The sequence below is a fragment of the Paenibacillus sp. J22R160 genome (assembly GCF_059692135.1).
The window spans coordinates 1-57671 of sequence record NZ_JCAUAU010000031.1 but is presented as its reverse complement, the minus strand read 5'-3'; the positions used below and the strand labels follow the sequence as shown (position 1 = coordinate 57671).

Genomic DNA, 57671 nt, shown 5'->3' with positions numbered 1-57671 from the left:
AATACCTTCTATGTATGTCCATTAACATTATTCTCGAAAAAAGCTGGCTATCCTCTCGCTGCGCATTAAAACAATAAATCCGCCGATATGGCGGATGATAAGTTGACTATTTTTTGGACAACCACAAGCGATTTGATGTGCGGCCTCCCAGAAGAGGTCTGCCTACTTGCCTTTTTCTAGGCGCACCCGTGGGAATTTTACGGAGTGATGAGATACCTTTGGATGGCAAGGCTACAGGTCCAGTAGCATTACTCGCACTACGGATTGCGGTTAATGTGAGTGTAAAATTGGCAACAAGTAAGCCTATTCGAATGCCTCTAAATCCAACTCTTCTGCAAGAGCAGCCTGTATTCCAACACAAACGATATGGCGTCGAAGGAACTTGTGTGAAGAATTGCCCTGCCCAGCGGCGTCCGAACGCATCTTCAGCGTAATAGTAAAACGTTTGCCCGCCAACGAACCCACTCCAAACTTGTCTCGTTTGACCAGGGTCTACTCTATACCAACCTGTTTTGACAAAGGTGGTTGGTCGACAGAGTAAATTAAAGTATCCGAAGGAAATAAATAGGGCAGCATTCGTGGCGTTTCGGAAACTGAAACCCATTGTTCGTCACTTCCTATTCAATTATAGTAATCTTACAGGTTATACTATGAGATTACTGGAAATTGGAAAGGGACAAACGTCGGCTCTAATAAAATATCATCAAGTACTAGTTAAGGGTCAAAATGTAAACCTTGGGGATATCATCGAAAAGATATGACCTTCCGCGAATATCTCATCGCCTGACATATAATTCAGGTCAACCGTAATGGTCGACGAGAAAGCAATAAAGGCCGCCTATTTAGCGACCTTTCACTGTTTCGTGCTGCATTTCGTATTCCATATCTTTTTTTATTTTATCCGGCATTTTATCTGGCTTCGTGCCAAACCACTTCGTATACATCGATTCGTAAGTTCCGTCTTTGCTGACAGCCTCGATGCCTTTATTCACTTTACCGATATATTTATTGCGTTTCTTGCCAACGACCGCGTATCTCTCTTTGTTAAACGTTTCTCCTACCATTTTCACTTGTCCTTGCGCTTTGTCCTGCAGAAAATCATGGGCATTACGCTCATCGAAAATGGCGGCATCCACCGTATTGTTTTTTAATTCGTTGTAGACATCGGCAACATTGGAATAGCTCCGTATTTTAGCCCCTTGAATTTCACCTGCGTAGTTAAACGCTGTCGATCCATTCTTGGTTGCCACCACTTTTTGAGCTAAATCCTCCTTACCTTTAATTACACCGTTGTCGGTAGATGTCAAGACCACTAGCCCCGTTTGAAAATAAGGACTGGAATAGTCAAAATTGTTCTTACGGGCATTGCTGACCGTCATCCCGGCAATCGCTAGATCAACTGCGCCGGACTTTACACTCTTGAGCAATTCACCGTGCTCCATTGGTACTAGCTCATACTTAATATTCGCTTTTTGCGCGATCGCCTGCCATAAATCGACCTCGAAACCCTTCTTATCCCCGTTCTCCATATACGTGAACGGACGGAAGTTTTGTTCGATCCCGACTTTGACCGTTTCCTTTTTCCCACACCCTGAGGCAGCTAACAGAACCAACAGGACAGCTATTAGAACGATGCCCCGCTTGCTTCGAATTCCAACCATAGCTTGTATACCCTCCTTCTCATAACAACGGTATTATTTGTTAATTGATGAGAGGTTATACTTGGTTATTTACACAGAACTAAGGATACGTCGGTGCGATAACGCCCTCTTCGCTAGCTTCAACTTCTCCATTTAACTGGTCCGCATACGTTCGAATCAACGCATATTCATCTTTAAACTCGTCGTCTTGCTTCTGCTCAGCCGCTTGAAATTCCAGCCCCTTCTCATTATTAATCTGCATGCTGCCAACCCCTTCGTGTTATTGAGATTAGAGTTTCCTATCAAGGAATTGTTATCCTTTCTCCACAAAAGTTTTCCTTCTACTAGCAACAACTCCCCACGTATACTAGAGAGAGTACGAACTCTGAAGGAGGATATTGCAAATGATCGTAGCAGAACAAATTTATCAGTCGTATGGGATGGATAAGGAGTCATTCATCACTTTTATGAAAGAACGAAGTTCGCATACGGCTATTCAATCGCTCGGCATCGACTTCGTGGAACTGGCACCAGATCGAGTGGTGATGTCAATGCCGGTTGGACCTAGCACTCATCAGCCTGCTGGTATTTTACATGGCGGCGCCTCGGTTCTACTGGCGGAAACGGCAGCATCAATCGCTTCAGAGATTAATATCACCGATAAAGAGAAATATGCGGCGGTTGGACTTGAAATCAATGCGAATCACCTTAAAAGCAAAAGAGACGGCATTGTAACAGCCGTTGCCACGCCTATTCACATTGGCCGCAAAACGATGGTTTGGGAAATTCGCATCTCCGATGAGAAAAGCCAACTCATTTGCATTTCACGCTGTACAGTCGCTATCATTGAGAAAAAATAACAAAAAACAGCCCAGACAATGCGTCTCGGGCTGTTTAATCATTATGTAGTTTTACTCTTCTGCGTATATCATCTTAACCGTCATCCCGCCGTCAATGGTAAGATTCTGACCCGTAATGAAACCCGCTTTCTCATCGGCTAGGTATAGACAAGCAGCGGCTATATCTTCTGGTTTGCCGACTCTGCCAACGGGATGTTGTTTTTTATCCACATCAGAGTGAACAATGCTATCCTTAACAGCCGGATAGTGCCAATCTCGAACCTCAATCCATCCCGGTGAAATGGCGTTGACGCGAATGCCATATTCGCCTAAGCTAATAGCCATCGCATGCGTTAGCGCAGAGATGCCGCCTTTTGAAGCTGAGTAGGCCTCTGTGTTTGGCTCTGACATGAATGCCCGTGTAGATGAGATATTGATGATGGCGCCGCCTCGACCCTTCTCCTTCATCACACGTGCCGCGGCTTGTGAACATATAAAAGCTCCGCCTAAGTTAACTGAGATGACCCGCAGGAATTGTTCGCTCGTCAGATCAAGCACATCAGTATTATGCATAATCCCCGCATTATTAACAAGAACGTCAATTCCGCCTAAATCAGTGATCGTGCGCTCCATCCAATGCCTAACGTCATCTTCCTTCGAAACATCGACCTTCGTGAAAACAACATTCTCCGAATAGGAATGCAAGAGCTTAATCGTCTCCAAACCGGCATCTTCATGAATATCCGCTATTGAAACACCGTATCCTTCTTGGGCAAAAGCTAGTGCAATGGCACGTCCGATGCCATGGCCTGCACCTGTGATTGCTGCCACTTTTCGCATAATCATCACCTCATCTGCTTTTTTCATCATTTTACCATAACTGATTTGATCAAACCTGTGTAACTGCCTGTGAAAAGGATTAACAAGAGAAGGAAGTTGAGCATGTGACATGGAATTACTTCCTTGATCAAGCAAAAACTTAATTTGAAGTGCTGCTCAAATATGACAAGCTATACGACTGATTTTAGAACGTTTACTGCCCGCGATGGCGCAAAACTGCCTTACCGACATTTCGAAGGACCCTCCGATATTGTGCTCATTTTTTTGCATGGCATTACAGAACCAAGCCTCTATTTACGTGAATTAGGAGAGTGGCTGCAAGCCGTTCGAAGAAACAAAGCCTGACCTTAAAAACCAGCAGATATAAAAAAAATGACATGAAGTTCCCCGTAGGAATTCAAGTCATTTGGATATATATGAACTACGTGTTAGTTATAGGTTATTTTCAAACCTAATTCAACTGCACGGTTTAGAGCAGCTTCAGAGAATTTAGGTTTCTTGTATTTTTGTTCAAACTCTTCCTTTACTAGCGGCATCCACTTAAAATCTTTATTCTGATAGATCCATGTTTTCGTTCCCCAGTCCACGTGGATGGTCCGATTCGTTACTTTTTTGATGACGCCAATTTCAACGATAAAACCGGTTTTGCCAAATAATTTGGCACAGTATTTGTTAAGCATTTCGCTCACGATGACACCCCATTTCTCTATACCTTCGCTCTATTCTCTTATAAAATGCTTGTTAATGCAACCTTGGCAGGTCTGGTGCTACGCAAAAAAGGCACCAAAGATGGTGCCGATCTAGCATTAAACATCAACCTGAAATTTCATTGGATCGGAGAGAATAAAGGATTGCTGCTGCAACTTCCACCGAAGAATCCTGATCTTGATACTCTTCGCCGAATGATGAACCAAACAATTTATTGATCTCTTTACAAAGGGTGTGCGCATCTAAATCTGAAAGGTGTTTCGTTATATAAATCGTTAGCGTACGCGTTTCACCATCATATTCATCTTCATGACCATGCATCTCTAAAAGCCCGATAGGGTCCCATGCATCAAACTGTTGTTTGACAATCTCCATAATGGGTGTCGGATCATAAGGAAGAGAGTTCAAGTAGGTATTTTCTTTCATAATCTCTCTTTTAATACTCCACATCAGATAATTCATTTTTGTTTGCTCGGATACAGCTCTAAACTTCAATGGATAAGCCTCCTTTATTGGACGCTCTCTTGCTTCTCTGTCATCAACTTGTCAGACTCTGTCATCAGTTTGGCAGATCGTTCAATTATCGCCCCATTGAAGTTTAGCATTTTCCCTGTCCCTTGAGCAATACATGCCATTGGATGCTCGGCAAGAAACACAGGTACGCCTAATTCTTGCTGAAGACGCTTGTCCAACCCTTCGAGCAACGCGCCGCCACCACAAAGCAGAATGCCCTGCTCCATAACATCGCCAGCTAACTCAGGAGGACATTTCTCCATGGCAAGTCGGATGCACTCCACAATCGAAATCATAAAATCATCGAAAATTTCATAAATCTCTGTGGAAGAAATCGTTATGCTTCGTGGCAATCCTTCCATCAAGTCTCGTCCTCGAATGTCCATCGTGATTTCCTTCGCAGGTTTTATGACGGTTGCGACGTTTTTCTTGATTTCCTCTGCCGTACGTTCACCAATAACCATATTGTAGGCGCGTTTCACATATTCAATAATATCCTGGTCAATAGACATGCCTCCACGGCGAATCGCCTCACTTACGACAATGCCGCCAAGTGAGATAATCGCAACTTGACTCGTTCCTCCGCCAATGTCAAGAACCATGCTGCCAATGGGTTCTTCGACAGGAAGACCTGCTCCCATCGCTGCCGCTAGCGGCTCTTCCACGGTTGTTGACCGCCTCGCTCCTTTATGAACGATCATCTCCTCAACGGCCCGCTTCTGCACATTCGTAATGCCGCATGGAACTGAAATCAGAACGTGAAAGCTACGGAACCAATTGTAACCTTTTCTGATTTTGCCAATAAAATATTTAAGCATCGCTAAGGTCATATCAAAATTAGCAATAACGCCATCCTTTAACGGATAAATGACCTCCACATTAGCGGGTGTTCTCCCAATCATATCATAGGCTTCTTGGCCAATAGCTTTGATTTCCCCTGTATCTGTTTGAATGGCGACTACGGACGGCTCTTGCAGAACAATACCTTTTTTTTGCTGGTAAATTAGCGTATTACAGGTGCCCAAATCTACACCAAACAGTTCTTCCAATCTCTTTAACATGACTCGCTCCTTCTCGCTGTTTATTAGACGATGCCCCTAGTAGCGTGTGTATTTAAATGATTATGACTAACTGCATCTGTATACTTGTTCGCATTGCCAAGCCATTCTACGGGGGTATACCAAAAAACACCATGCCTTCAACAACCAAAATTACAATAAGGAAACTACATGGTCGAAACGCTCATTTTCGGAGAAAGTAGCGTCCTGTAGTTCCCTTCCACCTTTGTTCGCAGCATATTTCTTGGCGCCATTCATTCTTGGTAGGAGTAAAATCCCTGTCCCGATTTACGCCCTAATCGACCTGCTTTCACATATTTACGCAGCAGCGGACATGGCCGATACTTGGAGTCCTTAAAACCATCGTATAGAATTTCCATGATCGAAAGACATGTATCCAGTCCAATAAAATCCGCGAGCTCTAGCGGTCCCATCGGATGATTCATGCCGAGCTTCATCACTTTATCCACGGATTCAATGGAAGCTACGCCTTCATATACGGTGAAAATGGCTTCATTAATCATCGGCATCAGGATACGATTAGAAACAAAGCCTGGGAAATCATTCACTTCAACCGGAGTTTTTCCCATATGCTGACTCAGCTCGTAAACAACTTCGAACACTTCCTGGGACGTCTCCAACCCTCGGATCACTTCAACCAAAGGCATGACCGGTACTGGATTCATGAAATGCATGCCGATAACTTTCTCTGGCCGACCCGTAACGGCTGCAATTTCCGATATAGGAAGTGATGACGTATTCGTCGCCAAAATCGTATGAGGCGGGCAAAGGCCATCCAGCCTATGGAACAGCAAAACCTTCAGCGCCATATTTTCAGAAATGGCTTCTATAACTAGATCTGCTTGCTCTGCAAGCTCTACAAACTCAGTTGGCTGTATGCGGCTAATGATTTCTGACATCCCTTCTGGCGTCAGTTTGCCTTTTTCAACATTTCGGCCCAACTGTTTGTTGATCGCGAGCATGCCCCTGTTCAGAAATTCAAGGGATGAATCGTGCAGCAGCACCTGGAAGCCTGAAGCAGCAGCCACCAGAGCGATCCCGCTCCCCATTTGTCCAGCGCCAATGACCATGATGGTCTGTATGTTCATAGTCCCGCTCCCCTCCATCCTATTCAACCATCCACGCGTATGAGAATGGCATCGCCTTGCGCAGCCCCGCTGCAAATAGCAGCTATTCCGTACCCGCCCCCGCTTCTTCGCAGCTCATGAATTAAAGTAAGCAGAATCCGCGCACCGCTTGCGCCAATGGGATGACCGAGTGCAATAGCTCCCCCGCCAACGTTAACGAGTTCCGGATTCCATCCAAGTAATTGTTCGCTGGTCAACAAGACGGCAGCGAAGGCTTCATTCACTTCAAATCGGCTGATTTGATCCAGCTTTATGCCAGTTTGCCTTAAAAGCTTCTGAATCGAGAGTGCTGGCGTTATCGCAATGTACGGCGCTCTTTCCCCAACACTCGCAGACCCAACAATCGTTGCTAACGGGCTCATGCCGTGGGCCAACGCCTTTTCCTTTGACATCACGACCATCGCCGCCGCCCCGTCGTTAACGCTAGGGGCATTTCCCGCTGTAATCGTTCCGCCTTTCACTAGTGCTGGCAATGCGGCAAGCTTCTCCATGCTCGTATCCGTTCGCGGACCTTCGTCTTGATCAATCCGTTTCGTTCCATGCTTCGATTGCACAACAATAGGCGCAATTTCTTCCGCTAAGTAGCCTTTCTTCCTCGCTTCAATCGCCAAAACATGACTGCGAAGCGCCCATTCGTCCTGCCCCTCACGGCTTAAGCCGAACTCTCCGGCAACGTTGCTGCCATGAACGAACATTTGGACGTGTTCAAATGGACATAGCAATCCGTCATGAACCATCAAATCAATGGTTGTCTGATTCCCCATACGCGCTCCCCAACGGGTGCTAGGCAGTAAGAAAGGAGCGCTGCTCATGCTCTCCATCCCGCCGGCAGCAATGGCTTCTGCATCGCCAGAACGAATCATCTGATCAGCAAGTGTTACACTTCGCAGTCCCGATGCACATACTTTATTGATCGTTTCTGCGGTAACGCTCCAGTCCAGACCCGCTAAGCGCGCAGCCTGACGTGCGGGATTTTGCCCTGCTCCCCCTTGCAGAACCATCCCCATGATAACAGCCTCAATCTCAGACGGTTCAAGTGAGGAACGCTGAATCGCCTCTCGGATTGCCGTACCGCCAAGCTCGACTGCCGGGACATCCTTTAAACCGCCGCCAAACTTCCCAAACGGTGTGCGAGCACCTCCAACAATGACACTTTCCCTCATACGTTATTCCTCCTAAGGTGAAAGCCTCAGTAGATCACAGTTTCCTGATCGTATTTCTCTAAATAATGCTTGACTCGCTGCAAAAAACGACCGCAAATCAAGCCATCGAGAATACGATGATCAAACGATAGACAGACAGAGACCATCGATCTGATCGCGATCATTTCTTGAATCACAACAGGTTTTCGAACAATTTTCTCAAATGTGAGCATAGCCGCTTGCGGGTGTTGAATAATGGGATAAGAAAGCATTGAGCCAAAGGCTCCGGTATTATTAAAAGTAAACGTACCGCCTTGCATATCCGACAGCCGCAAGGCACCAGCCTTAGCTCGTTTGACCAGATCATACAGCTCAAACGCCAAGCCAGCGATGGACTTGCGGTCTGCGTGTTGGATGACAGGCGCAATCACAGCATCTTCTGAGCCAATTGCGATGGAGACATTCATATTTCTTTTAACAGCAATGCCTTGAGGGGTCCATGATGCGTTCATTAGCGGGAACTCCTTTAAAGCGTTCACGATCCCTTTTATCACAAAGGGTGAGATCGTTAGTGGCACTCCTTCTTTCAATAAAAAGGTGTCCTTCAGCCTTTGCCGGAGCGCGACTAGATGACTAACGTCCACCTCGATCATCAGCCAAGCATGGGGAATTTCGGTGACACTTTGCTGCATACGAGAAGCAATCGTTTGTCGCATTGGGCTTACAGCCAGCATTTGATCGCCAGGGAGCACTGCTCCAAATTCCTCGTTTTGCGCCATGTCCACCCTCCTCTACAATTCCGCTAGTTGGCGCATCGCATCTTTCACGGTATCCACATTTGGCAGATAAAACTTCTCGAGTGTCGGCGCCATCCCAACAGGGGGAACGTCCGGAGGGCAGCAGCGCATGATGGGAGCATCCAATTCATACAACAGGTGTTCAGCCAACATAGCCGATATCTCTGCACCAATTCCGCCCGTTTTGTTATCCTCATGGACAATTAGAATCTTTCCAGTTTTCGCTGCCGCTTCAAAAATAGCCGTTTTATCAAGAGGATGAAGCGTTCGCAGATCAAGAAGCTGTGTGCTGACCCCCTCTAAATCAAGCTCAGCCGCTGCTTTCAAGGCATGATGCACAGATAGTCCATAAGCAATAACGGTAATATCTGTACCTTCGCGCCGGGTCACCGCTTTGCCAATCGGCACGACATAATCATCCGCAGGAACTTCATCTGATACAGAGAGATAACATTTTTTATGCTCGAAAAAGAGGACTGGATCTTCGTCTCTGATCGCTGCTTTCAATAATCCTTTGGCATCATAGGCCGTAGACGGTGCAACAATCTTGAGACCCGGTGTACCAAAAAACACCGATTCGGGACATTGTGAATGGTACAGGCCCCCACCGCCTGTTGCGCCGTAAGGTGCGCGAATCACGATCGGGCAATGCCAGTCGTTATTAGAGCGATACCGGATTTTTGCGGCTTCGCTAATGATTTGGTTTACAGCTGGGAAAATGAAATCAGCAAATTGGATTTCGGCAATCGGCCTCATCCCGACCATCGCCGCTCCAATTGCAACTCCCACGATAGCTGATTCCGAAAGCGGTGTATCGAGCATCCGCAGCTCGCCGAACTTATCGCGCATGCCTTTCGTTGCGTTCAGGACACCCCCTTTGCCGATATCTTCGCCTAATACAAAAACGCAATCATCCCGCTCCAATTCCTCTGCCATCGCTGAACGTATAGCCTCCAAATAGGTTATGATTGGCATCTCACACATCACCCCCATCTTCCGCATATACATGCCGCAGCGCGTCCTCTGGTGCTGGATATGGCGATTTTTCAGCGTATTTGGTGGCTTCATTCACTTCTTTGGCAATATTCTCTTGCAAAGCGCGATCCAAATCCTCACTGAGCACGTCACTTTCCAGCAAATAACGCCGGAACCGCTGAACGCCGTCCTGTTCTTTATGGTACTCAACTTCTTCCTTCGTCCTATAAAGCATATCGTCATCTGCTGTGGAATGAGGCGGAATTCTGTACATCATTGCTTCAATCAACGTTGGACCATACCCACGCACAGCACGCTCTCGCGCTTCTTTCACCGCACGATACACTTCCAGGGCATCATTGCCGTCAACACGCTGTCCGGGAAAACCGTACCCGGCGGCACGATCAACGACACGACCGGCAACCTGTCGATGCGCAGGAATAGAGATCGCATATTGATTGTTTTCGCACAGGAAAATCACAGGCAGCTTGAAAACGCCAGCGAAATTGAAAGCTTCATGCACATCTCCCTGATTACTCGAGCCTTCACCGAAAGTCACGAAAGCAATATGCTCCTCCTTCCTCATCAAAGCCGTGAGTGCAATACCAACCGCATGAAGAACTTGCGTAGCTACTGGGCTTGAACCAGATACGATATGGAGCTTTTTGTTTCCGAAATGTCCAGGCATTTGCCTGCCGCCGTTGATATCCTCCGCTTTAAACAGCGCAGCTAACAGCAGCTCCTGGACCGTCATGCCTATCGTTAGCACAAAAGCATAATCTCTGTAATAAGGAAGAAAATAGTCCTGTTGTTTATCCAATGCGAACGCCGCCGCCACTTGTGCCGCTTCTTGACCGATGCTGGAAATGTGAAATGCCGTTTTACCAGATCTTTGCAGCAGTGTAGCGCGTTCATCAAATTTTCTTGCTTTCAGCATGTAAGAATACATCTTCAGCACGTCATCGTCCGTTAAACCTAGCTGTTGATGTTTGAGAATGTGCTGAGAAGACATCGCCATTCCTCCTCTTCTGCTCTTTACATGTTCCTGCGATATTGCCCGCCAACCTGATAAAGCGCACGTGTAATTTGCCCAAGACTCGCAACTTTGACTGTTTCCATCAATTCCGCAAAAATATTTCCGCCTGATAGCGCCACTTCTTGAAGCTTCTGCAGAGCCGTTGGAGCAGCCTGTTGATTCCGTCCAAGAAATTCATGAAGATGGATAATTTGTTGATCTTTCTCTGCTGTTGATGCTCGAGCAAGCGGAATATCCATGTCCCCTGCAGGTGGATTTGGATTCAGGAACGTATTGACGCCAATGATCGGCAAGTCCCCTTGATGTTTTTTCATTTCATAGAGCATAGATTCATTCTGAATTTTACCCCTCTGATACTGCGTCTCCATGGCACCGAGCACACCGCCACGATCACTTATGCGCTCTAACTCTTGCAGGACAGCCTCCTCGACCAGATCTGTCAATTCCTCGATGATAAATGAGCCCTGCAGCATGTTTTCGTTTTTAATAAAACCAAGCTCTTTCGTAATGATTAGCTGAATCGCCATCGCTCGACGAACAGACTCCTCCGTAGGTGTCGTTACAGCCTCATCATAGGAATTCGTATGCAACGAATTACAGTTGTCCAGCAGTGCCATCAATGCCTGAAGGGTCGTGCGAATGTCATTAAAATCCATTTCCTGCGCATGTAGAGAACGCCCTGAAGTTTGAATGTGATATTTCAGCTTCTGACTGCGGTCGTTCCCGCCATACTTGTATTTCATAGCCGTAGCCCATATGCGGCGCGCAACTCGCCCGATGACCGTATATTCCGGATCTAGCCCATTGCTGAAAAAGAAAGAAAGATTCGGCGCAAAGTCATCAATCGACATCCCACGGGACAAATAATACTCCACATAAGTGAAACCATTCGCCAGTGTAAAAGCGAGCTGTGAAATCGGGTTCGCCCCAGCCTCCGCGATATGATAACCCGAGATGGAAACCGAATAGTAATTCCGCACTTCCTGATTGATAAAATACTGTTGAATATCGCCCATCATGCGAAGCGCAAATTCTGTGGAAAAAATACAGGTATTCTGTCCCTGATCCTCCTTCAAAATATCCGCTTGCACCGTTCCTCTAACGGATTTCAGCGTTGCCCTGCGAATTTCGTCTGCCTCATCCCTTGTAGGCGCTTTTCTTCTTTTCTGCGCGAAGCGTTCGATCTGATCGTCCATCGCTGTGTTCATATACATCGCCAAAATAATTGGCGCAGGCCCATTAATCGTCATGGAAACAGACGTCATTGGATCGCATAGATCGAAGCCGGCATACAGCTTCTTCATATCGTCCAACGTACAGATACTGACGCCGCTTTCGCCGATTTTGCCATAAATATCTTGACGTTCGTCAGGATCCTCCCCGTACAACGTGACAGAGTCAAAGGCTGTGCTTAGACGTTTGGCTTGATCATTTTTGGATAAATAATGGAATCTCAGATTCGTTCGTTCTGGCGTGCCCTCTCCTGCGAACTGACGTTTGGGGTCTTCTGCTGTACGCTTAAAAGGAAATACGCCTGCGGTATACGGAAATTCACCTGGCACATTTTCTCGGTACAGCCATCGAATTATATCGCCAGTATCTCGATACTTAGGTAAGCTGATCTTTGGGATTTCCAATCCAGATAAGCTTGTGGTGGTGAGTTCCGTCACGATTTCCTTCTCCCGAACACGCGTAATGAACGTCTTACCGTTGTATTGTTTCTGACGTTCAGGCCACTGCGCCAGCATTCGGAGCGTATCTTTATGCATTTGGTTCTCTAAGCTCAACTTGATAGCTTGCAGCGTAGCTATGCTTTCATCTGGAGCTTGCACTTGCCTTGTGGAAGCAATAGCTCCATCCAACCGATAACAGGAGCTCGCCAGATCCGCCTCTTTTTCGGCAAAAGTATGATAGGACCGGATGCTCTGAGCGATTTCACCTAAATAACGCGTACGATCCACCGGTATAATAACATGCGTTTTCGTATGAGCCTTTGGCGCGAAGCCATCCATTGGCCATTGCAATGAGCACTTGCGGTTCAACGTATCGATAAGTGCCTTGAATAACGTATCCACACCAATATCGTTAAATTGACTAGCCATCGTACCATAGACAGGCATTGTTTCATAAGGCTCAGAGAATCTGCTGTGATTTCGCTGCACCTGCTTCTTCACATCCCGAAGAGCATCCTCTGACCCTCGCCGGTCGAATTTATTAATCGCCACCAAATCTGCGTAATCAAGCATATCGATCTTCTCTAATTGCGATGGCGCGCCGAATTCACTAGTCATCACATAGAGGGATACATCCGCGAGGTTTGCAATCTGGTGGTCTCCTTGACCAATTCCGCTCGTTTCGACGAGGATTAGATCAAAGCCCGCTTGCTGCAGAACAGCAATAGCGGGGCTAAGCGCAGCGGATAACTCATTACCCGATCCGCGAGTAGCCATACTGCGCATATACACGCGATCGGAATGGACAGCATTCATGCGTATCCGATCCCCAAGCAAAGCTCCTCCGCTTCGCTGTTTGGTCGGGTCAACCGACAGAATTGCTATTGTCTTATCCGGATATTGCCGCAGGAAACGCTGGACGATTTCATCCGTTAAGGAGCTTTTACCCGCTCCTCCTGTGCCAGTAATTCCAACAATCGGGCAAGCCGGTACCTGTGCCTGCAAATTGGCCTGACTTTCAAGAAGGCTGCCTGCTGCGATATCACATGCGAGTTCAGCCGCTGTAATTCGCTGCGCAAGTAATCTATGAGCTTTCCCTGATTCGGTGCCGCTAGCTCCCCCATCAACAGAAACCGTACAGAAATCGCATTCCTGCATCATGTAGGAAATCATCCCTTGAAGCCCTAGTTCCCTGCCATCATCTGGCGAAAAAAGGCGTGCAACGCCATACTCGTGCAGCCGTTTGATCTCCGATGGCAGGATGACGCCGCCCCCTCCACCGAAAACTTTGATGCTGGAGGCCCCTTTTTCACGCAGCAAATCGATCATATAGGTAAAGAATTCAACATGCCCGCCTTGATAAGAGGATACGGCAATGCCTTGAACATCCTCCTGAATCGCTGCCTGCACAATCTCTTGTACCGACCGGTTATGGCCAAGATGAATAACTTCCGCTCCGCTAGCTTGCAGAATCCGCCGCATAATCGTGATGGACACATCATGCCCGTCGAACAAAGCGGAAGCAGTGACGAATCGCACTTTATGATTCCCTGATGACACCGCTGAACCTCCTCTCCTCAGATGACGGATGTGCACAAAAACCCCACCGACATTAGGATATCAGTGAGGCCTAGCCCTTTTCAGGCAAAACGGTTTTGGCAATTTTTCCATCTAGCGCTTCATAATCGAAATAACGAATCGTCTCGTACAACTCGCTGCGTGTTTGCATTTGGCTTAGAGATTGTTTCTGCGTGCCAGTCATCTGAATCTCCTCAAACACCATCTCCACCGCCTTGGCCGCTACACGCAGGGAAGTGACCGGGTAAATAACCATACGAAATCCCCAGCTTTCAAACTGCTGTGCCGTAAAATACGGCGTTCTACCGAACTCTGTCATATTCGCCAGCAATGGACAGCTTAACTCTTGACTGAATCTAAGGAATTCCTCTTCCTTCTCAAGTGCTTCTGGGAAAATAGCATCTGCTCCTGCCGCCACATATTGCTTCGCCCTCTCGATCGCTGCGTTCATGCCTTCCACACTTTTGGCATCCGTGCGGGCAATCAGGTATAACGAAGGGGAAACGGCCTTGATTGTTTGGATTTTTTGCATCATTTCCTCAGCGGAAATCAGCTTTTTCCCGTTCAAATGCCCGCATTTCTTCGGCATTTCTTGATCTTCCATTTGAACGGCTGCGACTTTGGCTTCCACCATCTCCTTCGCCGTTCGCGCTGCGTTCAGAACACCCCCGAAGCCGGTGTCAATATCAACGAGCAGAGGAAGACCTGAAGCGCGAACCAGCTCACGGGCTCGCTCTGCCACCTCGGTTGAGTAGATGAGGCCCAAATCCGGCAGCCCTCTGCTTGCTGTATATGCGGCTCCAGAAAGATAAATGGCTTCAAATTGGGCTTGCTTGGCTATAAGAGCTGCCATTCCATCGTGCGCGCCGGGAATTTTGACAATTGGACCCGCTTCGACAAGTTGACGAAAACGGACGGCTAGCTGCCTTTGATCAGGTTCTTCTTCAATGAGCCATGCCATAGGAACCTCCTGCATGATCATGCCATGCTTTATGTTTCAATTTTCATACCACCGGTCAAATAACAAAAAGCGAAATGAACTCCTGACATGGCGTCTGAATGAAACGCTCATAATCGAGAGTAAGGTTCAAAATGTCGACCGATTTTTTCCTAGGAAAGCGGGTCATAAGGTTAGTCTCAAATTTCTCTATCACCTTAGGCAGTCCTTCCGCACGCCGCCTGCGATGGCCGATCGGGTATTCACAGATAATCTTCTCGGTTGAGGTGCCGTCCTGAAAATGAATTTGGACGGCATTCGCGATCGAGCGTTTGTCCGGGTCCAGATAATCCTTACTGTATTGCTCGTCTTCGGTGACGATCATCTTCGCCCTGAGCGCATCAATTCGCGGGTCTTTCGCGAAGCTTTCTTCATAATGCTCCGCCGTAAGTGTCCCGTATATCAGCCCAATAGCAACCATGTATTGCAAACAATGATCCCGATCCGCCGGATTAGACAAAGGTCCTTTTTTATCAATGATCCGGATGGCGGACTGATGAGTTGTAAGCGTGATAGACTTAATTTCCTCTATACGTTCATTTATTAACGGATGCAGCTCAAGCGCGCATTCAACAGCTGTCTGCGCATGAAACTCGGCAGGGAATGAGATTTTGAATAAAATATGCTCCATCACATAGGAACCGAGCTCTCGCCCTAAGGTTAGCTCTTTACCTCGGAATAACACATCTTGGAAGCCCCACGTTTTGGCCGAAAGCGCGGTTGCATACCCCATTTCGCCGCCGACAGCCATGAAGGCCAGACGCACGGCGCGACTTGTCGCATCCCCGGCAGCCCAAGACTTACGAGACCCTGTATTAGGTGAATGCCTGTAAGTTCTTAAGCTGGCTCCATCAATCCAGGCATTCGATAACGCGCTGCACACCTCCGCTTTCGTTCCGCCAAGCATGGCAGTCGCCACAGCAGTTGACGCTATTTTAACAAGATGAACATGATCTAACCCTACACGATTTAAGCTATTTTCTAGCGCCAGTACGCCTTGAATCTCATGCGCCTTAATGCACATTGTGAGGATATCCTTCACATAGAGCGGCAGTTTACCAACTGCCACCCTGCAGCGGCTAATATAGTCGGCAAGCGCCAAAATACAGCCTAGATTATCGGAAGGATGCCCCCATTCAGCAGCTAACCACGTATCGTTATAATCAAGCCAACGGATCATACACCCGATATTGAATGCGGCATGCACAGGGTCCAATTCGTACCGGGTACCCGGTACTCGGGCGCCTCCTGGCAAAATTGCTCCTGGCACAATCGGGCCCAAATGCTTCACGCACTCCGGGAAACGCAGCGCAAGCAAGCCGGTCCCCATGGAATCCAATACCACATGCTGCGCAATGCGATACGCTTCTTCACTTTCGATGTGCGCATTTAACGTATAATCGGCTATTTCTTCAATTAACGGGTCAAAAGTCAACTCCTTATCAGCGAAGTTCTCATATTCGCTCATGCACAATGTCGTCCTTTCTGGCAAATTACTTTCCAGCGCTCAAGGATGTAAATTGCGAGGTCCTGTGTACTGTACACGAGGCCGGAAAAGCCGATTATTCGCGTGCTGCTCCATCACGTGGCTGCTGACGCCAATCGTACGGGCAGCGAGAAATACCGGGGTAAATAATTCAATCGGAATGCCAAGCAAATAATAGACGGGAGCCGCATAATAGTCCAGGTTCGGGTGCAGATTCTTCTCGCGCTTCATGACTTCTTCACCAACTACACACATGGTGTACAGCTCAGGTTGATTTTTCTCTAGCGCAAGCGCGGCTAATGCATCCTTCATTAACAGTGCGCGTGGATCGGCTTTTTTCATATAAACCCGATGGCCGAAGCCCATAATGCGTTCCTTCCGAGCTAGTTTGCTTAACATGAGTGTTTCGAGATTACCTTCCGTGCCTGCCTCAAGCAGCATCTCCATAACAGCTTCATTAGCGCCTCCGTGCAGCGTTCCTTTCAACGAGGCAACTGCTCCGGTAAGCGCGCCGTACAGATCGGACTGCGTCGAAGCAATCACCCTTGCCGCGAATGTCGAATTCGGCATTTCATGCTCACTGTAGACGATGAGAGACTGGTCAAAGATATCCTCTTCCATCTTCGTAGGCACCTGACCCGTAATCATGTACAAAAAATTAGCTGAATAGGATAGGTCTTTACGCGGTTCTAAGAACGTTTGTTTGGTCTTGGCTTGATACCCATTTGCTACAATCTGCGGTACCTTTGCCAGCAATCTGATCGCTTTTCGTGTATTTGCCTCCTTAGAACGATCTTCAAGCTCGTTATCGTAGCTAGCCAAAGCTGAAATCCCTGTCCGCAACACATCCATAAGATTGGCTTGATCTGGCAATAAACGAAGGATAGAACAAATGTTCGGAGGCAAACCATATTCATCTTTAATTCTCTCTTCAAACGACGCCCGTTCATCTTCATCAGGCAGCAATCCGTCAAGCAATAGCCCTGCAACATCTAGATAGGTAACATGCTGCGCAAGCTCGATGAGATCATAACCGCGAACAACAATTTCTTCTTTCTCAACATCTAGATAGGAAATCCCCGTCTCACTTGCAATCACATTTTCCAGTCCAGGGTGATAGCTGTTACTCATCTCATCGCTCCCTTTCCTCTCCGCCTGCCGCGTCTAGTCGGCAAGCAGCATGCGAGAAATCACAATACGCTGAATTTCATTCGTCCCTTCATAGATCTGTGTGACCTTGGCGTCGCGCATATACCGTTCAACCGGATAATCTTTCGTGTAGCCATAACCTCCGAAAATTTGAACAGCTTCAATACTGACTGCTACAGCTGTATCACTAGCAAAAAGCTTCGCTATGGCAGCCTCCTTCCCATACGGCAAACCTCTGCTTTCCCTCCATGCTGCTTGATAAGTCAGCAGTCTGGCTGCTTCAATCTTTGTCGCCATATCAGCAAGTTTAAAAGCAATAGCCTGCTGCTCACCGATCGGCTTTCCGAACTGCTTGCGCTGCTTCGCATAGGCAATGGAAGCCTCCATCGCCGCCTGGGCAATCCCAAGCGCTTGCGCGGCAATACCGATTCGCCCGCCATCCAGGCTTCGCATGGCAATTCGGAAGCCTTCCCCCTCCACGCCGAGCAAATTACCCGCAGGCACGCGGCAATTCTCAAATCGCAGCTCGAGTGTTGGCGAAGAGCGAATGCCCAGTTTTTTCTCCTTGTGGCCGAAAATAAAGCCTTCGGTCCCTTTCTCCACAAGGAATGCGCTGCATCCTCGCTTCTTGTTCTGTAGATCCGTCATGGCAAAAACGATATAGACGTCCGCTTCCCCGCCATTTGTGACAAATAGCTTGGAACCATTGAGCACATGGCTGTCACCGTCTAAGGCAGCTGTTGTTTTCATCGCTCCCGCATCAGAGCCTGATCCGCTTTCTGTTAAGCTGTAAGCACCCAACTTCTTTCCTTGAGCTAGCGGCCGCAAAAATGTTATTTTCTGGGCTTCCGTCCCGTACTTGGCGATCGCCCAAGAGACTAACGACGTATGGACGGAAAGCATCACGCCGGTAGAAGCACAAGCCTTCGAGAGCTCCTCTACCACAATGGCATATGTCAAGAAATCGGAACCTATTCCCCCATACGCTTCAGGCCACGGGATTCCTGTCAGACCAAGCTCCCCCATTTTATCGAACAAGGTACGATCAAATCGCTCTTCTTCATCCCTTTGAGCAGCCGTAGGTTCAATTTCTTTTTTGGCAAAATCCCGCACCATAGCACGAATCATATTCTGTTCATCCGTTAAGGACAGTTCCATATGACCGCCTCCTTCGACATGATAGCTATTCCTGTATGCTTGGCCGAGGATAAGATCGGTGATTTGCATCCGAATGGGACAAGTTGTAACCGTTTTCAATAACATGTTTTATATATACACGTCACGCTGAAGGCTTATACCTGACAGGCTATGAAATAACGCCACACGAAAAAAACACCGCCATTTAGCGGTGTTTGTTCTTATTCTTATCTTTATCGTAATTTAATGGGCATTCCGCTTACGGAAGACTCCAATGCTGCTAAGGTTATACGCAACGTAACAGCCGCGTCGGCGTAATCTGTCAAAATTCGTGACCGATCCCCCGTTTTGATCGCATGTAAGAAGGCATCCGTCTCTACTGCATAAGGATTGAGGAGGTTCTTATACTCCGTTGTTTGTTTACCTTCATGATTCTTTAAGTACCGATTTTGTTCAATTTCCAAAACACCTTTATCTGTAAACAGTTCCAATCCTGCACGATGACCGAAAGGCAGCATACATGTATTCGTGATGGACGCAACTGCGCCACCTGCGAGCTTCAAAGTCACAGCTCCGACATCAGCGACTTCAACGCCGTCGTGCTTCGTGTGCATGTGGCGCTGCGCATAAACCGCATACACTTCTTCTACCTCGCCAACCAAGTAGCGAACCAAATCCACAATGTGTGTCGTTTGTTCGATAAATTGACCGCCTGAGCCACTTTGCTTACGCCACCAATGAACGCCTGGCATATCTCCTAGCCAACTGCCAACCGCCATTCCGACCTTGCGGGTTTCCAGCAGCTCTTTGGCCTTTTGTACCGTGTCCGTATATCGGATATGATAACCAACAGAGGTGATGATATCCCTGTTTGTCACCTGCTCTTGGATGCGATTCACAGTTTCCATGTCCAACCCTATTGGTTTTTCAATCAGGAATGGGATATTTCGCGCTACGATTGCATCTTCAATTATACCATGCGCCATAGGCGGTACACTTATGTATACAGCATCTGGTTTAACCGTATCCAGCATCTGCTCGATCTCGTCAAAAGCTAGCGCGCCAGCAAATTTCTGCGCGATCTTCTCTGCCTTGGGCAGCGAAGTTCCTAGAAAAGCAACAACTTGCGCATCCTCCCTGGCAGCTAGCAAGCTTGCGTGCTTCTCAGCAAACCATCCCGTTCCGGCAATTGCAATTTTCAACATGTGATATGTGCCTCCTAGTGGTTCAAATTAGCATAGATTTCCATAAGACAAGTATATACGCAGATGCCAATCTTTTCTCTAGTAATTTTTTCTGATAAAATTTGTTTCATACTGTTAGTAATTGTAGTGATTTGGGTATATGATAATGAAGTCTCTGTCGATTTTGGAAAGATCTTTCAAGGCCATTTGGCCAAAAGTATGGTTTAATGGATGTATCATGTTTTGAAAATTCCCTGAAAGGTAATTACGACCATGAAAACTGCCTCATTTCTTTATCCGAAAGACAAAGTAGCCTTTATTAGGTCATCCTCTTCCATGAAGGAAGCAATGGAACAATTAGAGCAGCACTATTATACAGCACTTCCCATCGTTGATGAAGCAGGCAAATACGTTGGAACACTTTCCGAAGGCGACCTCTTGTGGACGCTCAAAAATAAACCGGGTGTTTCCTTCGACAACATGGATGAGATTCCTGTAAGCAGTATTAAAAAGCATATTCGCAACGAATGTGTCTCCATTGATGCCTTTATGGAAGATATGCTGGCTAAGGCAGCCGATCAGAATTTTGTTCCCGTCGTTGATGACAAGCAAATTTTTCTAGGTATTATTCGCCGCAAAGATATTATCGCCTACTATATGAATAACATTACGGACTAAAAAATAGGCTGTCTCAAAAAGTTCAAAAAAGAGGCGCTCCCTCGATTATTGAATGATTTGGGGTAGCCTCTTTTTTTATGGAGCCGAATCGATTAGTGGGAAAAACTCCCTTTATTTCAAGCAAGTCTCCGCTAGATTAACCTAATAACTGGAAAAATTCCCGATAATTCTCTCCTCTAACCTGTTTCCAAGCTCAATCGTCCGTATTAACAGGAGAAATTCCATTTAGTCAAGCCTATTGCTGTATAATTCAATTATTTAGTGGTAGTATTTCCAGTTCCATCTAAAGAGGCGCTCCCAAAAGTTCAAAAAGCGGCCTATTCGAACGTTATTTAGCCCCTATCTCACCGATCGTAGCATGCCCTCTTTCTAGCTGAGCAGCCATCGTCTGGACTCGGCTAATTCGGAAGGATTGCCAGAAAGATATGGCATATACAATCATAGCCGTAGTGAACCAACCCTTCACGCCGAAACGAGCCATAATGACACCGCCTAACAACGGGCCTAATAAGCACCCGAGGAACATCCAAGCATTCACCATGGCAAAAGTCTGACCTTCCATCCCTCGGCGAACTAATTTTCTCACCTGCGACTGGATATTCGGCATCATACAGGCTACGCACAGCCCCAGTAGAAAACGGCAGCCAAGTATGAGCGGATATAGATGCGTGAATGCTTGCACCAAACATAGGAAAAACGCCGTCGACGTAGCTATTTTCAGCAGCATTAAGGGACCAACCCGATCGGAAAGCCTCCCAAGTATTGGCGAAAAGATAATAACTGCACATGAGGTCGCCGATAAAGTAATTCCTAGAAGCCACTGGCTATTTAAAAAAGAAAACACGTGAGTGGACTGACGCACATAGTATGGCAGGATCGGATTCGTCCCTACAAAGGCAAAATTCACACATAAAGCGCTGAGCAGTAAAGACGGCAGTGGCTTCGTCTGCCAAATCTGCTGCCAATCGGCTAGAAGCGTCCCTTTTGGACTCGAAACTTCGCCTCTCTCCTGCGTTTTATCTTTCACGAACAACCAAACACATACAGTCGCGAGTAAAATAAAAACACTCATGGCTGGATAAGCACCTCTTACAGATAGAAAGGAAAGCAAGGATGAAGCGATCAGCGGTCCGATTAGTGACCCTGTCTCGCCCATCATTTGTAATTTACCTGCTGATACGCCGACTTTCTGATCTGGAGCGCCGATCAGGACAAGCACCATCGTAAACGGCAGAATGCCGGTAAAGCAGCCTTGCAATAATCGCAGCAAAGCTAATTGCCATGGCTCCGCGGCAAGGGGCATTGACGCTGTAATAATCGCCATGCCGAAACCGGACCAAAGCATAACTGGTTTTCGACCATACCGATCCCCGATACGACCCAGAAAAGGAATCGCAACCATCATCGCAACAAAGTTGGCGGAGAATATCACACCTGACCATATGTACAGCGAGTCTCCGCCAACATGACCGAATAGATGAAGAAACCCAGGGAGCAACGGAATAAACATGCCGTGTGCTGTTGAAACAAGCAGTTGAACGGTTAGCAAAGCAGCAAACTGCTTTCTCCACGGCTCCATCAACTAGAAGGCGCCTTCGATAATGCTCTCGCTAAGCGGACGCCGACCATTCGGCACTTCCCGGTCTTGCAGTTCACTTGGCAAGCGCTCACTGGCACCGCGGTAGCCTAGAGCGATCACCGCATGCAGCTCAAATGCCTCGGGTACGCCAAGTACTTCACGGGCTATGTCTCTGTCATAGCCGCCGACAGCTCGTGTTGCAAGACCCAGCAAATGGGCTTGAAAAGCAAGTGAGGCCCAAGCAGCACCGGCATCGAACGCGTGGGCACCATTCAGGGCCCCATCTTGACGAAGCTTGTGCGAAAGAATGAGTACGAGTACTGGGACATGATCCGTCCACAAGCGGTTATTCGGCTTAATAAAAGATTGAAATTGCTGCTTCTGAGCTTCCGTTTTGGCAACGATAAATCGCCATGGCTGCAAATTGCTTGAGGATGGCGCCCAGCGCGCGGCTTCAAGGATTGTATAGAGCGTTTCGTCGGCAACCTCTTTCGGTTCAAAAGCTCGTGAGGACCAACGGTTCAGAAAAAGAGAGTGAACGGGGTAATCTCCTTTCCGGTTCTCCTCTACTTCGGGGAGTAATACAGCTTTCTGTGCTTGGGTTGTCATGTGTAATCCTTTCCTTTCTTCCAATCCCCTGATTGGCTGAGAAATAAAAAAAAAGAGACAACTTCTCTGGATAGAGAAAGTGTCTCCGTTAGAACGGTAGTCCTTGTGTATATACAGTAGCACTGTATAGGAAGTGTCGTCAATATTATTTCTTGTATTCCTATTAACTTTATCGGGAATTAAATGATTTTACGATGAAGTGACATACGGGTCGACAAGCTTCCGAACACGCTCAATCCCTTCCCACATGTCGCCGGGTCCATCATAGACTAGAGTAAACGGTCCTTCGTACCCCGCTTGCATCGCAATCTCCATGCAGCGGATAAACTCATCTTCATCCGGAAATCCTTCCGCATTGGTTTGCGCTTTGGCATGGATGGATTCGCTGAATGGAATCGTCAGAGCAAGCGCTTCGAACTTGTCACTTCCTTTGAAATTGCCATAGTCGGAAGTGAAACCAAGGACATCCTCGCATTTCTTCATCAAAGCGAGGCAGTTATCAGCCACCGAAGTCAGCGAGTGGAAATTTTCCGTAACCACTCTAACCCCGCGTGAACTAGCGTACTCGCCTAACTCTTGCAATGCATCAGCGGCACGTGTTAAAGCTTGAGCATCTGAAGGCTCCGCATCGCCGGCAATTACTCGAACTCGCTCAGCTCCTGCGATAGCGGCGATATCGATCCATCCTTTGATCCATGCGATGTCCGAGGCTCTACGATCTACATCAGCGCTTGAGATATCCCCATACTCGAGAAGCAGCGAGTAAAAGCGAAGATTGGCGTCCTTGAACGATTGTTTCAACGCATTCAGATACTCCGAACTCGTATCTGGAAAATGAAAATGGCAAACTTCTAAAGAGGCAAACCCTTTGTCGGCAAGCTTAGCAGGAAGCTCAAGCAGCGTAAGAAGTTCCGGTTGCTCCTGCGCTACCGTTATTTGTGTACGTGTCGATTCCTCCCAGCGTGTCCACCGCAATGGACCTAACAGTCGGTGCAAACTCCAACTCGTCAATGATAAAAATGGCATATTTTCAACCCTTCCTTGCTCTGTTTGAACAGATTCTACCAAATTCACCCTACTGGAGACCATATGCCATCTCGCCGTTTCCTCTCTTATTATGCTGTTTTGTCTGCTTCTTCCACAACCAGGTATCCATTCCCGTCCGGATCTTGAAAGTGGAAACAAGTAACACCTAATCGAGTTTCGATTCCCTCCTTAACAAGGCCATCTACAGAACGGACATGTTCAAGGGCGGCTTCCAAATCAGGCGATTCCAAGACCATAATCGGATTGGTGCGCGCTTCTAACTGAAGCTGCTCAAAGTATCTACTTGCGGACTGACTTAACCGGTTATCGTCAATAAGCAGATGAGCTCCGCGATCCATTTGAATCGCAGGCAAATCGCCGAACCGAAGGTCTGGACCTGCGCTTTTCCCAACAAAAGCTTCATACCAAGCCGTCGTGTCATCAATATCATCGGTATGCACCAGGATGCGGCTAATTTTACGCAAAAAAGCATTCGCAGGCCTTACCGCCTTTAAACCTAAATCCCGTTTCGCTTGGCAAACCATATGAGAGTTAATATTGAAAACGGAAATATACTCATCTTCAAGAACATCCGTCAAGACCGTGTGCGGTCTGCTTTCGCAGAATTGATGCGCGGCATGGCTATTATCAGTATCGAACATAATCGTCGGCGGAGACCCCCAGGTGTTCCGGTCTAGAATGATCTCTGTGCCCTCCAAAGCAAAAATATAAATACCGTGGGTGTCCTGATCAGGTTGAGGAACAATGGGCCGCTGAAACAAATTCGCGTACCATTCGATGGAGCTCTTTAGATCTTGAACGGGAACAAATACTGATGGCATAAAAGCATTAATCGGATGTGACATCGTCGATTTCCTCCTTAGTTGATTGTTCTTCAACGTATAGACACAGCAGCTGCATTATTTCTAGCACACTCATTCAAAAATAGCTGCAATGAGGCGGATACCTTCTTTTTCGGCCTCCCACGCTAGCATCAGCTCTTCCCTGATCTTGCTTATTTGGCCTGCATGGCTGCCTCCGTATCCAAATGGAAAGCTCGGGTATAAGCGAGTGAAGGATTGGCTGACTCGCTTATAGCACAACGCCGCCTCGGCAAGCTGCTGCTTGCGCCAGACGTTGTTGCTGCTATCCGACAGCAGCTGTAAATACTGAGCCGCATGCTGCCGCGCTTCGGCCAAAATCGCCACTTGATAGGCATGTCCATGCAGATCAAGTGAACCTTCTCCTACAGCCTCCAGCCAGAGGCGGTATCCGTCAAGGCCGAAAGCATAGCCATCCAAGGGAGGTTCTTTCCCTCTTGCATGCTCGATTATCGCTCGGAGTGCAGCATCCTCTGTCTGAGGTGGAGCTGCTCTGCTGCGGATGCCGAGCACGAACAGCGGCGGTTGATCAGCTTTTCTTCCCAACTGGTCATAACGAATAGACCTTTCCACTCGGTTATAACCTAGATACAGGATTTTCTGCTCGCTGTCATTGTAGCTATGAATAAACCCAAACTCATTACTTTGCATATTCCAAATAATCGCAGGGACACCCTGATCGATAGAACCATGGAGGATGGATAGGATATGAACTTGCTGTTCCGGCGTTAGTGTCTTTCGCTGAGGCCGCCCAAAACACGTCCCACGGACACCTAACCGCTCTAGAATTCGATATGCGGTGTAACTCCAGTCGAAGGTTGCATTTCCTTGTGAGTGACAGTTTCTCGCCACATTCAAACGAAATGCATCACCCGAGATCCCCATCAGCTCCGTATGAGAAAGGTTCTCCTCTCCTACAGTCCGGAGCGCTTCACCGATCATAACGGAGAGAAAAGCATATGGCCGAGAAAACACTGGATGCGGCAGCGTTCTTGTGACTGTCAGACCACTGCTGCTCCGCCCCTCAAGATAAAGCTCGATTTCCTTGCGGAAACGCTCTTCATTCGCTTTCACGCGTGCGCGAGACAACAAGTTATAGACATTGCTTTGCTTCATTCCGAAGCGTGCAGCCAGTTCTTCCGTCGTCGCTTCATCAAAAGCGCTGGCACTTAAAACCTCGCGTGCCTGCTCGGAAAGTGTGCGCATTGAACTGCGAATCAACTCTTCGCCTTCTTCCCGCTCCTGCCAGGCACTTGGACTAGTCTCCTTGCTTCCACTAAGCTCTCCCCAACTCGATTCAGGGATTTCCTCCGTAACGTATTCACTTCGGTTAGCCGCTCCACGAATCGAATTCATCGCGATACGGCGAACCATAATCCGAAACCACGCACCGAATTTCTCTTCGTCTTTCAGGTCATGTATATTGTCTTTTACTTTGAGAAAAGCTTCCTGGACCACATCTTCCGCAAGAAATGCATCGCGCACGATGGCTTGCGCCCATGACAAGGCAGCTGACCGATACGAGCTGAGCAGCATCTCAAAAGCAATTGAATCCCCCTCTTTGACACGACGTATTAGACCGGTCACTTCGCTATGGCTCCCCACTGGTAACCTCCTGCTATGTTTATTTCCCGTCTATATTCGCCAAGTAGATCGGTTTCCTTACCTATTCGCACGATAGCTGGATAGATTCCAGGATGGCCAAGTTTTATTCTTTTGATCACCCATTACACGATCTATTGTTTGTTGAACGGAACTCAGCTCGGGATGCTTGACCTGCAGCTCCTTCAATGCAGGAACCACATCCGTTGAAAGTTGGCCCAAATAATTAAGGTCGATGACGCCCGTTTTTTCATAGCGCTCCATGTTGTTAATGGCAATCTGATGGTCGAGATTCATGTAATTCATCACTAAATAGGCAATTATAGCCGTCGTTATGTAAGCTCTGGACATCGACATCTTTACCATCCAAATTCGGAAAAAGGCAAGGAGAAACAAAGTGCCAAGGAAGATCATAAACCCATGCACGAGCAGTCTTGTCTGCGTAAATCCATAAGCCTCTTCATACAGCGAAAGCCTTCCATAAGCAGAAATTAACATGACAATCGTACAGGCTACTAGCAACGTAAGCAGCGTTTTTCGAATTTTTTCTCCTAAAGAACTACTTGAGCGAATCCAATGTAAACCAGGGAACAGCAGCGATATATTGATCAGAGCGACAACGACCAGCTCCGCAAAACCTCTGCGGGCATATTCCGCATAAGCCACCCCGGATGGCAGTAGGCCATCTGCGCCTCCGAATAAATAAGAGAATTGGATGATCGCGAACAGCACATAAACGACATTCACACATATAAGCAGTGTTCCGGCTATTACTGGATCAAGCAAGGCTTTGTTGCGGACCCCGTCAGCTGTAGCAGCAGTTTCATCCTTCAAACTGTCAAATGGATGGGATGCTTCGATGACTTTCGGGAAAAGAATTCCCCACATATAACAAAAAGTATACAAGGTAATCACAACCGCAAGAACGATTCGTCCTAAGCCTTCCCCGATGGACAGACCCGTAAACCATGATGGAATTTCCGCGATCCAAGATAAGAATATCCGGTCAGCTGAAGCTAACAACCCGATGACGATAAACAGGATTGGAGCTGCCAATAAAAGACCAGCCAAGACCTTTACAACTTTCCCCCAAGTCGAATCTTTTTGATTACCACGGCTAGGCATCCATGCTTTGAACATCCCGAAGGGTACAGGGAGATAGGCGATCGGCCTGCTGATAACGTGTCTAGCCATGTCTTGCAGGAAAGTAGCATGGTACCAGGCATGCTTGCTATTCCTCGATAACACGACCGTTTGCATCACAATACAAAGCGGCAGGGCAATCATATTTAGCAGGTGAAAAAAGTTGTTTGCGAACAAGGCATAGGTCAACGCCAGCAAAGCAACAGGCACCATGAGCAGCCACCCTGCTGTGCTCTGCCCTTTCCACGGCTCAAATCCGCCTAATCTGCCTTTTACCGAATAAAAATAAAGTCCATAGAAGCCGGCAACGCTTAGACATACAGAAATGCCCGCTGGCCGGCCGATAAATAAATATTGTACCAGCAGTCCGAATAAACAAGCGTACGCTAACATGTAGCTATATTTTCTTTGCCATGGAGCTGGATCTCTCATTGAACTATCTCTCCTTTAATCATAACGAAATGGGAATTGCAAGGAATTGCAAAGAATTGATAATTCCTGCCTTTTATTGTAACCTGTAAAACAAGAACAAAAAGTGTAAGTTTATTTTCAGTAATTTCATATTTTATGACGGAGGGCATTTGATGAAAATTCGCAAGCATTATTTGACACTTCGACTTGCATTTCCACACCTCCATGAAGAGTCTCCGCTGGAGACAACGCTTGAAGAGCTTGCAGCGCAGCTGGATTGCACGCATCGCAATATGGTGCTTCTTCTCAAGCGGATGCAGCAAGAGCAGTGGCTCACTTGGCAGCCGCGAAAAGGCCGCGGCAATCGCTCGACCCTTATTTTTCATATGCGCAAAGAACAATTGCTTTTGGAAGAAGCGAAACAGCTCGTGGCTAAACAAGATTTACAATCTGCCCTAGAACTGCTGCAAACTACCGATCATCCCTCTCACCTAAGAGAGCAGTTTCAAGAATGGTTGTCCGGTCAATTCGGGTTTCGTTCCGAGCTGCAGGGTGATCGCCGATCTGATGTGCTGCGCTTCCCTCTGACCCAAACCATCCATGCATTAGACCCCGCTGCCATTCATTACGCTGGGGAATCCCATCTGGTGAACCAGCTCTTCGATGGTCTCGTTCGGATGGATTCGAAGGGCGAGCACATCGTGCCCCATTTGGCGCATGCCTGGGAGGTTGATGAGACGAGAACCGTTTGGACGTTCTATCTCCGAAAAGGAGTGCGCTTTCATCATGGAAGTGAAATGTCCGCCGGTGACGTCAAATATGCGCTCGAAAGACTTCAGCGCTTAGCGCCACGCGGTCTGTATAGCTGGGCTTATGCAGGAATTCAGCAGATTTCCTGCCCGAATGACACGACAGTTGTCATCCAACTAGTTGAACGTAATGAATTGTTTTTGGGATTCTTGAGCACGAATCGTGCGGCGATTGTTCCTGAAGATGCGTGTGAAGCTGCCGGAGGTTGGATGGGTACGAACCCTGTCGGGACGGGTCCTTTTCGCTTAGCGGGACATGAACATGGGATTTGGATTCTGGAGGCATTTCCTGCGTATTTTCAAGGCAGGGGCTTCTTGGATCGTGTCGAAGTGTGGACGTTGCCAGAGAATGAAGAACATCTGTCTGACTCCGATCATAAGCAGCCTTTTCAAGTCATGCACAATGTGCGTATTTCGGACATGGATGCCCAGCGCTGGCAGCAGGTGCGGCAATCGGGGATGACAACGAAGTTCATGACCGTGAATGAGAGAAAAGAGGGTCCTTTACGAAATCCTCTCATCCGCAAAGCTCTCAGCTTAGCCTTAGATCAAGCTTATTTATTAGAGCAGCTTTCCGGGGATGTGATCGAAGCAGCCAGCTCTTTTTTCCCAAGCTCAGCTACGGATGATGAGGTACATACAAAAGCAGCGCCAATAACATCGGAGCAGCCGCCCCACTCGGCTGGCTATCAAGGGGAGACGCTTACGCTTGCTACGATTCCGCAATACGAACAAGATGCGCTTCTTTTGCAGAAAATGTACGCATTATCCGGGATCACGCTCGACATCATGCTCATTCCCGCTGAGCAGTTCAATGGCGAGCTGCGCATGTCTGCTGATTTTGTTCTATTCGCTATCATGATTGATGAGCATCGCGAACTGCGGCTTTATGATATGTACAAAAGCATGCAGCAGCATGCGTCGCCCGAGGTGCAGCGCTTGCTCGATGACAGCTTGCAGCTGCTGCGTTTTGAAATCGACCCGATACGCAGAATAACGCTGCTCGAGCAGTTAGAATTACAGCTCAAGCAGCGTTACAGTTTGCTTTTTCTATATCGGAAACATCTCAAAACCGCTTACCACCCGTCGATTCGCGGCATTTCGTTCGATTCCCTCGGGTGGGTGCGATTTCGCGACATTTGGTTCACTTAACATGCAGCCTTATAGGCTAAATTTCAGTGGTACTCCTGAAGGAAGTACACCTACAATATGCTCGCGAAGCACATCATTCGTATGCATCTCTTCGCTAAAGATAGCGATAATCCCGCTATCTTCCCGCGTTCGGATCAGGCGTCCAATCCCTTGTCTCAGCCTTAACAGCATGTAGGGAATGTCCACTTCCTCATAAGGATGAGCGGCCGCTTCCCTTTTGGCCATAAATACGGGATCTTGCGGTGGAAACGGAAGCGCCCAGATAATGACGTTCGACAAGGATGGACCTGGCACGTCAAGCCCTTCCCATAAGCTTACCGCAGCAAGCACGCTATGCTCGTCTCCTTGGAAAGATGCGATCAAATGGCTGATTTCTTGATCTCCTTCGAATAGGAACCGCAGCTTCTCGCACTCGCTCCGCTTCAGAATCTCTTGCTTAAACCTGCGCAGCTCTTCGTGGGTCGGGAATAGAATTAACGCCCGGCCTTCCGTTCTTTGCAGCAGCTTGATGGCTATCTCCATTTTCTCCTGGAATGTTCCGCTAGACGTCCATGTCGGAGCCAACACTTCCATACGCTCTGCATAATCATACGGCGAGTCCACAGAAAACGATAAATACTTGTCCAATCCCAAGCTATCCGCAACATAATCGAAAGTTCCTTCTACGGATAACGTAGCTGAGGAGAAAACGATTGGCATTTTGGCCGAAAACACTTGCTCTCTCAGCACTTCTTTCACCGTTCTAGGCATAATTACCAAGCTCAAACCTGTAATACTTTCCGTTGCCCAACAGATGAAAGCTTGATCATGACGGAACAATGCCAGCGCTTTCTGCATCATTTCCAAATGCTCTTCGACAATTTTGAGCTGATAGTCATTCAAAGTGAACATCTCACTTTCGAAGACAAGCTCCTCTTCTATCTGTGATAAAACATCGCACAACCGGTGAATTTCACGCAGCAATCGATCATTCATCACAATCTGCTTGCGGTCCGAGCCAACAATCGGTTGACAGCAGCTTTCGAGCACTTCAAACATCAGTTCACTTTGCTCAATCGCCTGATCAATGCAGACAGCTAGTGTCTCGCGCACTTCCCCTTTTAACAAACGAACGACTAATTCTTCAAAAACCGTATGCTTTAGCTTGTAAGTCAACGCTTTCTGGGCAGCTGACTCCATCAAATGTCCTTCATCGAAAACTACCGCACAATGCTCCGGCAGCAACGGTAGCTGGCCTTCCCGCTTCCGTCCCTCATACGTCCAAACATGCTCCATATAGAAATCATGGGAACAAATAATTAGATCCGCGGACTTCCGGTATGACTCTCGGGACAGCGTTTGACCGCAGCGGTGCCGTTTATCACAGACGAAACAGTCTTGATAGGCATCCCAGCTGACACGTTCCCACTGCACATCATTTAGATCCGGATAGTCTTTACGATCTCCGTATGCATAAAAGGATTGCAGGGCCTCCCGTGTGTGGACAAAGTCTGGCAAACCAGCATGCAGTTCACGGTACAGGCTTAAATCCTCGTGTCCAAAGCGGGCTTCATCCAGCTTCTGAAGACACAGATACTGATCAGGTGATTTGGCAAGCCGAGCATCAATCACGAGATCCAAATGCCGCATTAACTTATCAATATCGCCGCCTGGCTTCACCAATTGCTCGATTAACGATTCATCTGCACATGCGATGATGGCCGGTTTCTTCGTTAGTCGCGAATAACAAATTGCATATAACAAGTAGACAAGCGTCTTCCCTGTACCTACACCCGCTTCTGCAAAAATGGTCTGTTTCTCAGCAAAAGCCCGCTCCAGCTGAAACGCCATGTAGATCTGCTCATCGCGCACTTCAAACCCTGCTTCGGGTAAAACCTCATAAAATAAATCAGCAATCCAGTCAGAAACCTGCTGCATGAATGGCTGTGAATGATCATAATCAAATGGATACCGTCCCACGTTGCAAGCCCCCAAAAATAGAAATCTAATCAAACTTGTATTATCTCACTAACCTGTTACAAAAGCAAAGAATGATAGAAAAAAGCTTCATTCACTCCGCTTTATTCGTGGAGATGAAGAAGCTTCCATCCGTTATCAACTTCATTTTACATGCTAAAACGTTCCCGATAGCCGCATTTACGGCATAATTCTTCCACAACTTCCCGTCTGGAAAACCCTTCGAACAAACGGTTCGCCCGCTCCCCTTCAACAATCTCAGAAAATGGCGTATGGTTAATATTACCCAAATTAATGACGCCTTCTCCATCGAGACAACAAGGAATGACTGTGCCGTCAACCAGTATGCCTGCTTGATTCCGCAACGCGTGGCAGAAGCCTGGCCCTTCTATTTCTTGAGCCTTCAGATCCGGCCACTGAAACTCATGATCCTGATTCAGATACACGCGATCTGCGAGTTTCACACCGCTCCCACGCACAAATTCCTCATCGATTTTGTAATCTAGCTCGAACTCTTGCTCCAGCATTTCCAATACTTCGCGATTTCGCTGCCGCTCTTGATTCGTTTGATTATCCATCGTTAGGTTCCATAACCGGAAAGAGATAATGACATTAGACTTTGCTACAATTTCCTTGGCGAAACGTAAAATACTCATCACATAGCCTTCTTTATCTTCCGAGCCTTCGTGACCGTCAAAGCTGTGCAAAGAGAAATTCATTTGACGAAGAGCCGGTTTGTCCAGCAGCTTATGCCTATTTTTATTAATCAACGTTCCGTTGGTTGTAATATTGACCTTAAAACCTTTCTCATGACTCAAATCAAGCAGTTCGTCGATCTTGGGATGCAGTAAAGGCTCTCCTTTGACATGGAGGTAGATGTGATCCGTATGCGGCTTGATTTGATCAAGAATATTCGTAAACGTATCTATTTTAATAAAATTAGCTTGCCGCTTCGTTTGCGGACAAAACGTACAAGCCAGGTTACATACACTTGTAATCTCAATATAAAACTTTTTAAACTTCTTCATGCCATGGCTCCGTTTCTAGTTGCGCTACTATGATAATAGCTATTATATCAAGGTCATCACCTGAAAGAAAGGAATTGTAAGATTTAGAAAATCCATTTCACGATCCATCCGATAAAATACGCCGAAGGGATAAGGAATGCTTGTGCCAGCAAAGTACCGAGAAAACGGGATGTCATAAGCAGTGCATAAATTTTCCCTAGCTGACTACGTTGCGATTCGTCCTGCAATGCTTTATCTGTGATGAGTCCCAACTGCGGATCGATGAATATCGTGAGCAATATCGTTGCGATCCCATTAATGAGCCCTGATGCTTGGGAAGCGGTAGTTGCGTACTCAGGTATCAAATGCGCCGCATACAGGGAAGACAGCACCCCCACAGAGTAGAAGGCTGTTACAAGAATATTGATGATTAAGAACCTTTTGGATACTCCTAAATAGCGGAATTGACTGAGCTTGAACTTTGGTTTTTTCAAATAACTTTTGGTGTTTTTCAACTGCGCTATCGTTACGTTAGAAATGAGCTTCGGGATAGAACCTGCCACTTCCAAACGAGCAATAACGCGGACACTGAGGTTAATAAAAGATGGAAATAAGGCAATCGCAATTATCGTTCCAATAGACGATGCGAACAAAGAAATCCGTAAGTATTTTTCTAGATCGAAGGTCGGCTCTGCCTTGGCATAGTCCACGAAATTAGCCGTCATAGGCGCCTGAATTAAATTGGCTGTACGGGAAACGAGTACGATAATCCCAACTAGCGAAAGCGCAACAGCCAGCTTGTTCACCTTCACTCCAGCAAAACGTACAGAGTAGGATAACGTTTCTGCGGTATGAATGATCATCGTTAAAAAGAATACCAGAATGAGCGTATTCATCATCGTCATTTGGTTGTCAACTCCATCAGCCGGTTCATGACGCCTTCCCAACGCACCTTCATTTCTTCTCGGCGCTGCATACTATCGAGCTTTTCTTGGTGAAAGCTTATCGTTGTTTTACCAGGAGAAGCGGCAGATAGCAGGCGAATTTGAAGGGTTGAAGCTTCCGCCCAGCCGGCAGGCTGCCAAGATAGCCGGAGCTGTTCATTTGGCTTAACCACGCGAAGAACTCCATTAACCCCATCTTTTGTGCAGAAAACATGCCCTTTTTCGAACGTGATAGAAGGAATCTCCCCTAACCAAAGCTTGCGGCCTTGAGGCGAAATCAGTAGTTCCCATGCCCTCTCTTGGCTTAAGCTAACCGTCCTTCTAACGCCAATCTGAAAGCCCGCAGAAGCTGTAAGTCCTACAATATTCTCTGAATTCATTAACACTCCCCCTTTGCTATTCCAATCCAATTTGAAGCTGCTCCAAATAATTCTTGAGTTCCATTAAATCCCGAATCGTATAATCGCGTTCGAAATCACCTTCAAAATGAACATCTTCCTTCCATATTCCCGTCATTCCCACTCTACGACTAGCCCAAACATCATTTTCCGGATGATCACCGACATAGGCTGCTTCATCAGGCTGTGCTCCCAATCTATGTAAAGCTCTATGAAAAATCGCAGGATCTGGTTTACGCAATCCTTCTATTTCGGAAACGAGTATCGCATCAAAATATGGCGAGATCCCTAATGCTTCTATATTTTTAGTCTGAAAAGCTCCATAACCATTGGTAATCAGTCCAAGTTTAAACCCGCTTTGTTTCAAGTAGGTCATAAGCTCAAGAAGATTTGGAAAACCCACACAATGCAAGCTGAATTGATGCATGTAATCTTCTAATAAATCCTCCCATTGCAAAGCTAGATCGAATTCAAGTTTGAGCTGCTGATACACTTTATCTTTCCATACGTAACCTCTTTGATCCAGGTCAATAAACCTGTTCACATACACGGATTTATCAATGCGCCAAAGCTCAGTCATCCGTTCGTGTTGATTTTCAATAAAAGCTTTCAAAGATGTCTGGCGATCCAGCAGCGTACCGTCCAGATCGAATATAATGGCTTTTAACATGGGAGCCTTCACACCTTTCTAGCTAAAAAAAGAATCCGGGTATCGAAGTTCTCCGCTCAAGCCCTGTAGATGCCCCTCTATGACTTCACATACCATAAATACTTCAGCTGGTACCAGAAACTGCTTTAACTAAAATCCGTAAGCGCTAGCTCGTACAAATCCGAGTCTAGGATAATAGTTGGGATGACCAATTAGAAATATAGAGCCATATCCTAGTTCTTTCGTTTTGCGGGTACCTCCGTGAATAAGGTGAGTTCCTACGCTTATGACCGACTATCTGATGATCAATCTCCGCTACGATCGACAATTCCGGTATAAAACCTTCTGAAGCCGGATACGCTCAACTAGATGTGCTTCATCTTCTCTACGTCCAAAAGCCTCCACATTCAGCTGATAAACAGTTTGATGATCCTTCATTTCTTCTGTTCTGATTATCATAATTGAACCCCCTCGAAATCAAATATTCGTTTATCTACCAGTAATTCCCTCTAAATGTTCTTAAAAAAAACTGTAAACGTGGTTGGTTGTATCCACTTTGATGTACACGGAATTCCTCATGCAACATAAGCCATCGACTTCGACCTCGACTTTGCTGTTCAGACGTCTCTTCGTCCTCAACCCGTCAAACCATTTATTACTCATCACCAAGTTGCGATTACAATAGTTCTATGTTGTACTTTGTGCAACCATTTGGCTGTATTGGGCCTCAGCACGCCTCTATATTGTACTTTGTACAACGATTCATGCACTAAACCGCTCACATCTCACCTTTTCGCAACAAATGGTTGTATATTGTACAACGAAAGACCGCATTCTCGGTCAGAACACACCTTTATGTTGTATAAAATGCAACGTAAGCCTTCAAATTTGCTGCTCAGCCGCCTCGACGTCACCTCACCCTTATAACCATCCCATCACTCATCACCATTCCCTTAAATTTTACGGGAGAAAGTGCTGCTAATTTATTCATTTCTGCTGCTCTAGAGCCTTTTGTTGGAAATTATCCTGCTATTTCCTCAAGTTTCGCCAAAAACGAGGCGAATCGACTGAAATAACTGCACAAGTTCCAGTATTTTATCAAAATCTTACTCTGCGCCTTTCTAACAGTAGAAATTACAGTTACTCCGCCAACAAACATAAATAAGGGTAAATAAGTCTACCCCAATATATAAAAAAAAGAGCCAAATGGCTCCCTTTTCATTCATCACTCCGATTGCCGCTCATCGCCGTACCAAAGTTCTCGGAACGTCGCGCTTCGCTGCAGCAGCTCCTCCGATGTACCTTCGGCTTCGATGCGCCCCTCCTTCATCACAATGATGTGATCGGCCCGGGTCAGCGCCGTCTTGCGGTGCGAGACGACCAAGCAGGTCGCATCGCTTCGACGCTGGAACATCCGCTCCCAGAGCTTCTGTTCCGTCTCCACGTCGAGAGCGCTCGACAGATCGTCGAAGACGTACAGTTCGGCGTCGCGCACGAGCATGCGCGCTGCCGCCGTCCGCTGTGCCTGGCCGCCGGAGAGCTTCACCCCGCGCGGGCCGATGACGGTGTCCAGCCCGCCAGGCAGCTGCGCGACGTCGTACTCGAGCACTGCCGCGTGCAGCGCCTGCTGCAAGTTCTCGTTTTGCTCCGCTTGCCCGAGCAAAATATTGTTGCGCAGCGTATCGCTGTACAACCGCGGCACTTGCGCGGTGTAGGCGCTCCGCGGCGGGGTGAAGAAGGTGCCCGGGTCTTCGACGGGCACTCCGTTCCACGCTATGGTCCCTTTCCCTTTGGGCAGCAGCCCAAGGAGGGAGCGCACCAGCGTGGTTTTACCAGAGCCGATCGCTCCCGTTACGACGGTAAACGATCCTCTTTGCAAGCTGAGGTGAATGTCCGAAATGCCTCTGCCCGTATCCGCATAGGCGTAGCTCAACCCATTCACATCAAGCCGCAGCAAGGCAGCTTCGCTCGCGAGCGTTTCGGTCTGCTCCGTTCTGTTCGCGCTCCCAAGCGTTGCACCCTCGGGCTTATTCCCTCTGTTCGCACTGATAGGCTTCAAATGCAGCGAATTAACCATCGTCAAAACCTTCGCCGAAGCTCCCTGCAAAAGAAACGTTAAACGTTCCAACGATACGCTCATCTGCTTAAAATACGTGATGAATTTACCCACATTCGTAATAAATTGCGTAACAAAGGTCAAATAGTAGACGAACAGCGCGAAGTCCCCGACTGTAAAGGTGCCCGCTCTCATTTTCGTACCAGCTAACAAAAGAATAAGTCCTGTTCCCAAATTCACAGAATTAGAGAAAACGGAATCCAGCAGCTCCGTCATTAAGCGATCCTTGAGCATCGCCTTGCGACGATTGTCGCCAAAGCTGCGGAATCGATCAATGACGCGGTCCTCAGCACCTGCCACTTGTATGGCTTGTACGTTACCGAACATTTCGCTGATTTCCCCAGTCACCTTGGACGTGGCTTCCCTGCTCGCAGCGCGATATTTCTGAAGGCGAACTGTCGCCAGCTGCGCAGCCGTAATGACAAGCACAATCGGCAGAAATACCAGCAGTGTCATTTGAGCATCAATATTAATCAGAATATAACCGGACACGAGTGCAAAACAAGTCATGCCAAATACATCAACAGACCAGCTGGCCGCCTCTTCGGATTGATCCACATCATCCCGGAAATGGCTGATTGCTTCCCCAGGAGAAACGGGAATAGCTTGCGCGCCTGGTTGTTTTAAGACATGCTCCAGCAAATTTCTTCTCAGCAGCATCCCCATCCGAAAGCGGAAATGAACATCGGTTATGAACCCGATAATAATAAGGCAAATACGCCCTAAAGCAGCAGCAATAAGCAGCGCGATCAAGCCCCAGACGCCATAGCCGAGAGTGGAATTCACAGTCAAAGAATCAAAAAATTGTTTCGTAATCAAGCCTGGCGCGATCGGCGCTAAGTAAATAATTGTCCAAGCAAGCGCATTGATAAAATAACGCAAAGGTCGGTACATAATTAGCCGCCACAAATAGTGGAACGTAGTCATACCAATACCTCCTCAAGCCCGGTGGCAAGTAATTGGCTGAATCGAGATTTGGGATCTGCGGCCAACTGCTCTCTTCTTCCCGTTTCCATCACATGACCATTATCCAAAATAAGGATATAATCCGCACGCTGCACCGTAGCTAATCGGTGCGCGATCATGATACAGGATCGTTCGGTCAATAGTCTGGATACGGCTTTCTCGATGCGCTGCTCTGTCAGGGGGTCTAGCCGAGAGGATGCTTCATCCATAATGACAAGTCCTGGTTTCGTTAAAAACACCCGTGCAAACGCCAACAATTGTGCTTCCCCCGCCGATAAGCTGCCTCCTCCAGAGGCCAGCATCGTATCCAGCCCTTCAGGCATTGATTCATACCATGAGCCGAGTCCAAGCTCTGTAAGCACATCAACAATTTCTTTATCCGTAATGGCGTTATCATAAAAGGTTAAATTATCGCGAATTGTTCCCTGCATAATCTCAATATTTTGCGTCACCAGCGCGACATGTTTGCGCAGCTCTGCCAATGTGCAATCGCGTATATCGGTTCCGCCTAGCGCAATTGTGCCGCTTTGCGGATCATAAAACCGCAGCAAAAGTCTAGCCATCGTTGACTTGCCGCTGCCAGTTCGCCCAAGCAAGCCTAAGACTTCCCCTGGCTTCAAGTTCAACTCTACGCCTTTGAGCGTAGGCTGATCTCCTTCGTAGCTGAACGTTACATCACGGAATTCAACACTAAGCGGCCCCTTTGGCAGCCGTGCACCCGGCCCATCCTTAATCTCAGATTGTGTAGCAAACAGCTCTCGAATCCGGGAAATACTTGCATCTGCTTTCTGCAAATCCTCCATTTGTGTACGGATTTTCTCGATGGGCTTCGCTAGCAGCTCTGTATAAAAGAAAATTAAATACACCGTACCCAGGGAGATATTCTGGCTATACCACAGATAAGCACTAATGCCAAAAGCCAATGCATTGCCCAATGCAAAAACGAAAATCGACATATTCCACAACGCGCAGAAGCCTAGAAAGGCTTTGACTCGCAGCGGCAGCATTTTTCTAAGCATCGTATAAAAGCGATTCATTACGAAACCAACTGCTCCATTGGCGCGGATATCTTCCGTCCCTTCCAAATGCTCGCCGATAAAACCGTAGAACTCGGCATTCGCCTGCCGCCATCCCGCCCACACAGGAACAGCGAATTTACGAATCCACTGGATCATAAAAACAGCAAAGATGACAAAAAAAGCCATTCCCGCGCCAATGATCCAATTCTCCCGGAATAATAAAACGATAATGCCTGCCATCAAAAGCAGATTGCCGAATAGATGAATAATCATACTGGAGAAGAAATTCGCAAGCGCATTCACATCGCCGTCCACTCGTTCGATAAGCGAGCCTGACGTATGCGATTTATGAAAGGACATGTCTAGTGACAAGCAATGTGCTGCTAAATCAACGCGTAACTTATTCGTTGTTTTCCAACCGACATTTTCGCTATAGTATGTCGCTACGACGGAGACAAGCTGCTGCACAAGCGAGAAACCGATAAAGAAAATGGCTGCTGTGATCAAGGGCTGCATGGCGCTACCGGCTTGCGCCTGATCGATAAAATAACGGATAATTTGCGGATTGACGAGCTGCAGTCCAATTGAAGCGAACAAAAGCAACGTCAATACAACGAGTGTACCTCTTTGAGGGAACAAATATCGACTTAAAAGCTCAGCATACTGCCCCATGGAGTTACTCTTTTTTAGGTTTACCTTCATTATGTAAGGGCCTCCAGTTATTATTAATGACGTTAATCATTCATGTCGTTAAGTATTGTCCTCCTCTGCCAATCGTACATTCAATCATACTAAATTGAACTGCAACCGACAACGCACGTTTTCATTTTCAACAGCACCGCTTGGGGTTGGGTCGAAGAGAGTGCAATCAGATTGGGGTTGGGTCAGCGCGTGAGCAATCGGAATGGTTCATTGGACGAAATCCAATCAACACACTGATTTTAGGGCTCGATTAGCGGTCCCTATTGGATGAAATCCAATAAGGACCGCTAAATCGTGGCACTACAGGGCTAGTTAAGACAGTTCTATTGGATTTCGTCCAATGAAATGAGCAATTTAGGTGCAATATTGGCGGTTTCATTGGATATCATCCAACGAGGCTGCATTGCTCCCAACGCTGTATTGTTGTTTCCCACCGCTAGCCTACGCAACTCACTCTCCACGGACGACTTGTGCCTCAAATTACTCATATCTCTCGCGCGCATACTCAAAATCCCATCCCCCACAATCTCCTCCAAACATAAACAAAGGGGCAACCTTCAGTCCCCCCAATAAAACATAAAAAACCGCAATCTCTCGCGGTTCTTTCCGAATACAAGAATAATCTCCACAAGTCATTAAACAAATTGTATAATAGAAAAAAATTACCATTACGGCTCTCATGTTACCTTCACTAACACATAGGCGGTGGATGAATTGGTTCAGACACTTTTGCAATTAACGGTGAAAGACATTTTGCAGCGTCCTTTGTTTCAGAAAGCCGAAACCATCGCAAGTGAAGAAGCATTGAACCGCATTGTTCGTTGGGTTCACATCATGGAAGTACCGCAGGTCGGCCATCTCTTAAATGGCCATGAACTCATCCTCAACACAGGGATTGGCTGGCAAGATAACGAAGAAGTAAGCCTCTCCTTCCTCCAACAATTAATCGATAGCGGGGCATCTGGTCTATGTATTGAACTCGGGACCTATACGAAACAGCCCCTCGAACGTATGAAGGAGCTTGCACTGCGCGAACATTTTCCACTCATCTTTTTTCACGAAGAAGTCCGGTATATTGATATCACTCAAGATTTGCATGCCTATTTCATTCATCAGCATTATACGATGGTGTCCGAGTTGGAAGCCCTTTCCACACAATTGAATCAACTGCTCCTCTCAGGTAAAGGACTGCAACCGCTCTTACAGCTTTTACACGAAACGACACTAGCGCAGGTCGCCTTTTTTCCTTATGGAGAGGAAGCCCGGTTTATCCCAGAGATACCGAAGACCGAAGCCGACCTCTTTTATGAGAAGTGGATTTTCGGAGAAATCTTTCGACTGCCTGATATAAAAAGCAAGCTTGCCCATCGCCCTATTCTAGCACTTGAGCGCATGTTTGCTGATCTTCTTTTGTACGGAGAACGGGAGTTGAGCGAATTTCAGATCCTTGCGTTAGACCGCTTCGCAACGGCCATTGCACAAGAAATGATGCGCACGACCTACATGGAGGAGAAAAAGCGATACAAGCAGGATCTTTGGGTCATGGATTGGCTGAACGGAAAGCATACCCAGCAAGTCATTCGAGACTATATGCTTGCCCAGAAACCCAATGTGAAACTTGATCAAGCCGTTGTATGCGTGTTTGAAAGCAGATCTGTACGGAAAGATGCTATCGATCATGAAGCGCAGCTCCTACAAAAACAAATGGTAGCGCGCTCCATTTTCGAAGGTGAAGGTTTCTATTTGGTCCCTGCCTTTCTCAACTCTTATTTCGTTCTCATTCTGCTTGATCAGCTAGGGGCAGTGCCTTCTCAGGATCGAATGATTAGGGCCATCCAGCGCTTGCAAAAGACAGAAAATCTGCAAGAGACGGCGCTTTTCTCACCCTTTTTGGGAATTGGTAAAAGAATCAGTGATCCCTCTCTCCTCAAGATAAGCTATCAAACCGCACTGGATACGATTGAAATTCAGAAAGACATCGGAGTACTGGCCAAACCTTTCTACGATGAGCTTCACGTGGGCAAAGTCATCCTGACGATGAAACAAAGCGGCTCATTGGCCTCCTTTATTGAAGAATACCTCGGACGTATCCTCCACTATGATCGGGAGAAAAACGGCCAACTTTTGAAAACATTAAAAATGTATTTAGCTTTAAGCGGGTCCAAGCAGGAAACAGCCAAAGAGCTTTTCATTGTGAGGCAAACCTTATATCACCGTCTGGACAAAATTGCCCTGCTGTTAGGCGAAGATTATATGCGCCCCGACAAAAGAATGGCCATAGAGCTTGCGCTCCACGGTTATGAATACATGCATGGAATTATAGCTTAGATCTGTTCCTGACCCTGCCGAATGAGCAGTGTAGCATAATATTTGCGCGCATTCGCTGTCTTCAGATGGAGAGTCGCTGTTTCACCGCCGGGGTGTTCGAATTGCAGCCATGCGCCGCTCAAATCTTCCTTCACCCCAACAATTTTAAATTTCTGGGCAACGAAACCATCCAGCTTTTGCTTCTCCAGGATAAATTGTGCATGTTCAGACATGTGCTGCCCCCTTTTGATCCACAGTATCTTGCTTAGGCTTAACCCCAAGGGATTCGGAGGGATAGATCTTCCGTTTCACAAATTGCCCAACACCAGGCGTGCCCACGAATTGTTTATTCTGAATCACATACTCCCCTCTCGATAGCACAGTAACTGGCTCTCCAGTGATTTCAATGCCTTCAAACGGATTATAATCCACGTTCATATGGTGCGTATCGGATGAAATAACGCGAGTCACACTCGGGTCATAAATTACGATGTCGGCATCGCAGCCCACGGCGATTGTTCCTTTCTTAGGAAACAAACCAAACAATTTGGCACTTCGCGTAGACACGATATCCACGAATTGGTTCAATGTTATCCGCCCCTTCAGGACGCCTTCCGAGAAAAGAATCGAGAACCGATCTTCGATACATGGGCCACCATTCGGGATTTTGCTAAAATCACCTAGCCCTAGCTCTTTCTGACCTTTGAAGTTAAAGGAACAGTGGTCGGATCCTAATGTCTGAAGCTGTCCATTTTTCAGAGCCGTCCATAGCGCATCTTGATGCTCTCGGTGGCGAAGCGGTGGCGACCACACGTATTTTGCACCTTCAAAATTCGGCTTCTCTAAATACGTTTGATCCAACATCAAGTACTGCGGACAAGTCTCGCCCCAAATATCGACTCCCTGATTCCGCGCTTCAGCAATCTGCTGAACAGCTTCCTCGCAAGTCACATGAACGACATACAGCTGAGAATTTGCCAAAGCGGTTAATTTAGCTGCGCGCCCCGTTGCTTCTCCTTCAATCAAGGATGGACGTGTAAGCGCATGGTAAATTGGCTCGGTATTCCCCGCATCTAGCGCTTCTTTGATCAAATAATCAATCACGTCGCCGTTCTCAGCGTGCACCATGACCAATGCTCCATGCCGCTTAGCTTCAAGCAGTGTTCGATAAAGCGTTCCGTCGTCAGCTTGAAAAACATTTTTGTACGCCATGAATACTTTGAGCGAAGTAATCCCTTCGTCAAGTATCATTTTAGGCAGCTCAGCTAGCACATCATCATTGATTTCAGCAATCATGAGATGAAAGCTGTAGTCAATCACAGCCTTGCCCTCCGCTTTGTTATGCCAGGTTTGAACCGATTGACTGAGCGGAACGCCTTTATTCGTCAGACAAAAATCAATGATCGTTGTCGTTCCTCCAAACGCTGCAGCCTTCGTTCCTGTCTCGAAATTGTCTGCTGTAACCGTCCCGCCAAAAGGCATATCCAGATGCGTATGAGGATCAATGCCACCCGGGAAAACATAATGCCCCTGCGCATCGATGATCTCAGCGCCTTCTAGCTCAATATTCAGCCCTATCTGCGCAATAATGCCGTTATCAATCAAAACGTCTGCCTGATACTGGTCAGCAGCCGTCACAACCGTGCCATTCCTAATAAGTTTGGCCATCGTTATACAGCCTCCTTTTTGTTGGAATTCCCTTCGGACAGCTTAGCAATCGCCTCTTGTCTTTCATTCCAAGTCATGGGAGGTTCAGCGCTAGCCATCTCAACCATGGTGATCGCACCATCTACGGGACAAACAATGGCGCATAAGTTGCACCCTACACAGTCTTCTTCACGGACTTGCAAATACGACTGTCCATTATCGCTGGTCAGCATATCGATACATTGATGTGAGGTATCCTCACAAGAAATATGGCATTTATTGCAGTTAATGCAAATGTCATTATCAATTTTGGCGACAACAGCGTAGTTTAAATCCAAATTTCCCCAGTCGGAGTATCGGGGAACCGATTTTCCAATCAGGTCCATCACGCTTGTGAGCCCTTTTTCATCTAAATAATTGTTCAAGCCATCGATCATATCCTCCACGATTCGGAAGCCATGATGCATGGCAGCTGTACATACTTGCACCCCTGTAGCGCCCATCAACATGAATTCAACGGCATCGCGCCAGTTAGAGATACCGCCAATACCTGAGATTGGAATGCCAACCTCCGAATTGCGCGCACAATCCGCGACCATGTGCAGCGCGATCGGTTTTACAGCCGGCCCGCAGTAGCCGCCATGAGAGCCCTTTCCTCCGACATGAGGGATCGTATTCCATGTATCGATATCGACCCCAGCTAACGAATTAATCGTATTGATCAAGGAGATCGCATCCGCACCGCCTCGAACTGCCGCCTTCGCCGTGCTTGTAATATCTGTGATATTCGGCGTCAGCTTCACGATGACCGGTGTCTTCGCCGCTTCTTTTGCCCACATCGTTTGCGCTTCCACAAGATCGGGCTGCTGCCCGGAAGCTGATCCCATACCGCGCTCCGCCATCCCGTGCGGACAGCCAAAGTTCAGCTCAAGACCGTCCACCCCAACGGCTTCGACTTTTTTTACAATTTCATGCCACTTTTCACGTTTGGGTTCAACCATCAGTGAAACAACAAGCGCATGATGGGGAAAGCGTTTCTTAGTCTCGTATATTTCTTGCAAATTGACCTCAAGCGGGCGGTCCGTGATCAATTCAATATTGTTAAAGCCAGCGACACGTTGTCCATTGAAATGAACCGCAGCAAACCGTGAGGAAGTGTTAATAATCGGGTCTCCGAGCGTTTTCCATACCGCCCCGCCCCAGCCGGCTTCGAAAGCTCGCTGGACTTGGTAGCCTGTATTGGTCGGTGGTGCCGATGCCAACCAGAAAGGGTTTGGTGAAGTTATGCCTGCTAGATTGATGCGTAGATCTGCCATGCAGTATCCCTCCAGTATGATGTACGATTAATGACCAGCCATTAGGCAGACTCGTTCTGAGCTCTAACCACTTGTTTGTAGATAGCGTAAGCGGCTTGTTTCCCTTGCTGAGCGGCTGAAACAACCATCGCCTCTCCTTGTCCTTCTCCGAAAATAACATCACCTGCCGCAAATATTTTGGGATTCGAAGTTTGACCTGTGTCTGGATCCACAGTCACCGTCCCTCGGATATGCGTTAGTTTGAACTGATCGATTAGGGATTCATGGCGCGTTTGTCCAATCGCTTTGATCACCGCGTCAACCGGAAGGACAAACTCAGATCCAGCTATTGGGACCGGTCGTCTACGCCCCGCCTCAACATCCACCAGTTCCATCCGTACGCATTCCAAGGCTGTTACGTTGCCATTTGCATCGCCTATGATCCGTTTTGGTGCCGTAAGCCATCTGAATGCAACGCCATCCATTTTGGCAAAATCAAATTCAAAATCATACGCCGTCATTTCCGCTTGCGTCCGCCGGTACACGATTTGAACCTGATCTGCGCCAAGCCTTACCGAACAAGTAGCTGCATCAATCGCTGTATTTCCAGCGCCAATGACGGCTACTCGCTTCCCGATCAGGTTAGTATCCGGATCACCACCTGATTTCGTTGCTTCAACGAAATCAATGGCATCGAAGACGCCTGTTAAGGCTTCGCCTTCAATACCAAGCATCGGCACCTTCGACATCCCGACTGCCAGTACAACAGCGTCATAGTCTTCCAGCAGCGACTCAGCCGTAATATCCACGCCAACCCGTGTATTCAATCTGAAATCAACTCCAAGCTGGCGAATCTGCTCTACTTCCCAGAGCGAAATCTCCTGAGGCAAACGGAAGGAGACGATTCCGTATGTATCTAACCCTCCTGCTTGGTCTTTCGCTTCGAAAACCGTCACTTGGAAGCCGAATCGGGCAAGCTCTCGGGCTGCCGAAAGGCCTGCTGGTCCACTGCCAATGATTGCAGCAGATTTCCCGATGCTTGCTCCTGCTTTGAACAATAATTGCTCGTTTTTCATCGCCCAGTCAGTCGCGTAGCGCTGCAATTGCCCTATCAGAATAGGCTTGGACGAATGATTAAGTACGCAAGCCCCTTCGCAAAGCTCCTCCGTCGGGCATACCCTAGAGCACGTGGCACCTACCGGATTAGCCTCCATAATGGTGCGTGCAGAGCCTTTGAGATTGCCGGAGGCGATCTTTTTAATAAAAGATGGAATTTCAATCCCTGTCGGACAGGCGCGTACACAAGGAGCATCATAACAATACAAACATCGATTCGATTCTTCGATCGCCTCTTTCGGCTTCATGCCCGCTTTGACTTCGGCGAAATTACGTTTCAAATCATTTAGCGAAATAAAGGATGTCCCCATTTGCCACACCTCCGCGCGTATAGGCTAACTATCTGATGATCGTCATCAAGTCTGTGATCCTGGACTCCTTAAAGCAATCCGACGCGCTGTGCGATACAGAAGCTCAGTACCTAACGTGATATCTTCAGGACTCGCATACTCCTTGGGATTATGGCTGATTCCCTCCAAGCATCGAACGAAAATCATCCCGTAATCACAGACATGGGACATCGCTAGCGAATCATGAAACGGGCCGCTCATGAGCTCCGGCGGAGTAATTCCCATCTCAGCTGCTTCTTCACGTAAGCTTTGCATGATCCAACCGGCGCAATAACGGGGTTCACTGTTCGTATCCTCCCGAATCGTATAGGTAAGCCCATGCTCCCTTGAAACGTTCTCGATCACACTCAACAATTCGGTTTCGAGCGCGTTGCGGCGGGATAAATCGATATCGCGCAAATCAATCGTGAAGGATACTTTCTCGGGAATGATGTTGCGAGAATCCGGAAAAACAGTAAGAGAACCCACCGTTCCAACGGTCGGGGCATCTGGCACCTGCTGAACAAGCTCGTTGAGCGCAACGATAATCTTGGCACAACCCAACAGCGCGTCATGGCGCATCGACATCGGCACCGAGCCTGCATGACCGGCAAAACCGGTCATCTCAACGGTGAGCCATAACGGACCCGAGATGCCTGTGACGATACCGATTGGTGCATTCAACGCTTCAAGAATCGGCCCTTGTTCGATGTGCAGCTCCAGGAACGTACCGATACGTCCTTGCCCAAACACATAACCTTCGAAATCCGCAGGGTCACAACCGAACTGTAGTAGTGCTTCACGGCGTGTAACGCCACTTTTATCCATTCGCTCGAGCTCATTGTCTTCCAGCTTGCCCGTCATTCCGCGGACTCCGAACAAACCTTTATTGAAACGACATCCTTCCTCGTCACAGAAGGCCACAACCTCGATATCGCATTCAAACGTTTGGCCAGCATCCACTAAAGTTTGAACCACCTCAATCGCGCCAAGCACGCCAATTGCGCCATCAAATCTTCCGCCATAGGGCTGTGAGTCGATGTGAGATCCAAGCATGAGCACTGGAGCATCAGGATTACGCCCTTTCAACTTCCCAATGAGATTGGCGAAGGGATCGATGTGAGCTTCCATCCCTGCATCCTCCATCCATTGTTTCACGAGCTCCACGCCTTCACGATCTTCCTGGGAGAGCGCCAACCGGCACACGCCAGTTTCTCCGATTTTTCCAATTTGCGAAAGTTCTTGAATATGCTGATGTAAGCGTGAAGTGTTGATTTGTATCCGAGGGGTTGTAGACAATGTCCTTCATCCTTTCTCCTATTTGGCATCGAACACAGCAAGTAAAGTGTCTACGATAAAGGCAATATCCTCGTCTGTCGAAGAGAATGGCGGGCTTAAGGTAAGAATGTTTGCGTAACCAGGCACGGTATCGCCATTCTTTCCGATCAACAACCCTTTTTGCTTACAAGCAGCAATGATGCTCATCACGCGCTCCGCTGTTGCAGGCTGCTTTGTCTGCACATCTTCAACTAATTCAATTCCCATCGCCGAACCAAAAAACCGAATTTCACCTACATGTGGATGTTTCAGCAGCGGCTTTAAGCCGTCTTTAAAAGCTTTACCGATACGAGAGGATCGTGTCACCAAATTTTCATTTTCTAGTATTTCGATATTTTTTAGAGCAACAACACAGGAAACCGGATTGCCTCCGAACGTGTTTATATGGCGCAAATGGCTTGTAGGTTCTTGGTTGTTTTTGAACGAATCATACAATTCAGCTGAAACAGCCGTGGCCGATAGCGGTGAGTATGCGCTTGTCATGCCTTTGGCCATCGTTACAATGTCCGGTCTAACGCCATAATTGAGATGACCGAACTTCTCGCCAGAACGGCCAAAACCGCAAATCACTTCATCCACGATGAGCATAACGTCATACTTATCACATATGCGGCGAACCGTCTTCAAATACTCGTCCGGCGGAACAATCATGCCTCCTCCCGTAATGACCGGCTCCATAATGACACCAGCAACGGAGTCTGGACCTTCCCACACGATGACATCTTCGATGGCCTTAGCGCATTGCAAGCTGCAGCTGCCTTGCTTTTGGCCGAAAGGACAGCGGTAGCAATAAGGAGGCGGAACATGCTGGAATCCCGCACCGAGCGGTTCATATTTCAGCTTGCGCTGCGCTTGCCCCGTTGCCCCTAGTGCCCCCATCGAATTCCCGTGATAGGCGCGGTGCCTAGAAATGAACTTGTGCTTCGTGGGCTTTCCATTTTGGTGGAAGTATTGTCTGGCGATTTTGAAAGCTACTTCATTGGCATCCGAACCCGAGTTAGAGAAAAAAATCCGATATTCACCATCCAGCCACTCATTGATTTTCGCTGCAAGCTCGATGGACGGGATGTGAGATTGCACCATGGTGGCATAGGCAAGCTTCATCATTTGTGCTGCGGCAGCCTCGGCTATTTCCTTCCGTCCATGGCCTACATTCACGCACCATAACCCGGACATGCCGTCCAAATATCGATTGCCATCCACATCGGTCACCCAGCTCCCTTCACCGGAAGCAAGTATCATGGGATTCTCGTTATGTGCAGCCATATGGTGCCATACATACTTGCGATCTTTCTCTAACAGCTCCTCCTTGGTCGGCAAATCACTCAATTCATCACTCTGCATATACAGCCTCCTCTCCTCTTAATCCTTGCAAAATCCTTGCAAAAAATCTCCTATATTATTTCTATGTATAGAAAGAGAGAGACATCCCTTGAAGCTAATGTTAAATGTTTATTTCATTCAGCTTTATGTGACTGCCCCTCGTATAAGCTGGTTCGAATTGCGGCGGATAACACATGAAACGGGTCCGATTCCCGTGTTTGTGCGGTTCGTTCCTCTCCAAGGCTGACGTGATGAATCGAATGTATACGCCCAGGATGGGCCGTTAAGACAATGATTCGATCAGATAGGAAGACGGCTTCGGAAACGCTATGAGAAACAAAAACGATGGTTTTCTTCGTTTTTTTCTTAATCGCAAGCAGCTCGACTTGCAGCTTATCCTTCGTAAAATCATCCAGCGCGGAAAAGGGTTCATCCATAAATAAAATAGGCGGATCCAAGGATAAAGCACGCGCAATCGCGACTCTTTGCTGCATGCCTCCGCTCAGCTGCCAAGGGTAATAATCCTTAAACTTGGTTAAACCAACCGTTTCAAGCAGCTGATCGACCGTATGCCTATACTCCGAACGGCTTTGGCCTAATACCTCGAGCGGAAGCTCAACATTCTCTTGTACGGTACGCCACTCAAATAACGTTGGTTGCTGCAGCACAATTCCGAACTTTCTGCGCAAACGCACTTCCCGCGGGTGCTCCTTCTCAATCAGAATTTGCCCGCTGGACGGCTGCAGCAAATCTGCCATGATTCGCAGCAGCGTTGATTTGCCACAGCCCGACGGGCCAAGCAAGGATATGAATTCATTTTGGTGCACATCGAATGTGATGTCCTGGAGGACCGTCACTTGCCTCCCTTTTTTTCCGAACACCTTACATACGCCATCCAATGATATCTCCACCTTGTGACGAGAAAGCTCTGAATTCATCCTGCTCCTCCTCAACTTGCCCTTATCATCGCGTTACAGATGTGTTACTTACAATAACTGTATATGTTATATTATATAACACCTAGCATTTATTACATTATACAAAGTGTTCCAAAATTAATGGATCAACGTGACAGAGTGTAAAGTCTCTCCTCATGAATTCAAATAACCCTGTCTCATAGTAGAGTCAGGGTTATCAAATTCATTACATAATTAATATTATGTAAACAAATTTTCATGCTACATTTTAACTGTTGGTTCAAGCACTGTAAGTGTGTTATCGAATGTGTTGAGATCTACCATAGCCCCGATTGGAATTGCCGCTTTATATAAACCATGTGCAGTACTCAAATTCGTCATAAGCGGTTTGCCAAGCGGATATATGACACTGCCAATGAGCTCCTCATAAGTCGTTGAATACGAAACAGAACAATTCGTACATTGACCCATAACAATCCCTTGGCAATGTTGGAACTTACCAGCCATGATCAATTGCGTCAAATAGCGATAAATGGTGTTCGTTGGTTCATGTGTTTCCTCGATAATAACGATTTTCCCTGTTGTGTTTATTTCATACGGTGTCCCCAGGGATCCTACGAACGAGGTTAGATTTCCTCCGATAATTTGCCCTCGAACATTGCCCTGAACTAAACTTTTCAGCTGCATCCCAGGCGGATTTTGAATGACTCTACTTTGTGATAACGTCGACGTTGCAGCGAAAAACTGATCAAAGTTATACGTTGGTGTACTAGCGCTAAAATCAATTAAAAGAAGGCTTTGGAACGTAATTAAATTTGAAAATTGATTGAGTACATTCAATAAGATGGTAATATCGCTGTAGCCAGTAATAATCTTTGGGTGTTTGTTAATCAGCTGATAGTCCAAATACGGTAAAATATCTCTTACCCCTGTACCTCCCCTGGTCGGCAAAATCATTTTGACCTGAGGATTTGAAATCATTGCCATAAAATCTTCTGCACGCTGCTCAGCTGAGGAAGCAACGATGCCATCGTAAGAATACGCATACTTCCCCACAAGCACCTCAAAACCCATACCTTCAAGCGTACTTATTCTTGCATCAATGATACTGGCATCAAGTGGACTGCCTAACGTAACTATTCCTATGGTGTCACCACCGCGTAAAATGGGGGGCTGAATGGCCATTTGGATGCCTCCTACCAATGCCCTTGAACTGCATAGGTTTTAATCTCTCTGTTGCCTTATATGCGCCAAAAGAGAAAAATATAACCATGGTTTATCCATTTATATCCCCATCCCCGCTGGAATGAACGCTGTCACCCGATTCATGGCCTCTTGCTTTTGTTTATCCGCAACATGCGTGTAAATCTGAGTTGTTTGTATGCTCGCATGACCCAACAATTCCTGTAGAGTTCGAATATCCGTTCCTGCTATTACTTGCATCGTAGCAAATGTATGCCGCAGCTTATGGCTGGAAATAGACTTCCCTTGCAGTTCAGTATAATGCTTCTTCAGTTCTTCAAAATGTTTCTCCGCGATCGTTTGAATCATCCGAATGCTAATCCGTCGCCCAAATTGCGAGACGAAAAATGGCTGCTCGCCTTTGCTTCGCGAATCCAACCGCTCTGCCAGTGCTTTATTGAGCACTTTCACCAATTCATCAGGCAATGGAATTAAGCGCCATTTCCGACCTTTTCCATATACCAGCAATGACTTGGTCGTCAGGTTAAAATCCGATGTATTTAAGCGATGCAGCTCACTTACCCGCAAACCTGCGTAACTCATCAACAGAAACATGGCTACATTGCGAATTTGATATTTTCCCTCAATCGATTGCAGAAAAACGGACAAAAGCTGTTCGTTCAGAAATGTTGGAATCTGATTCTTCTCTACCTTCGATTTCTTAATATTGAGAGATGGATTGCTAGTCGCCAATTGAAGCTCGATCAATGCTGTGAAAAAAGTCCGGATCGATGACAAGTATCGATTACGTGCAGCATCGCCTGCCCCTCCCTGACGCATTTTGGTTAAAAAGCGCATAATATCAATCGCCTCAATGTTGGATAAAGATTTATCCATCGACGAAAGAAATAAGCGAACATCACCTAAGTAAGCTTGCTGCGTTCTTTTGGTAAACCCCTGATCCTTCATCCAGGTTTCAAACAGCTCCAAATAGTCATCATCATACTCCAATCCTTGTCCCAACCTCGTTCACTCCGTTCGTTAGAATCTAAGTTGCGTTAAATATAGATTTAGTGCAATTTTTTCGACAGAAAAAAGCGGCCTAATTCGGCCGAAAAGAGGATTAATCTCTAGGGTATTCCACTTTCATAATATCCATAAAAGGAACTTTGTCCAATTCTCCGTTGCTAGTCTCCATATGTACTCGCCCCGTTCGTGAATCCATCGTTTTGATAAGACCACGTACTGTTTCTACACGACCCCAAACGGTAAGGACAATCTCTGAATTTTCCATCTTTGCTTCTGACAGTTGATTCCCGATTTCCTCTAAAACAAACTCGTCGCGCGTTGGTCTTTTTGCAACTTTCGCCTTTGCCATTCTCGCTCCCCCTGCGTTCTAATCACCTAGCCGGCGATATAATTTCTTTAACCCTTCCCACTTGTCCATCAGTTAGTCTAACTTTTATCCCATGTGGATGTGTCGGTGAATTTGTTAATAAGTCTTTCACAATTCCTCGTGTTAGCTTTCCGCTGCGTTGGTCTTGTTTCAAGACGATATTCACTTCGATTCCCGGCAGGACATCTTTACGATTTTGCCCATTCATGCTGTGCGAGTCGCCTGCTTTCTTTCCAGATTGTGCTTCATTATAACACATATTTCACTCATTCCCTACCCGAAGTGCGAACATAAGTAAATCCCTTTACAACGGCCAAGTTAACTCATACGATGATGGATATAAAATACTTCTAACGAAGGAGCCTCACCTATGAACCGTTCGTGGCCTCTGCCTGCAAGACCTTGGATCATGCATCAAATATGGAACGATCTGCTATTCGCTCATCGGCCTATCCCTGTCGAAATCTTAAGAGAACTCGTGCCTACTTCCATGCCAATCGACACCTTTGAAGGAACGGCTTGGGTAGGCGTCGTACCTTTTCATATGACAGGCGTAACTCCTAAAGGTATTCCTGCATTGCCTTATTTCTCATCATTCCCGGAAATCAATGTCCGAACCTACGTAACGATTAATGATAAACCCGGTGTATACTTCTTCAGCTTAGACGCTCATAACAAATTCGCTGTCGAAGCGGCACGCACTTTCTTCCATCTCCCCTATTTCTACACGCAAATTGAGGTTAAAGAATTAACAAATAACACTATGATCTACCATAGTGTTCGTCAAGATTCACGCGCTCGGCAAGGTGAGTTTTCAGCAGAGTACGGCCCCTCCTCCCACATTCGGCATGCGGTACCTGGAACTTTAGAGTACTGGCTTACGGAGCGTTATTGTCTATAGTGTCAGGATCGCCGCGGACGGATCTACCGGGGGGAGATCGATCATGATCCATGGGCTTTGCAGTCGGCCGAGGCTAATATCAAGATCAATACGCTGCCAGCCTCTTTTGAGATCAAACTTCCGGAGCATTCCCCTATATTGCATTTTTCCAAACAAATAACAGTAAAGATCTGGGCACTTGAAAAGCTCAATCGCCTATAAGACAGCAGATAGCAGCCTGTTCTAGGCTCTAAATTTTAATTTACACTATTAATAATTAATAGTATTAACTATTATTTTAACCATTTGGCCATACTTCTTTTGCCGATTGAGATGAGCTAACAGCAACTCCAGAGCTTTTACTTGAAAAGTACGGGATCAATAGCGCACTGGTGAAACTGAAAATCATAACCGCCTTAAACACAATACCACTAAAATCAGTAATGCCTAAAATAAGCGCCAGCATGACAATTCGAGAGACTACTAACATAAGCTCCCTCCATACCAAGACCCTCGCCTGATGAACGGGCTTTAAATGATTCGTTGCTTTGAATTGACGCGAGCTCCAAATCGTAAAAAAGAAGAACAGCCCAATTGTCGTTAAAATATTGGATAAGATTAAGATTGGCGGCTTCGGGAACAACGCAAGCAGAAAACCTACCGCGGCAGCCATCATTCCGATGGAAAGCCACCATGAATCATTCAGCCGGCGTGTACGGCTAAATCGCTGATAGACGAACAAGCACGCAACAGTGAATGCGGTGTACATGATTTGGAGAAGAGCTATTTTGAGCTTATCCCCTGTAACTGAAAAGGTAAAAATAAGGGAAAATATCCCCTGGAATTGAATAAAGAACCCTCCTGCGATTAAGGATGGAATCATCCATTTCAATTGAGGCGTATTGAAAACTTGTCGGATGGAAAACCGGCTGAAGACTCCCTCTCCCGCGTCTTTAAGTGAAATTTGAGGCACATAAAAGGACATTGTAATCATCAGACCGATAAAGAGAAACATAATAAGGAACGATCCGGAAAATCCAATCCACTTGATAATAAGTGCGAATAGCAACGGATTGAAGAAGGCAATCAACTGCCCAAACACATTCGCAGCCGAGAAGAACGCCGTGAATTCCTCGCCTTTGCCAAACAAGGAAATTCCGATATTTTGCGCAGATGCATATAAACCGTTCGTTACCCCCACTGGCAAAGCAATCACAGATAAATAAAGTAATTTGGGTTCAACATGGACCCAGGAAAGCAAAATAAAGGTAACGCCTGCACATATCGCAGAAACCCTCATCACCGAGCTAATATTGAATTGCGCTAGCAATCTAGAGCCGCACATAAAAGCAAGCCCCCAAGCCGCGAACATAACTAAATTGAACCAAGCAATATCGAAGATTTGATGATCCTTTTCCCAAATAAAAAGGTTAATAAAAATACCCATGTAATTGAAAATAATGCTTGAACTCACATTCATCATTAATAAACGTTTAAGCGATGTTGTCATAGTCCTCTCTTCTTTCTAATTAAATCGTTAACATGGTTTCCATGGATGAAATATTCAGATACAATTAGTATAGTTAACGACATTAATTTCATGATAGATCAACAATAACACGGAGATATGACGGAGGGAATGTACGAAATGCCAAAATTCATGGACTATATGATCAGTCCTTATCCGCTTCGGATCATAACGTTGCCAATCGATTCCAGCAAGCTAAAGCTGCAATCTTTGATTATTTCAAACGTCGGACACTTGCCTGGACGCATCTCATTTCGACACCAAGCCTCTTTCTCCAAATGGGCGTTTATTTACTTGTCTGGAGGCAATGGGTCCTATCAAGCAAATAATGGTCCCGTGCAACGCGTGGAAAGCGGCAGTCTGCTCTTCTTACGACCAGGTGTCGTTTATAACTACGGTCCTGATCAAGGCGGCTATTGGGATGAGTATTATTTTACCTTTGAGGGGACTCGGATCGAGGAATGGCTTGGCAGTTGGCTAACCAATGTCGATGAAGCGAAGCAAGTCGGGCATGAGGATGCCACCCAACACAACCGGATCGATCGCATCTTCATGCTGATGGAGAGCGGATTACCTGATAACATTGATCGCGCCGCGCTTCTTCTGGAAACGTTGCTTTTTGAATTTACGCTGAAAGCGCAAGCTACGGCCCAAACGACGAAAACGCAGCAGGTCATCGACATTATGGATGATCTCGGAGATTCGCTCTTTCATCCTTTCGATGCAAAAAGTATCGCTAAACGCCATCACATCTCGATTTCTACACTTCGTAGAGTTGTGAGCGAATATACAGGCTATCCGCTCAACGCTTATATTAACCGTTTGAAAATAGCTGAAGCGAAAAATATTCTCCTGAATACGGAGGATTCTGTCAAGGAAGTGGCCGATTCGTTAGGGTTTAAAGACGTCTTCTACTTCTCACGATTATTCAAAAAATACGTTGGCGTGTCTCCTCTTATTTACCGAAACAATATGCAGCTATAATTAGTTTACATAATATAAATTATGTCATCATTTAATGCTTTTTTTAAAAAAATGAGTTCTTCGTCCTAGTACGACTTGTCATCGAGCTACATATGATAAATTAGTAGTAAATCTTCCCAATGGGGAGGTGAATCCAAATGACACTAGCACTTACAGGATGGATGCTCTACGCAATGTTTGTAGTACTTGGTTTAATGGGCCTAAGCTTCTTATACAGCTTATACAAATCTCTTAAAGCAGGTTCGTTCTCCAGTTCTTTATTTCTCTCTTATTTGAAAGACTTACTGTTCTACGTGTTCCCATTATTCATGCTTTCCAACATGATGGCCCTTGATCCTACAGGCTTCTTGCTGTTAATCGGTTATTATCTTGGCGCACTCGGAGTCGCACTCAAATATTTGGAGAGCTTTAAAAAATAATTTGTAACCGCATTCAAAAAATGCTCATGATATGGCTCATACAGAGAGCCAAAAGCAGCCATGGTTTCATGGCTGCTTTTTTCATTTTTATTCAATTCACCCTCTATTAATCAGGAAATCGTTCGAATCGGTGATCCGGATAGATAAGCTTTAATATCTTCAACTACGTCTCTATAAAAAGCCTGATAATTCGCCTCGGATACATAGCCGATATGCGGTGTAGTAAGAAGATTCGGAAGCGATCTGAATTTATCCTCTTTCGGCAGCGGTTCCACCTCGAACACATCAACTGCGGCGCCGGCGATCCAGCGGTTCTGCAAAGCCTCGGCAAGTGCTGCTTGATCTACGATCGGTGCGCGGGACGTATTGATCAGATAAGCCGAGGGACGCATACGCTTAAGTTCCGCCGCGTTAATTAGCCCTCTTGTCCTGTCGCTTAAGACAAGATGAATCGACACAAAGTCGCTATTCTCAAGCAGCTCCTCCTTGGAATTGGCTAATCTCACGCCAACTGCGTCGGCCTGCTCTTTCGTTAAATTCTGGCTCCATGCTACGACATCCATGCCGAACGCTTGGCCAAATTTGGCAATCTTGGTGCCAAGCTTGCCAAGGCCCAATACGCCAAGCGTCTTCCCGTACAAATCCGTTCCGATCGTGCTCTGCCACTGACCGCCGCGAATCGCGTTGTGCTCTTGCACGATGTTGCGCGCGAGCCCTAGAATCAAAGCCCAAGTGAGCTCAGCGGTTGCGTTGCCTGCACCACCCGTTCCGCAAACAATAATACCTTGCGAAGCGGCAGCGTCCAAGTCGATGGAGGCATTCCGCATACCTGTGGTAACAAGCAGCTTCAAATGGGGAAGCCGCTTAAGCAGAGATGCGCGGATAGGAGTCCGTTCACGCATAATCACGACAATTTCGCAGTCTGCGATTTGTTCGACAAGCTCATCTGATGAATCGATGTGCTGATTGATGCTCTTGACCTCTACTTGGTCCGTAATCGGTGACCAATCCGCAGCAGTTAAAGCTACTTTCTGGTAATCGTCTAATATGGCGCAGCGAAGCTTCATTATGAAATTGCCTCCTTCATCGTACAAGTAAGTATACCAATTTTAAGTATATTCTTGTCGAGAGTGCCTTGCAAACTGTCGGTGAATCTTGCCACGCGGAAATTTTTCCAGCTATTTCAGCTGAGACGCTTTAACCAAGTGGGTAGTGGATTACTTATAAGCAACGCCGATTTCTCCTGCTATTTTCTGCAATTGTTCAACTATTGGGTAATTAACAGGATTTTCTATATCTAATTTAGCCAAATTCACCAGATTTCATATAACTACCGTCGCTTTAGCAGGAGCTTTGGACCTCTGTCAAGAAAGTGGACACTCTTATCCCGTTTTTTTGTTCTTGAACTGCGCAGCAAAGCGAGCTGGTGACATGTAACCTATCGCACCGTGGATTCGCTTGCG

At 46.9% G+C, this 57671-nt stretch carries 52 protein-coding genes and 1 pseudogene; 8 read left to right on the top strand and 45 right to left on the bottom strand.

The window, feature by feature from the left end:
• Nucleotides 1-106: 106 nt before the first annotated feature.
• From AC58UW_RS31770 to AC58UW_RS31760, 3 genes are all read right to left on the bottom strand, one after another.
• Complete coding sequence (locus AC58UW_RS31770) at nucleotides 107-604, bottom strand: DUF1036 domain-containing protein (RefSeq protein WP_497424506.1); 498 nt, start codon at nucleotides 602-604, stop codon at nucleotides 107-109.
• A gap of 238 nt (nucleotides 605-842) precedes the next feature.
• Entirely contained in the window at nucleotides 843-1661 is an 819-nt protein-coding gene (locus AC58UW_RS31765) for a substrate-binding periplasmic protein (RefSeq protein ID WP_497424505.1), read from the bottom strand.
• 79 nt (nucleotides 1662-1740) lie between these two features.
• Entirely contained in the window at nucleotides 1741-1902 is a 162-nt protein-coding gene (locus AC58UW_RS31760; RefSeq protein ID WP_497424504.1) for a hypothetical protein, read from the bottom strand.
• Between the two features lie 205 nt (nucleotides 1903-2107).
• Here AC58UW_RS31760 and AC58UW_RS31755 point away from each other — a divergent pair, with 205 nt between their 5' ends.
• On the top strand, nucleotides 2108-2500 hold the full coding sequence (locus AC58UW_RS31755) for a PaaI family thioesterase (RefSeq protein WP_497424509.1): 393 nt from the start codon (nucleotides 2108-2110) through the stop codon (nucleotides 2498-2500).
• 51 nt (nucleotides 2501-2551) lie between these two features.
• Here the strand turns inward: AC58UW_RS31755 and AC58UW_RS31750 are convergent, their stop codons facing one another.
• A complete protein-coding gene (locus tag AC58UW_RS31750) occupies nucleotides 2552-3430 on the bottom strand; it encodes a glucose 1-dehydrogenase (RefSeq protein WP_497424503.1) in 879 nt (292 codons plus the stop codon).
• Between the two features lie 12 nt (nucleotides 3431-3442).
• On the opposite strand from AC58UW_RS31750, the gene AC58UW_RS31745 reads away from it, so the two are divergent.
• Nucleotides 3443-3664, top strand: coding sequence for a hypothetical protein (locus AC58UW_RS31745; RefSeq protein WP_497424502.1), 222 nt, complete (start codon nucleotides 3443-3445; stop codon nucleotides 3662-3664).
• Nucleotides 3665-3747: 83 nt separating this feature from the next.
• Here the strand turns inward: AC58UW_RS31745 and AC58UW_RS31740 are convergent, their stop codons facing one another.
• The 14 genes from AC58UW_RS31740 to AC58UW_RS31675 all read right to left on the bottom strand — a co-directional run bounded on the left by AC58UW_RS31740 (nucleotide 3748) and on the right by AC58UW_RS31675 (nucleotide 19921).
• The gene (locus tag AC58UW_RS31740; RefSeq protein ID WP_497424501.1) at nucleotides 3748-4008 is read right to left on the bottom strand and encodes a hypothetical protein; all 261 of its coding nucleotides are present in this window, start codon (nucleotides 4006-4008) and stop codon (nucleotides 3748-3750) included.
• Nucleotides 4009-4132: 124 nt separating this feature from the next.
• Nucleotides 4133-4522 (bottom strand): hypothetical protein, encoded by a 390-nt coding sequence (locus tag AC58UW_RS31735; RefSeq protein ID WP_497424500.1) that lies wholly within the window; start codon nucleotides 4520-4522, stop codon nucleotides 4133-4135.
• Nucleotides 4523-4536: 14 nt separating this feature from the next.
• Nucleotides 4537-5601: a rod shape-determining protein gene (locus AC58UW_RS31730; RefSeq protein WP_497424499.1), complete on the bottom strand. Its 1065-nt coding sequence runs from the start codon at nucleotides 5599-5601 to the stop codon at nucleotides 4537-4539.
• A gap of 251 nt (nucleotides 5602-5852) precedes the next feature.
• Complete coding sequence (locus AC58UW_RS31725) at nucleotides 5853-6707, bottom strand: 3-hydroxybutyryl-CoA dehydrogenase (protein WP_497424498.1); 855 nt, start codon at nucleotides 6705-6707, stop codon at nucleotides 5853-5855.
• A 23-nt stretch (nucleotides 6708-6730) separates the two neighbouring features.
• Nucleotides 6731-7909, bottom strand: coding sequence for an acetyl-CoA C-acetyltransferase (locus AC58UW_RS31720; protein WP_497424497.1), 1179 nt, complete (start codon nucleotides 7907-7909; stop codon nucleotides 6731-6733).
• Nucleotides 7910-7935: 26 nt separating this feature from the next.
• A complete protein-coding gene (locus tag AC58UW_RS31715) occupies nucleotides 7936-8667 on the bottom strand; it encodes a dihydrolipoamide acetyltransferase family protein (protein WP_497424496.1) in 732 nt (243 codons plus the stop codon).
• Between the two features lie 12 nt (nucleotides 8668-8679).
• Nucleotides 8680-9660 carry an alpha-ketoacid dehydrogenase subunit beta gene (locus AC58UW_RS31710; RefSeq protein WP_497424495.1) on the bottom strand — a complete coding sequence of 327 codons (981 nt, stop codon included), beginning with the start codon at nucleotides 9658-9660 and terminating at the stop codon, nucleotides 8680-8682.
• A 1-nt stretch (nucleotide 9661) separates the two neighbouring features.
• A complete protein-coding gene (locus AC58UW_RS31705; RefSeq protein WP_497424494.1) occupies nucleotides 9662-10672 on the bottom strand; it encodes a thiamine pyrophosphate-dependent dehydrogenase E1 component subunit alpha in 1011 nt (336 codons plus the stop codon).
• 23 nt (nucleotides 10673-10695) lie between these two features.
• Nucleotides 10696-13929: a fused isobutyryl-CoA mutase/GTPase IcmF gene (gene icmF / locus AC58UW_RS31700; RefSeq protein ID WP_497424493.1), complete on the bottom strand. Its 3234-nt coding sequence runs from the start codon at nucleotides 13927-13929 to the stop codon at nucleotides 10696-10698.
• A gap of 70 nt (nucleotides 13930-13999) precedes the next feature.
• Entirely contained in the window at nucleotides 14000-14908 is a 909-nt protein-coding gene (gene prpB / locus AC58UW_RS31695) for a methylisocitrate lyase (RefSeq protein WP_497424492.1), read from the bottom strand.
• Nucleotides 14909-14963: 55 nt separating this feature from the next.
• A complete protein-coding gene (locus AC58UW_RS31690) occupies nucleotides 14964-16412 on the bottom strand; it encodes a bifunctional 2-methylcitrate dehydratase/aconitate hydratase (RefSeq protein WP_497424491.1) in 1449 nt (482 codons plus the stop codon).
• 39 nt (nucleotides 16413-16451) lie between these two features.
• On the bottom strand, nucleotides 16452-17561 hold the full coding sequence (mmgD, locus tag AC58UW_RS31685; RefSeq protein WP_497424490.1) for a citrate synthase: 1110 nt from the start codon (nucleotides 17559-17561) through the stop codon (nucleotides 16452-16454).
• 33 nt (nucleotides 17562-17594) lie between these two features.
• The gene (locus AC58UW_RS31680; RefSeq protein ID WP_497424489.1) at nucleotides 17595-18737 is read right to left on the bottom strand and encodes an acyl-CoA dehydrogenase; all 1143 of its coding nucleotides are present in this window, start codon (nucleotides 18735-18737) and stop codon (nucleotides 17595-17597) included.
• A 212-nt stretch (nucleotides 18738-18949) separates the two neighbouring features.
• Nucleotides 18950-19921: a Gfo/Idh/MocA family protein gene (locus tag AC58UW_RS31675; RefSeq protein ID WP_497424488.1), complete on the bottom strand. Its 972-nt coding sequence runs from the start codon at nucleotides 19919-19921 to the stop codon at nucleotides 18950-18952.
• A 252-nt stretch (nucleotides 19922-20173) separates the two neighbouring features.
• Here AC58UW_RS31675 and AC58UW_RS31670 point away from each other — a divergent pair, with 252 nt between their 5' ends.
• On the top strand, nucleotides 20174-20578 hold the full coding sequence (locus AC58UW_RS31670) for a CBS domain-containing protein (RefSeq protein ID WP_497424487.1): 405 nt from the start codon (nucleotides 20174-20176) through the stop codon (nucleotides 20576-20578).
• A 328-nt stretch (nucleotides 20579-20906) separates the two neighbouring features.
• On the opposite strand, the gene AC58UW_RS31665 is transcribed toward AC58UW_RS31670, so the two are convergent.
• The 6 genes from AC58UW_RS31665 to AC58UW_RS31640 form a co-directional block, all read right to left on the bottom strand.
• Nucleotides 20907-22157 (bottom strand): MFS transporter, encoded by a 1251-nt coding sequence (locus AC58UW_RS31665; protein WP_497424486.1) that lies wholly within the window; start codon nucleotides 22155-22157, stop codon nucleotides 20907-20909.
• Between the two features lie 3 nt (nucleotides 22158-22160).
• On the bottom strand, nucleotides 22161-22766 hold the full coding sequence (locus tag AC58UW_RS31660; protein ID WP_497424485.1) for a nitroreductase family protein: 606 nt from the start codon (nucleotides 22764-22766) through the stop codon (nucleotides 22161-22163).
• Between the two features lie 189 nt (nucleotides 22767-22955).
• Nucleotides 22956-23840 carry a sugar phosphate isomerase/epimerase family protein gene (locus AC58UW_RS31655; protein WP_497424484.1) on the bottom strand — a complete coding sequence of 295 codons (885 nt, stop codon included), beginning with the start codon at nucleotides 23838-23840 and terminating at the stop codon, nucleotides 22956-22958.
• 41 nt (nucleotides 23841-23881) lie between these two features.
• A complete protein-coding gene (locus tag AC58UW_RS31650) occupies nucleotides 23882-24658 on the bottom strand; it encodes a VOC family protein (protein ID WP_497424483.1) in 777 nt (258 codons plus the stop codon).
• Nucleotides 24659-24727: 69 nt separating this feature from the next.
• Nucleotides 24728-26278 (bottom strand): RNA polymerase sigma factor, encoded by a 1551-nt coding sequence (locus AC58UW_RS31645; RefSeq protein WP_497424482.1) that lies wholly within the window; start codon nucleotides 26276-26278, stop codon nucleotides 24728-24730.
• A 57-nt stretch (nucleotides 26279-26335) separates the two neighbouring features.
• Nucleotides 26336-27850, bottom strand: a complete 1515-nt coding sequence (locus tag AC58UW_RS31640) for a DUF4153 domain-containing protein (RefSeq protein WP_497424481.1) — start codon at nucleotides 27848-27850, stop codon at nucleotides 26336-26338.
• Between the two features lie 152 nt (nucleotides 27851-28002).
• Between AC58UW_RS31640 and AC58UW_RS31635 the strand changes: the two genes are divergently transcribed.
• On the top strand, nucleotides 28003-29790 hold the full coding sequence (locus tag AC58UW_RS31635) for an ABC transporter substrate-binding protein (RefSeq protein ID WP_497424480.1): 1788 nt from the start codon (nucleotides 28003-28005) through the stop codon (nucleotides 29788-29790).
• Nucleotides 29791-29799: 9 nt separating this feature from the next.
• Here AC58UW_RS31635 and AC58UW_RS31630 read toward each other — a convergent pair whose 3' ends face one another.
• From AC58UW_RS31630 to AC58UW_RS31595, 8 genes are all read right to left on the bottom strand, one after another.
• A complete protein-coding gene (locus tag AC58UW_RS31630; protein WP_497424479.1) occupies nucleotides 29800-31749 on the bottom strand; it encodes an ATP-dependent DNA helicase in 1950 nt (649 codons plus the stop codon).
• Between the two features lie 146 nt (nucleotides 31750-31895).
• The gene (locus AC58UW_RS31625; protein ID WP_497424478.1) at nucleotides 31896-32774 is read right to left on the bottom strand and encodes a radical SAM/SPASM domain-containing protein; all 879 of its coding nucleotides are present in this window, start codon (nucleotides 32772-32774) and stop codon (nucleotides 31896-31898) included.
• Between the two features lie 83 nt (nucleotides 32775-32857).
• A complete protein-coding gene (locus AC58UW_RS31620) occupies nucleotides 32858-33652 on the bottom strand; it encodes a lipid II flippase Amj family protein (RefSeq protein WP_497424508.1) in 795 nt (264 codons plus the stop codon).
• 2 nt (nucleotides 33653-33654) lie between these two features.
• A complete protein-coding gene (locus AC58UW_RS31615) occupies nucleotides 33655-34077 on the bottom strand; it encodes an SRPBCC family protein (protein WP_497424477.1) in 423 nt (140 codons plus the stop codon).
• 16 nt (nucleotides 34078-34093) lie between these two features.
• Nucleotides 34094-34765 (bottom strand): HAD family hydrolase, encoded by a 672-nt coding sequence (locus AC58UW_RS31610; protein ID WP_497424476.1) that lies wholly within the window; start codon nucleotides 34763-34765, stop codon nucleotides 34094-34096.
• 294 nt (nucleotides 34766-35059) lie between these two features.
• Nucleotides 35060-35203, bottom strand: coding sequence for a hypothetical protein (locus tag AC58UW_RS31605; RefSeq protein WP_497424475.1), 144 nt, complete (start codon nucleotides 35201-35203; stop codon nucleotides 35060-35062).
• Nucleotides 35204-35969: 766 nt separating this feature from the next.
• Nucleotides 35970-37787, bottom strand: a complete 1818-nt coding sequence (locus tag AC58UW_RS31600; RefSeq protein WP_497424474.1) for an ABC transporter ATP-binding protein — start codon at nucleotides 37785-37787, stop codon at nucleotides 35970-35972.
• Complete coding sequence (locus tag AC58UW_RS31595; RefSeq protein ID WP_497424473.1) at nucleotides 37784-39547, bottom strand: ABC transporter ATP-binding protein; 1764 nt, start codon at nucleotides 39545-39547, stop codon at nucleotides 37784-37786. Before AC58UW_RS31595 ends, AC58UW_RS31600 begins: the two co-directional genes overlap by 4 nt.
• A gap of 714 nt (nucleotides 39548-40261) precedes the next feature.
• Between AC58UW_RS31595 and AC58UW_RS31590 the strand changes: the two genes are divergently transcribed.
• The gene (locus AC58UW_RS31590) at nucleotides 40262-41875 is read left to right on the top strand and encodes a PucR family transcriptional regulator (RefSeq protein WP_497424472.1); all 1614 of its coding nucleotides are present in this window, start codon (nucleotides 40262-40264) and stop codon (nucleotides 41873-41875) included.
• On the opposite strand, the gene AC58UW_RS31585 is transcribed toward AC58UW_RS31590, so the two are convergent.
• From AC58UW_RS31585 to AC58UW_RS31535, 11 genes are all read right to left on the bottom strand, one after another.
• A complete protein-coding gene (locus AC58UW_RS31585; RefSeq protein WP_497370922.1) occupies nucleotides 41872-42087 on the bottom strand; it encodes a hypothetical protein in 216 nt (71 codons plus the stop codon). The two genes, AC58UW_RS31590 and AC58UW_RS31585, sit on opposite strands and share 4 nt — an antisense overlap.
• On the bottom strand, nucleotides 42080-43522 hold the full coding sequence (gene hydA, locus AC58UW_RS31580) for a dihydropyrimidinase (RefSeq protein ID WP_497424471.1): 1443 nt from the start codon (nucleotides 43520-43522) through the stop codon (nucleotides 42080-42082). Before hydA ends, AC58UW_RS31585 begins: the two co-directional genes overlap by 8 nt.
• A 2-nt stretch (nucleotides 43523-43524) precedes the next feature.
• A complete protein-coding gene (gene preA / locus AC58UW_RS31575; RefSeq protein ID WP_497424470.1) occupies nucleotides 43525-44817 on the bottom strand; it encodes an NAD-dependent dihydropyrimidine dehydrogenase subunit PreA in 1293 nt (430 codons plus the stop codon).
• Nucleotides 44818-44858: 41 nt separating this feature from the next.
• Nucleotides 44859-46223, bottom strand: coding sequence for an NAD(P)-dependent oxidoreductase (locus AC58UW_RS31570; RefSeq protein ID WP_497424469.1), 1365 nt, complete (start codon nucleotides 46221-46223; stop codon nucleotides 44859-44861).
• A gap of 45 nt (nucleotides 46224-46268) precedes the next feature.
• Nucleotides 46269-47540: a M20 family metallo-hydrolase gene (locus AC58UW_RS31565; protein WP_497424468.1), complete on the bottom strand. Its 1272-nt coding sequence runs from the start codon at nucleotides 47538-47540 to the stop codon at nucleotides 46269-46271.
• Between the two features lie 18 nt (nucleotides 47541-47558).
• Nucleotides 47559-48923: an aspartate aminotransferase family protein gene (locus AC58UW_RS31560; RefSeq protein ID WP_497424467.1), complete on the bottom strand. Its 1365-nt coding sequence runs from the start codon at nucleotides 48921-48923 to the stop codon at nucleotides 47559-47561.
• Nucleotides 48924-49036: 113 nt separating this feature from the next.
• Nucleotides 49037-49840: an ABC transporter ATP-binding protein gene (locus AC58UW_RS31555; protein WP_497424466.1), complete on the bottom strand. Its 804-nt coding sequence runs from the start codon at nucleotides 49838-49840 to the stop codon at nucleotides 49037-49039.
• A 240-nt stretch (nucleotides 49841-50080) separates the two neighbouring features.
• The gene (locus AC58UW_RS31550) at nucleotides 50081-51004 is read right to left on the bottom strand and encodes a S66 peptidase family protein (protein ID WP_497424465.1); all 924 of its coding nucleotides are present in this window, start codon (nucleotides 51002-51004) and stop codon (nucleotides 50081-50083) included.
• Nucleotides 51005-51103: 99 nt separating this feature from the next.
• Nucleotides 51104-52024, bottom strand: coding sequence for a tyrosine-type recombinase/integrase (locus AC58UW_RS31545; protein ID WP_497424464.1), 921 nt, complete (start codon nucleotides 52022-52024; stop codon nucleotides 51104-51106).
• A gap of 100 nt (nucleotides 52025-52124) precedes the next feature.
• Entirely contained in the window at nucleotides 52125-52379 is a 255-nt protein-coding gene (locus AC58UW_RS31540; protein WP_497370940.1) for a YolD-like family protein, read from the bottom strand.
• 22 nt (nucleotides 52380-52401) lie between these two features.
• On the bottom strand, nucleotides 52402-52605 hold the full coding sequence (locus AC58UW_RS31535) for a YwbE family protein (RefSeq protein WP_315950154.1): 204 nt from the start codon (nucleotides 52603-52605) through the stop codon (nucleotides 52402-52404).
• 162 nt (nucleotides 52606-52767) lie between these two features.
• Here AC58UW_RS31535 and AC58UW_RS31530 point away from each other — a divergent pair.
• Nucleotides 52768-53499, top strand: a pseudogene (locus tag AC58UW_RS31530) (YqjF family protein).
• 76 nt (nucleotides 53500-53575) lie between these two features.
• Here the strand turns inward: AC58UW_RS31530 and AC58UW_RS31525 are convergent.
• Nucleotides 53576-54787 carry an MFS transporter gene (locus AC58UW_RS31525; RefSeq protein WP_497424463.1) on the bottom strand — a complete coding sequence of 404 codons (1212 nt, stop codon included), beginning with the start codon at nucleotides 54785-54787 and terminating at the stop codon, nucleotides 53576-53578.
• Between the two features lie 138 nt (nucleotides 54788-54925).
• Between AC58UW_RS31525 and AC58UW_RS31520 the strand changes: the two genes are divergently transcribed.
• Nucleotides 54926-55789, top strand: coding sequence for a helix-turn-helix domain-containing protein (locus AC58UW_RS31520; RefSeq protein ID WP_497424462.1), 864 nt, complete (start codon nucleotides 54926-54928; stop codon nucleotides 55787-55789).
• A 137-nt stretch (nucleotides 55790-55926) separates the two neighbouring features.
• Nucleotides 55927-56208, top strand: coding sequence for a hypothetical protein (locus AC58UW_RS31515; protein ID WP_497424461.1), 282 nt, complete (start codon nucleotides 55927-55929; stop codon nucleotides 56206-56208).
• A gap of 110 nt (nucleotides 56209-56318) precedes the next feature.
• On the opposite strand, the gene AC58UW_RS31510 is transcribed toward AC58UW_RS31515, so the two are convergent.
• Nucleotides 56319-57275, bottom strand: coding sequence for a D-2-hydroxyacid dehydrogenase family protein (locus tag AC58UW_RS31510; protein WP_497424460.1), 957 nt, complete (start codon nucleotides 57273-57275; stop codon nucleotides 56319-56321).
• Between the last annotated feature and the right edge of the window lie 396 nt (nucleotides 57276-57671).

Coding starts and splice junctions, on each gene's coding strand:
- AC58UW_RS31510 (WP_497424460.1), bottom strand. CDS start 57,275: ATGAAGCTTCGCTGCGCCATATTAGACGATTACCAGAAAGTAGCTTTA.
- AC58UW_RS31560 (WP_497424467.1), bottom strand. CDS start 48,923: ATGCAGAGTGATGAATTGAGTGATTTGCCGACCAAGGAGGAGCTGTTA.
- AC58UW_RS31715 (WP_497424496.1), bottom strand. CDS start 8,667: ATGGCGCAAAACGAGGAATTTGGAGCAGTGCTCCCTGGCGATCAAATG.
- AC58UW_RS31730 (WP_497424499.1), bottom strand. CDS start 5,601: ATGTTAAAGAGATTGGAAGAACTGTTTGGTGTAGATTTGGGCACCTGT.
- AC58UW_RS31725 (WP_497424498.1), bottom strand. CDS start 6,707: ATGAACATACAGACCATCATGGTCATTGGCGCTGGACAAATGGGGAGC.
- AC58UW_RS31625 (WP_497424478.1), bottom strand. CDS start 32,774: ATGAAGAAGTTTAAAAAGTTTTATATTGAGATTACAAGTGTATGTAAC.
- prpB (WP_497424492.1), bottom strand. CDS start 14,908: ATGGCATGGCTCATTGAAGAAGAACCTGATCAAAGGCAGCTAGCCGTC.
- AC58UW_RS31515 (WP_497424461.1), top strand. CDS start 55,927: ATGACACTAGCACTTACAGGATGGATGCTCTACGCAATGTTTGTAGTA.
- AC58UW_RS31640 (WP_497424481.1), bottom strand. CDS start 27,850: ATGAGAGATCCAGCTCCATGGCAAAGAAAATATAGCTACATGTTAGCG.
- AC58UW_RS31750 (WP_497424503.1), bottom strand. CDS start 3,430: ATGTCACATGCTCAACTTCCTTCTCTTGTTAATCCTTTTCACAGGCAG.
- AC58UW_RS31520 (WP_497424462.1), top strand. CDS start 54,926: ATGCCAAAATTCATGGACTATATGATCAGTCCTTATCCGCTTCGGATC.
- AC58UW_RS31760 (WP_497424504.1), bottom strand. CDS start 1,902: ATGCAGATTAATAATGAGAAGGGGCTGGAATTTCAAGCGGCTGAGCAG.
- AC58UW_RS31690 (WP_497424491.1), bottom strand. CDS start 16,412: ATGAGCGAATATGAGAACTTCGCTGATAAGGAGTTGACTTTTGACCCG.
- AC58UW_RS31585 (WP_497370922.1), bottom strand. CDS start 42,087: ATGTCTGAACATGCACAATTTATCCTGGAGAAGCAAAAGCTGGATGGT.
- AC58UW_RS31755 (WP_497424509.1), top strand. CDS start 2,108: ATGAAAGAACGAAGTTCGCATACGGCTATTCAATCGCTCGGCATCGAC.
- AC58UW_RS31720 (WP_497424497.1), bottom strand. CDS start 7,909: ATGAGGGAAAGTGTCATTGTTGGAGGTGCTCGCACACCGTTTGGGAAG.
- AC58UW_RS31615 (WP_497424477.1), bottom strand. CDS start 34,077: ATGAATTCAGAGAATATTGTAGGACTTACAGCTTCTGCGGGCTTTCAG.
- preA (WP_497424470.1), bottom strand. CDS start 44,817: ATGGCAGATCTACGCATCAATCTAGCAGGCATAACTTCACCAAACCCT.
- mmgD (WP_497424490.1), bottom strand. CDS start 17,561: ATGAGTAACAGCTATCACCCTGGACTGGAAAATGTGATTGCAAGTGAG.
- AC58UW_RS31635 (WP_497424480.1), top strand. CDS start 28,003: ATGAAAATTCGCAAGCATTATTTGACACTTCGACTTGCATTTCCACAC.
- AC58UW_RS31595 (WP_497424473.1), bottom strand. CDS start 39,547: ATGAAGGTAAACCTAAAAAAGAGTAACTCCATGGGGCAGTATGCTGAG.
- AC58UW_RS31770 (WP_497424506.1), bottom strand. CDS start 604: ATGGGTTTCAGTTTCCGAAACGCCACGAATGCTGCCCTATTTATTTCC.
- AC58UW_RS31555 (WP_497424466.1), bottom strand. CDS start 49,840: ATGAATTCAGAGCTTTCTCGTCACAAGGTGGAGATATCATTGGATGGC.
- AC58UW_RS31650 (WP_497424483.1), bottom strand. CDS start 24,658: ATGTCACATCCGATTAATGCTTTTATGCCATCAGTATTTGTTCCCGTT.
- AC58UW_RS31525 (WP_497424463.1), bottom strand. CDS start 54,787: ATGACAACATCGCTTAAACGTTTATTAATGATGAATGTGAGTTCAAGC.
- hydA (WP_497424471.1), bottom strand. CDS start 43,522: ATGGCCAAACTTATTAGGAATGGCACGGTTGTGACGGCTGCTGACCAG.
- AC58UW_RS31660 (WP_497424485.1), bottom strand. CDS start 22,766: ATGACAACCCAAGCACAGAAAGCTGTATTACTCCCCGAAGTAGAGGAG.
- AC58UW_RS31670 (WP_497424487.1), top strand. CDS start 20,174: ATGAAAACTGCCTCATTTCTTTATCCGAAAGACAAAGTAGCCTTTATT.
- AC58UW_RS31675 (WP_497424488.1), bottom strand. CDS start 19,921: ATGTTGAAAATTGCAATTGCCGGAACGGGATGGTTTGCTGAGAAGCAC.
- AC58UW_RS31600 (WP_497424474.1), bottom strand. CDS start 37,787: ATGACTACGTTCCACTATTTGTGGCGGCTAATTATGTACCGACCTTTG.
- AC58UW_RS31610 (WP_497424476.1), bottom strand. CDS start 34,765: ATGTTAAAAGCCATTATATTCGATCTGGACGGTACGCTGCTGGATCGC.
- AC58UW_RS31765 (WP_497424505.1), bottom strand. CDS start 1,661: ATGGTTGGAATTCGAAGCAAGCGGGGCATCGTTCTAATAGCTGTCCTG.
- AC58UW_RS31605 (WP_497424475.1), bottom strand. CDS start 35,203: ATGATAATCAGAACAGAAGAAATGAAGGATCATCAAACTGTTTATCAG.
- AC58UW_RS31620 (WP_497424508.1), bottom strand. CDS start 33,652: ATGATGAATACGCTCATTCTGGTATTCTTTTTAACGATGATCATTCAT.
- AC58UW_RS31535 (WP_315950154.1), bottom strand. CDS start 52,605: ATGAATGGGCAAAATCGTAAAGATGTCCTGCCGGGAATCGAAGTGAAT.
- AC58UW_RS31550 (WP_497424465.1), bottom strand. CDS start 51,004: ATGGCCATTCAGCCCCCCATTTTACGCGGTGGTGACACCATAGGAATA.
- AC58UW_RS31705 (WP_497424494.1), bottom strand. CDS start 10,672: ATGTCTTCTCAGCACATTCTCAAACATCAACAGCTAGGTTTAACGGAC.
- AC58UW_RS31710 (WP_497424495.1), bottom strand. CDS start 9,660: ATGCCAATCATAACCTATTTGGAGGCTATACGTTCAGCGATGGCAGAG.
- AC58UW_RS31680 (WP_497424489.1), bottom strand. CDS start 18,737: ATGGAACTGTCCTTAACGGATGAACAGAATATGATTCGTGCTATGGTG.
- AC58UW_RS31665 (WP_497424486.1), bottom strand. CDS start 22,157: ATGGAGCCGTGGAGAAAGCAGTTTGCTGCTTTGCTAACCGTTCAACTG.
- AC58UW_RS31570 (WP_497424469.1), bottom strand. CDS start 46,223: ATGGGGACATCCTTTATTTCGCTAAATGATTTGAAACGTAATTTCGCC.
- AC58UW_RS31540 (WP_497370940.1), bottom strand. CDS start 52,379: ATGGCAAAGGCGAAAGTTGCAAAAAGACCAACGCGCGACGAGTTTGTT.